A 57671-nucleotide genomic window follows, 5' to 3' on the forward strand; every position below is an offset into this window, starting at 1 on the left:
ATAGCCCGTCTTACCTGCCCCTACGCTAAAATCTTTTAGGCTTGATCCACCTTGTCCGATAGAGTGAGTAAGTATTAATTTGATGTTATTTATCAGCAGGGTTATCTTATCTTTATCTATTTGATGGGCGGGCGTGGCAGGGTGTATGCCTGACATGAACAGGCTCTCCACCGCATAGATATTGCCCACACCAACCACGATGGATTGATCCATGATGACCGACTTGATGGGGCGGGTGATGGGTCTTTTGGGGTTTTTGTGGATTATTTCATACAGACAGTCAGTATTAAAACCATCATCCAAAGGCTCTACCCCAAGTTTATTCAGATACCGCTCGCCATCATCTGCCCACACTACCATGCCAAAACGTCTGGGGTCATGATAGTGCAAACGTACAGAAGTATCATCAAAACCAAAAATGACATGGTCATGCTTACGTGGGGTAAGGGCGTCGTGCTGTTGTAGACTGCCTGACATGCCTAAGTGAATGAGTAGGCGAAAGGGTGAACCATTTTTATTAAAATCAAGCAGCAGATATTTGGCACGGCGAACCACACGTACAAGTTTGGCACCAACCAGTTCATCTAAGTCGCTTGGTATCACTTCACGCAAACGATGAGCAGATGTGTAGATGTCGCCGATACGCTTGCCGATGAGTGGAGTAAGGCTGGCTTTGGTTGTTTCAACTTCGGGTAATTCTGGCATGTTATCGTTTTGGTGATGGCAAATGGTCATTTTATCACATTTTAGTGTGTCATTGTTGGGTGTGTTATGGTGTTGGGTATGTTATGGTGTGCATTTGTCATAACCATACAATTTTGATGAGTGCTTGCTTTTGTGATTTGATTTATTATGACGACCCAATTTGTTGTGATGGCTGATTTGGCAAAAAGAGTATCATTGGTTGGGTTTGTGGTATTTTTGTTGTCATGCACAATCATAATTTTAATGGGTGAAATGCCATCAGTCATTTTAACCCAATTCTTTTTACCAAAATCTTAACGTAACAAACTTGCCCCACCGCTCAAACCATGCGATAATAAACGGTTAAATTGGTGAAAATTTAGCAAGTTTTAATCAGACCAATTTTTAAAATTCTCTTTTAATTCAAGGATTTGTATGGCTCAATATATCTACACCATGAACAAAGTGTCAAAACTTGTTCCGCCAAAGCGTGAAATTTTAAAAGACATTTCATTGTCCTTTTTCCCAGGTGCTAAAATTGGCGTGCTGGGTCTAAATGGTGCTGGCAAATCCACGCTGCTGCGTATCATGGCGGGTGTGGATACAGAATTTAGCGGTGAAGCACGAGCAGCAACAGGCATTAAAATTGGCTACCTGCCCCAAGAGCCACAGCTTGACCCTGCCAAAGATGTGCGTGGCAATGTGGAAGATGGTGTGCGTGAGGCCTTAGATGCCCTAGAACGCCTAAACCAAATCTATGCTGAATATGCCGAGCCTGATGCTGATTTTGACAAATTGGCAGCCGAGCAAGGCAAAATGGAAGACATCATTCAAGCGTGGGATGCCCACAACCTAAATACCCAGCTTGAAAAAGCAGCGGATGCCCTTCGCCTGCCACCGTGGGATGCCGATGTCTCCAAGCTGTCAGGGGGTGAAAAACGCCGTGTTGCTTTGTGTCGTTTGCTACTGTCCAAGCCTGACATGCTACTTTTGGATGAACCGACTAACCATTTGGATGCAGAGTCTGTGGCATGGCTTGAACGCTTCTTAAAAGACTACTCTGGTACGATTGTGGCGATTACCCATGACCGCTATTTTCTTGACAATGTCGCTGAGTGGATTTTGGAGCTAGACCGTGGTTATGGCTATCCCTACCAAGGCAACTACACCGAGTGGCTAGAACAAAAGAACAAACGCTTAGAACAAGAGCAAAAACAAGAAGAGGCCTTTGCCAAGGCACTAAAACAAGAGCTAGAATGGGTGCGTAAAAACCAAAAAGGTCAGCAAGCCAAATCCAAATCTCGTCTAGAACGCTTTGAGGAGATGAATTCTCGTGAGTTTCAACAGCGTAACGAAACGGCGGAGATTTATATCCCACCAGGGCCTCGTTTGGGCAATAAAGTCATTGAGGTCAATAACATCTCAAAATCTTTTGATGGACGCTTGTTGTACGAAAACTTATCATTTACTGTGCCACCCATGGCAATTGTCGGCATTGTGGGCCCAAATGGTGCTGGCAAAACCACACTTTTTAACATGATTACAGGTAAAGACACGCCAGATACAGGCACAGTAGAGGTTGGCGAGAGCGTAAAAGTTGCCTATGTGGGGCAGGTCAGAGATGAGCTGGATGATAAAAAAACCGTGTGGGAGGAGGTCTCGGACGGCTTGGATATGATTACCGTGGGTGAGTATACCACGCCTAGCCGTGCCTATATCGGACGCTTTAACTTTAAAGGGCAAGACCAACAAAAACTCGTTGGTAATTTATCAGGCGGTGAGCGTAACCGCTTGCAACTTGCCAAGACCCTAAAACAAGGGGCAAATGTCATCTTGCTGGATGAACCATCCAACGACCTTGATGTGGAGACCTTGCGTGCCTTAGAAGATGCGGTGCAGGTGTTCCCTGGTACGGTCATGGTGGTGTCGCATGACCGTTGGTTCTTGGACCGTATTTGTACGCATATTTTATCATTTGAGAACGAAGCGCCAGAGTTTTTTGATGGTAATTATAGCGAATATGAAAAATGGCGTAAAGAGCGACTTGGGGCGGATGCCACGCCTAAGCGGATGAAGTATAAGAAGATTGGTGGGTAATTTCGCTTAAATAGCAAAACAGCGAGCAATGAAAGTTGGTCGCTGTTTCGTTAATGACTGTTTTATTGATAATGGCGAATTGCTTAAACTTGTTGGTGAGCATGTTTGTTTTTGTAGGTTGTTTTTAACAACGACAAAGACCGCCAAATCACAATCATCCCAAATCCATTTTACCAAATCTTAATTTTCCGATATAATAACCCAAAACCAACAGCAAGAGATATTATGGCACTGTTACCCATTTTACATTATCCCAACCCACGCCTGCGTACTGTGGCAAGTGAAGTTGATGAGATTGATGATGACATTAAGAACTTAATTGGCGACATGTTTGAGACCATGTATGATGCCAAAGGCATTGGACTTGCGGCAACACAAGTAGATAGACACGTACAAGTGGTAACCATGGATCTTGCCAAAGAGGGTGAACAGCCACAACCCAAGGTGTACATTAATCCCAAAGTTACGCCACTGACCGATGAGCTTGTCTCTTACAAAGAGGGTTGTTTGTCCATCCCTGAGGTGTATGATGAAATCAGTCGCCCCGCACGTGTTCAGATTGATGCCTTAGATGCTGATGGCAAGCCATTTAGCATTCAGGCTGATGGATTGTTGGCGGTGTGCATTCAACATGAGCTTGACCACTTAAATGGCATTTTGTTTGTAGATTATTTATCACGTCTAAAACAAGATCGTGCCAAAGAGAAAGTGCGTAAAGTAGTCGCTAAAAAAGGCTGATGTGCAAGCGTTTATACAGATAGCCTAAGATGGATATCCAGTAAAAAACCAAACAAAAAAGCGTTGTTTGGTTTTTGTGTTATCAGCTCTCTGCTCCATCAGGCACAAAAACGTAGCCTACGCCCCATACCGTCTGGATGTAGCGAGCCTGAGAAGGGTTGTCTTCGATGAGTCGTCTTAGCCGTGAGACCTGCACATCAATTGAACGCTCCATCGCTCCCCATTCACGCCCACGAGCTAGATTCATAAGCTTATCACGAGTCAGTGGCTCTCTGGGGTGCTGAACGAGTGCTTTTAGAACACTAAACTCGCCCGTGGTTAGGGTAACGATATTACCGTCCTTTTTTAGGGTGCGAGTAGACAAATCAAGCGTCCATGAGCCAAATTCTACCACTTCCATCTGCTGAGATGGGGCGCCGGGCAGCTCTCGGTTGTGACGACGAAGTACCGCTTTGATGCGAGCCAGTAGCTCTTTGGGGTTAAAGGGTTTAGGCAGGTAATCATCTGCCCCTGCTTCAAGCCCTGTGATGCGGTCAGTGTCCAAGCCTTTGGCGGTCAGCATGATGATGGGAATGTCAGTATTATCAGCGCGTAGGCGTTTGCAGATGGCGATACCATCTTCATCAGGCAACATCAAATCAAGCACGATAAGCGAGAACATCTCACGTTGCATGAGTTTATCCATCTGCTTGCCATCATGGCAGGCACGCACAGTAAAGCCATCATCTTCTAAAAATCGTTGTAATAAAGCACGCAGCCTGGCATCATCATCAACGACCAATATACGATGAGTGGCATTTAAATGAGAATTGGTGTTGTTTTCGGTCATGTGTTACCCCTGATAATTGTATGAATCTTAGTTTACAACATTACACAAAAAAATGTAACTGTTTTTGTCATGATAAATAATATTTTAAGGTTAAACCATCTTTTGGTCATCTTAAATGGTTAAAGATTTCAAAGTATGTGAAAACTGGGCATGTCCGACTTTGGTGTTTACAATGAAAATGCCTGTTTAAAATCAAAAAAGCAGGGGAGTGGTTCGTTTTCAAGGGAAAACACCAAGGGAAAAACACAGATTAGTGATTTTATCAAGCAAGTCTTTGGTGTAAACAAAGATGATTGAAACATTAAAATTTATCAAAATTTTATCAAATTTTAATGAAATACCATCAAAAAAATATCATCAATGGCAGACACGCCCTAAAATAAATTATCATACCATGATGCGTGCCAAAAGTCGGTAATATTTTGGTAAATGAGACTTTTACTCTGATAAAATTTGTGCTAGCATAACAAAAGTAATTTTCAACCTTTAACCTTTGATTTTTAATATTGAATTTTGATTTTTAATATTAAATGTAGAGCGTTAAAACATTAAGGAAGCATTTCATGACTGACATCACCCACAACACCGATGCAGGGCGTTTTGAGATAACCATTGATGGACATACTGGCTTTTTAAGCTACGAAGTCATCGATGGCGATACACTAGATTATAATCATACCATCGTTCCCAAAGAGTTGAGCGGACGTGGGCTGGGTACGGCATTGGTCAAGCATGCCTTGGACTATGCTCGTAATCATGACAAAAAAATCGTACCAAGCTGTTCATTTGTGGCAAGCTATATCAATAGACAAGACGAGTACCAATCACTGTTGGCATGAGCATGAATCATGCTTTTAGGTTGTGATAATCGTTTACAAAAATGTCGGTAAATTTGGCAAAAATCTTACCGAAATTTTTAAGATTTTGGTAAAATGGTCTGCTATGTCTTAGCAAGCCAAAAGGAACATTATGAGCAGTCTTACCACAGATCAGGTCGCCTTACAATTAGAAAGATTGCAGGGCTGGACATTAGATGGCAACAGTATTATCAAAACATATGAATTTGCCAGTTTTGCCGACGTCATTGCCTTTATCGTTCGTGTGGCGTTTTATTGTGAAGAGTTAGAATATTATCCCACCTGGGAGAATACTGGTACTTTACTCAAAGTACGCATTGGCGGATTTGATCAATACGAAGTACATGGGCGAGACATTCAGCTTGCCAAACGCATGGAAATGGCAAATGGTGTGATTTTTTAAAAATGAGAAAAAGGCAGATTTTTTACAAAGATTTACAAACTTCACCATCAATCTCACAAAGCTGTTTTTTTGGCTACATTTTAACCATAAAACCGCCCATTTTTTAACAGACAAATGCCCAAAAAATCGCTACAATTATCGCTGTATTTAATATTTAATAACCTAATGATTGATGATGGTTGATTTTAGTTGGTCATCAAGTTAGTCATATGTCAAATAAGGAGTCTATAATGAAAGCGACATTAAAAAGCCTAAAAACCACACGTGGCAATCCTGCTGTGAGTATCTTTGTAAAAACCCATCGCACCCATCCAGAAAATGAGCAAGACAGCATTGCCCTAAAAAATCAACTAAAAGTTGCCGAAGACCGCATCACCAATGAGCATGACAAACGCACCAGTGATAAGATTTTGGAACTTATTCATGCCAAAACCGATGAGCTTGACCACAATTATAATCTAGATACGCTTGCCATATTTGCCAACGAAAATGAAGCCCAAGTGTTACGCCTGCCATTTGATGCCAAAGAGCGTGTGATTTTGGGTGAAAAATTTGCCACCAGAGATTTGGTGCGTGACATGTCCGAAGCGGTGCATTATTATGTACTTGTGATAACAAGCGAACACGCTCGCCTAATTGAGGCAATCAACGACCGTGTGGTCAAAGAAATCGGTGGTGAAAGCGAACGCCAATCACAAATGAGTGAGCTGACTTTCCCAATCAACAACACCAGCCTGCCCACAGGTTCAAAAGCCGACCGTACAGGCTCATCAGATGACGACAGCTATCTAAAAGAGTTCATGAACCGTGTGGATAAGAGCATGCAGGAGTTTCGTAACATTGACCCATTGCCTGTGATTTTGGTTGGTGATAGCCGTACTTTGGGCTTTTATGAGCAGGTAGTGGATAATGACAGCTTTATCATCGGTAAGGTTGAGCACCTACCTAACCTAAAAGACGGACGTGCCGAAGAGATTGTGGCAGGCGTGCAAGAGGTGGTAGAGACACAACGTGCTACTCGCTATGAAACCGCCCAAGGTGAACTTGAAAAAGCCCGTAACGAGAAAATGGTACGCACCGATTTGCAACAAATCTACCGCTCAGCTGTTGAGGGTAATGCTGTTAAACTTTTGGTACGTCAAGGACACATCGTCCCTGCTACCATTGATGAGAGTGCTTTAACTTTGCTTGTGGCAGATGATGCCACAGCAGAGGGAGTAACTGATGATGCGGTCAGTGAGATTATTGAGATTGTCAGCCATAACGGCGGTGAGGTGGTATTTGTCCCCAAAGACAGTATGGATGAAAAAGAGCCAATCGCTCTTATTACTCGCTACTAATTGACGTTTAAAAACCAAAGAACAAAAACCTGCCCATCGGTGGGTTTTTGGTTTTTGATAAAATCAATTTCAACAGTGTCTGCCATTAAATCAACATTTAAATCAACATAAAGTTACTCTAATAAATTATCCTACTAATGTTGCAATGCTAATGTTACAATAATTTTTAAAATTGCTGTTGTAATTTGCTACAATAAGTCAATTTTCATCAAACATCATTACCATGCCAGTCAAAAAAATCAACACTCCAAAACCAGCTCCAACCAAAAACACTAAAAATGCCAAAAACACTAAAAGTGCCAAATTCAAACGGCTGATTTTTATTGCTCTAATTATTATGATTGCTTTGTGTGGTGTTATTATTTACATGACCGCCTTTGCCAAAACTAACCGCTCTGCCCAAACTTTGACCGTAGAAAAGGGTGATACTTATCACAGTCTTTTGGTCAAAGACAAATGGCAGACCAGTCCGCTTGCATCTGCCACTGCTACACGGTTGTATCTAAAATTGCATGCCAAAAATAACTTAGAAACAGGAACCTACCAAATCCCCCAAGGGGCAAGTCTTGCTGATGTTGTTAAGATTTTAGGTCAAGGGGGGGAGGTTGCCATGATAAAAGTGCAAATCATTGAAGGTAAAACCATCAAAGACTTGTATCACACCCTAAAAACAACCGATGGGGTCAAACTAGAATTACTCACACCCCTGTTATCAGATGCTGATGGATATTCATGGGTTGATGTGGCACAAGATAATGCCAAAGTTACCAAAACCCTAAATATCAGCACACCCAACGGCAATCCTGAGGGGCAGTTTGCTCCTAATACCTACTTTTTTAATCAAGGCACAACCGACACTGTCATTTTAAAAAAACTGCACAGCGACCAGATGGCGATATTGGGTAAGATATGGGCAGAACGTGATGAGGGTTTGCCTTATAAAACGCCTTATGATGCACTTATCATGGCAAGCATCATAGAAAAAGAAACAGGCATAAAATCTGAAAGAGATGACGTGTCAGCCGTATTTGTTAATCGCCTGCATCAAGGCATGAGATTACAAACCGACCCGACCATCATCTATGGACTGTTTGACCGTTATGATGGCAAGATTTACCGCTCCAACATTGACGAAAAAACCGACTACAACACCTATCAGATTGACGGCTTACCGCCCACGCCCATTGCCCTGCCGTCTGCCGAAGCCATACAGGCGAGTTTGCACCCATCTGATGTGCCATACATCTATTTTGTGGCGACAGGTAAGGGCGGTCATAAATTTAGCCTAACCCTTGCTGAGCATAACAAGGCAGTGGCGGAGTATCGGGCTTTGATGGCGGATAAATAGATGACGTTGCAATCTTTTGTGTGTCATTAACACTTTTAAAAAAATCAAAATATTTGGAAAAATCATGACAATACCCCAATTTATCACCTTTGAAGGTACCGAAGGCGTGGGCAAAACGACCGCCATAGATAACTTTTGCTGTGAGCTTGATAAACAGGGCATCTCTCACATCCGCACCCGTGAGCCAGGGGGTAGCCTGCTTGCCGAAGCGTTGCGTAAGATTTTGCTGGATAACAAAACCCACATCAATGATGACACCGAGCTTTTACTCATGTTCGCCGCACGAGCTGACCATTTGCATCGCACTATTTTGCCAGCACTCTCGGACGGTAAATGGGTTATTTGCGACCGTTTTTTTGACAGCACCGTGGCGTATCAAGGTTTTGGGCGGTTTGGGGGCGATGAGCATGAGCTTGCTAGGATTGAACGGCTTATTCATGACTTTATCCCAAAACAGCCTGATTTGACTTTTTGGCTGGATTTAGACCCTGCCATTGGCTTGGAGCGGGCAGGTAAGCGAAGTCAAGCCGACCGCTTTGAGAGTGCGGGGCAGGAATTTTTTGACAAAACTTATCAAGGTTTTTTGTATCAATACCAAAAAAATCCCGAGCGTATCAAGCGAATCAATGCCAATCAAAGCCCTGATGGTGTAACAGATGAGATTATGCAGATTTTCAAGATTAGCCAAAAGCGGTTGCTCTTGCTTTGATATGCTTTAACGCTTAGCTCTGTTGCTCTTGTGTCATCATGCTTGTTGATGGGTAATGGTAATGGTAATGGTAATGGGTTTTGTCTTTGCTTAAATGGGTTTTGATGGTATAAATAGTTGTCATCAAAGAAGCTTAATAATACCACAATACTCAAAAACCGCCAGCCACCTTAACCTGCTCTTAGGCAATTGGGTTAAAACGACCGACCAAGCTCCAAATAAAAATTTTGTTTATTATGGCTATAAAGTGCTGGTAAGTTGCTGTTATTTTTACTGTAACGATAAGTCAGCTTCGGCGTTAATCCAAGCCAGCGAATGTCTTTGTGCCAAATGGAGGTTTGTAGGGTTAGGGTTTTATCTGTGCGATACACATCATTAGGATTGACCAGACGCAATAATTTACCATGATAACGCTCACGCTCAGCACTCACCCTACCTTGCACGGTCAGACCATTTGGTAATCTTTGCAACACCCCAAAATGTATCTTTGTGGCATGACTGCTTTTTGTTGCATCTTGCAGATGACTAAGCTGATACCCCACGCCCAAAGAATAACGACGATTTGGGCCATCTTGCAACAAAATGGTGTCATTCACATGATAACGCTTGCCATCATAACCTTGATAACGCTCGGCATAATTGCCTTTTTCCATGCGCACAAAAAACGCATTTTGCCATTTATCATTTACCTGATGATGGCTGCCAAACGCCACGCCCTGACTGTCTTTTCTGGGGGATAATCTGCCATGCAACTGCTGATTGGTGGCAAAAATACGCCCAACAAAAGGCACGACATCAACATAACCTTTTTGGTGGTCTTTTCTTAGCCCAGCATGAGCAAAAACCGCCAGTTCATTGTGGCTTTTGTCATCATAAAACTTACCATCAACATCTAGGGCTGTATAAATACTGATGCCATGACTAAGTGGCGTGTATTTATTCACACCAAGCGATAAGGCAAGCCCATGAGCAGGTTTTGGGGCGTCTTTTTTAATGTTGGGCTGTGTGATGGTAGAGGCGGCATTGATATTGTCCAAATGCAGATAGTTGATGCCCAAATCCAAGCCCATTTTATATTTTTTATGCAAATAGCGACTTTGCGACAGCACCCATCTTTGTTCTTTTTTGCTTAATTTTAAAAAGTGGGCATCGTCTTTGAGTTCATCTAGCACCATTTGGGCGTGTTTATCGTGCTTTTTGGTCAGAAGCAAAGAGGCAAGTTGTAATTTCACCGCCGTAAGCGTCGGCTCTTTGCTACTCAAATCGGTCAGCAGATTTAATGCCAATTTGGTGTTGCCATCACTTAGGGCAAGTTTGCTTTGGGCAAATAACAACAAAACATCATCTTGATAATCATCAGGCAGGCGGTCATAAAATGGCAATAACAAGCGTAATGTTGCCACATCATCTTGCACAATCGCTTGATGAAAGACATGATAAAATGCCTCTGGCTGGGCAAGTAAAAAATTGACATCTACGGTCGGTGGGGCAGATTGATTCTCATTGCTCTGATTAACGGTCAAGGCATTGATGGGCAAGGTATTGATGGGCAAGGGGCTTTTATCACTCTTTAAGCCATCACTGGTAAAACCATCGCCTAAGCCATCACCTAAGCCATCTGGGCTATCCAAACTGTCCAAATCTTTACCCAAACTTTCATCTGATAAACCATCAGCAGATGGCAGCTCATGCGTGGGCGTATGAATGGGCATATGATGGCTGTGGGCATACGCCTGTGCTGTTAATGTATCAACACAGAGCAATAACAGCAGCTGCTTTAAAAGTCTGTGCTTGACTTTTAAAGCAGGGTTGGTCTTTGATAAAAAACAGGTCATATTAAAACTTCATTTCAAGACTGGCAAAGTAACTGCGACCTGGTGCAATGTAACGGGTTGATTGGGTACTGCTTGCAGCTTCACTGGGCAGTTGGCGTGCCGCCTCCCATGTGGTGTAGCGGGTGTTTAACACATTATTAATGCCAAGGCGGGCGGTGATGCTCTCAGTTGGGCTATAATAACCTGTCATGTCCATTAAAGTATAGGCTTTGGGTATTGTGCGTGTTAAGGTTTGTGTTTCTCTTTTGCCATTTCGGATTCTAAGGGCACTAAGCTCATTTTCATCTTTTTGTTTGCTGTGCGTTAAAGTTGTGCCAATGCCCCATACTTGACTTGGGTGGTCATAGTTTAGACCGACCACATAGCGTGCTGGGGTGATGGCATCCCAAAAAGCAGGGCGAGCCTGATACCAACCATCGGCATCTTTGGGTGCAATGTAATCAAATTTCCCCAATTTGGTATGACCATAACCTAAGGTCATTTCAAGACCATCTGGCAGCTTTGATGTCATGGCATGCAAATCCAGTTTACCTTTGACGCTCACCCCTTTGATGGTTGCATTGTATAAGTTAGCAAATACCTCATCACTGGTTTTGGGCGTGGGTGGATTGCCAACACATTCATTGGAATCCAAATGAGCCTTACAATACTCTTGCTGGGCTTTGGTTAGGTTTGGTATGGCTTTATCTAACATGTCCTTGTAACGGCTTTTGAACATGCTCACCTCAATATCCCCCCAAGGGTGCTGATAGCGAAAGCCATATTCGTTGGTATTGGAAGTTTCAGGTTTGACATCAACCGCTCGTTTGGGAAAAGACACATCAGGGTCGTTTTTATGCTGGGCGGCGGTGCTGTTATAGTTGTATAACTCATAAAAACTTGGCGTACGAAAGCCTTTGGCAGTTTTATACAACAGGCTAAAATCAGGTGTCAGATGAACCGCCGCCCCAAAATTATAGCTTTTGTTGGTGTAAGTTTTGTTGATGATGTTTGAATCGGTGCTGTGAATGCGTTGTTTGTCCAAGCGTCCACCAAAACTTAAATCCACATAATCATTTGGTGTATAAAGGTTGTTAATGCCCACATATTGGTTACTGCCATGAATGGGAGCGCGTTCACATTCATTGGCATTACCACAGGCATCTTTTTCTTCTAAGCGTCCAAGGCGATTTTTGACAATCCACGCCGCCCCTGATTGCTTAAATTTGGCTTGCTCCTGTGCTGTCAGCGTGCTTTCATCAATGATGGCATCGCCTTGGGTGGTGTCAATGATTGTGCGTCTGCGGTTGTTGGCACGAAATTGGCTTTTAACTTTATCTGCACCAGCCAACACCGTCAAATCGTGCTGGCCCAGCAGGTCAAAATTAAAATCAAGTTTGCCTGTCAAACTGGTACGCCCTTCTTTATAACGGTAATTGTTTTGATATTCATAATGCCCAATTTCACTGATGCCACAATTTAAATCCACCTTAGGATATTGGCTACACGATTTTTTAATGTCATGGTTAATGATTTGGATATTTTGTTGGTGTAGGTTTAATTTTGCTTGTTCAAACCATGGCGTGTCAGGCTTAAACTCAAAACCTAACCCATAGCGAGTTTTGCCATGTTCTTGGTTAAACACACTGCTTCTGGCATAAGCCAGTTTTGGAATGGGGGCATCATTAGCCCCTGGTCTAAATGATGCTTGCGATGCGTCATTGGCATTTAGATACTCTTGATAATCATCGCAAAGGACAATGGAGCCGCCATTGGCAGGCTTACCGTCATTGCCCAATCTTGCCCCATGATAACTACAATGACGCATATCACGAATGTTGTATGTTTGCTTGGTGTCTTCTAATAACAGTTTGCTGACCAGATTTGGGGTGATTTTGATGTTAAGGCGTGCCAAATACGAGTCTGAACGATAGTCCATGGGGTCAGGCAACAACCGATAAGTACCTGTATAATCTTTGGCAGAGACAACCTCATGGGGGTGCATGGACGCCAAATATTGTGCTTTTTCAGCATCATTTAACTCAGAAAAATTGCGATTGCCGATACCATCTGGCAGGGCTTTGGTGTAGACATAAGGGTATTGTACGCAGTTTTTTGGGTCATCACTTGCCAAACAGCTTTCGGTGATGTAGCTTGTGCCTGCAAACAGTTCGTTAGGCTTTCTTAAATCATATTTTTGTTGCCATGCCCCCAAGCGATATAGGCTTTGGTTGATGCCATTTAGGTCGCTGTGTGCTTTGTTTTCTTTGCCTTTACGGCGAGTGTATTGCACCATCGCTTCCACACGCTCGGTTTTACCTGCCGCTGCCAGCGTCTGACTAAAATGGTCATTTTTGCTGTTATAAGTGGTTTTGCTTTGAGCGCCAAGATTTTTACCAGATTTTAAGACATCGCTCACATCTTTGGTATGAAACGCCACCGAACCGCCCAACGCACCAGAGCCTGCTTCTAGGGCATTACCGCCTTTATTGATGGCAACGGCGGCAATGTTTTCAATCTCTATCTCGTTCATCGCCCCAGAGCCTGCCCCAGCTCGTTTGGTGGATTCATCTTTGTAGGATTGAATTTGGGCAATGCCATCTACGGTAATCCCCACTCGGTTTTTATCCACGCCATGAATGGCAAATCCGCTGCTGCCACCACGCCCCTGCTCAACCACACTCACCCCAGTTTCATAACGCACCAAATCACGAATGCCCTGTACTTGTTCTTTTGCCAGCGTGTCAGCGGTTTTGACTGTTTTGCCAAGCCCTGTTACATCGGTGTCAAACCGAGAAACAGGGGCAGATGGGGTGGCGGTTACTGTGATGGCATCTAAATAGACGACAGGTGTTTTTGTGTCTTTGGCATCAGAGTTGGCATCTGTCTGAGTGTTTTCTTGCGCCCAAACGGATAAGGGCAAAACTGCCACACCAAATAACGCCGCTTTGATGGCAAGGTTTAAGCGGTGCGTGGTCATGGTATGGACTGATGGTGTGTGTGTGATAGATTTTGACATAAAAAATCCTAAACTTTATTTTCTATTTTCTGGCGATGTTTTAATCAAGGTATTATCTGGCGTATTTATCCAAGAATTCGCCCAAGGCATTGTTTTAAGGCACTGTTTTAAGACACCATTTCAAAGTGCTGTTTATTTCAAAGTGCTGTTTTAAGGCATTGCCAAGGGCGTCATCAACTGTCGGTCAAGCGACTAAGCGACTAGCGATGATAAGGGGGCGTTATTTGGTCTCTTTGACAGCCCCAAAGACAGCCCCTGCTTTTTCGGCGGTGTCATTGATGCCATCGCCTTTATCATAATGTAACTGTCCTGCCAACTCTTCGCCATTTGTGCCAAAAAATTGCCCCTTGACATCAATGTCTTTGATGTTGTATAAAAATCCGCCATTGTTGTTATTGCCAATCTCATGGCGATAATCGGACACATCGGCTTTGGCGGTAAAGGCTGTGCCATCAATCTTGCCATCTTTGATGTTAAAAACAATGTCGCCATTATTGTCATTGAGATTGCCTTTCAGGCTGTTGGTGTCAAAATCCACATCAAACTTAGCTTTATTTTTACCATCTAAGGAGAAAGTTTTTTCATAAGTAGGCTCATTAATGGGCAAGTGCTTGTTGGCAAATTCAGGGCGAATCTCACCTTTTTGATACACATTATTTGCACCGTCATCATCGGCGTCATCGGTATCATCTTGGGAATCATCAGATGCGACCAAACTGTCATCGTCTTCATCTTCTGGGTTGAAGTCTTCGGTTAACAGATAACCTTGATGACCTTTTTCCTTGATAATTTCTTCTTTATTGCTATAACCTTTGTCCTTTTTTTGGATAAGATAGCCTGCCCAAAGACCATTGTAGGTGAATTGACCTGCCTTAGGCAGCGTGGTGCTGGCATCGGTCCTACCGCCTTGCACAAAATAACTGCGTGTTGGGGTTTGGTTGGCATCGTTATACAGCGTCTCGCCAAAACTGATGTGCTGATAGCTTTTGGCACGAATGGCGGTATACGGCTTATTATCTTTGGCTTCTTGTAACACGATGGTGGTAACTTTGTTGTCTTTATTTAGTGTGGCATTAGGGTATTTTTCTTTAATGGATTGGTTGGCTTTGACAGCATCGGCAGGGGCTAATTTATCAACATGATTGGCTGATAGGTCATAATAGTTGCCATTAAAATAAAATTTATCATGTTGCCCAAAATAAGCTGGCACGGCTTGGGTGCTGCTGCTGACTTTTTTGGTGAACTGCTTCTCTGGTTTGCCCCAACGATATTCATAATAACTATCATCACTGGGAGTAATTGAATATTCATCAATGCTATCATTTAACCCTTGACTATTAATAATTTCACCAATTGTTTCATTATCCACAAAACTGGTGCTGGGTTTTTCAAAGCCTGCACTAAAATACACCGTTTTTGTGGCGACAGGTTCGGCCGTTTTGTCTCGTTTGCCACCAAAGACCACATAAGATGCGTTGTCATTGGATAAAAATTTACCCGCCAGCTCATCGCCCGACTCACCATAAAACCCGCCTTCTAGCGTGTCTGAGTTGGGGTTTGGGTTGTTTGGGTTGGCAGCATTAGAGAACAGCTCTTTGATAAAAGGTGCGGTTTGTGTTTTCTCGTTAACCAAAGATTTGGCTGTACCGACAAAGCGGTTGCCTTTGATTTTGGCATCAATTTGATACACATCGGTTTCATTGACTTTTTTGGTAGTATCAAATTGGCTTTTAATATAGCTGCCTTGGGCATTTTGCTGATTGGGATTATCATAATAAGACAGCTTGCCTGTTAATGAGTTTGTGTCAAAATCCACCTGATAAGTGGCAGGCGTGTGCTTATATTGAAAGCCATTTAGATAAATGTGGGCGGCACTGACGACATCGCCCTCGTTGGCTTTGCCACTGGCATTAAGATAGACCCCCACTCGCTCATCTGATGCTGAAAGGGCGGGGCGTTTTTTGACATCACTTAGGTACAGCCAGTTGCCTGTGTAGTTAAATTTACCAGCACTGGGCAGCTGGCTGCTGGCGTTTTCTCCATGATAAAACAAAATGGGCATGGGTTTGGGAATGCGGTCTTGCTCATTTTGATTATCGGCATTTTTTTGGGTCAGGCTGCTTCCTTGTAGTTCAAGATATCCAAAACGGATATTTTCATAATCATCGGCGGACTTTTTGGCGTTAACATTATCAACTTGCTGATGATTGATGTGAGTGTTATTGTTGGAAGGTGTTGTTAAGTTGCCATAACCATACACTTTAATGGTGTTTAGATTTTTGGGGTCAAAACGATGGCGTTCGCTGTCTAAATGTAAATCAGACAATGCAGGGAATTTGTTAAAATACAAGGGTTTGATGTCATTGGCGGTGATGGGCTGACGCAAGTTTTTACCTTTTCCGATACCATCTGGGCGATGGGCATCAATACCAACATATAATTTGCCTAGCCACTGCTGTATCAAATCATCGCTATAATCTGGGTCATTTTTTGGGCTGGTATCACGAATTTTACCCATCACAAAAAACCCTGCGGCAGCGGCAGTTTTTTGTGCTTGTGTCAGTTGGTTGTTATCGCCATTTGGGTCAGTTGTGCTGGTGTTGTTATCCGTGTTGTTGCCCTGATGGTTGGCATTATTGGTGTTGTCATGACCTGTGTTCGGTGTTGGTAAAACCGTGCCTTGGGGCAGTTGGGTAACATTGGGTGCATTGGCACTGATGTCATCAGAGCGGCAGCCCGTCATCACCACGGCAGCAAAAATACTGGCGATGGCAAGGCTAAGGGTGCGTTTTTGGTAGAAAATATGGGGGGCTTTGACAGTACTCATGGTGATGTCTCGTTTGGTGTGTTATGAAGACCGCTTTATTAAATCAGCCCAAGCATCCACCACGAAGAAAAGTGCAATCAACTCCCATAAACACATAACAAGGCAAAAAGCACAATCAGCCGGTGCTGTTATGCTAAGCTTGCTGTCAATCGGACAATCCGCTCACCGTTTGGTAATTGTTAAGATGGGGGATGAAGTTTAGCAATGGATATCTTGGCACTAATGATAATTAGTATCATATAATAACATAAAAATTTACAATCTAGCAAGTTATTTTCTGATATTTTTCTGTGACAATATTAATGGTGTAATAAGATTTTTTGGTAAGATAAATCTTTATGGTTGATAAGTAGAATGATGGGCAATAATTAGGGTGTGTTGAACCAATGCTCAACACACCCCAAATCAAATCCATCTATTCGCTGACAAAAGCGATTTTGCCCAGTCCTGCTTTTGACGCCTCAGCCAAAACCTGTGCGACGGTATCGTATTTACCCTCTTTATCAGCACGCAAATTAATTTGAGGGTTTTTGCCTGCATTAACCTGCTCGGTGAAACGCTGACTTAGCTCATCTAAGCTCAATGCTTCACGGTCCCAATAAATCCCCCCTGCCTCATCAATGCTAATTTGTAAGACCTCAGGCGGTGCATCATTCACCGATGCCGAAGTTTTTGGTAAATCAAGCGGTACACTTGGATTTAGCACCGTTGCTGTTACCAAAAAAATAATCATCAAAACCAACATGATGTCAATCAGCGGAATAAGGTTCATCTCATTCATGCCGTTATTGTCATGATCACCCAACTCAAAAGCCATCAGACCCTCCTTTATCGTACAATCTTAGACAGAATTTGATGGGCTGTATCAGTTGCCAGATGAATCGCTTGCTTGTTGATGCGTGTGGCAATGTTATAAAAGATCACCGCAGGTATTGCAACCGCCAAACCCAAACCTGTCATAATCAATGCCTCGCCCACAGGTCCTGCCACTTGTGCCAAGCCTGCTTGACCTGTTGCACCGATGCTATGAAGGGCATGAAAAATCCCCCAAACCGTACCAAACAGCCCAATAAAAGGTGCGATGGAAGCTGTTGTGCCAAGAACGGGCAGACCTTTTTCAAGTTCATAACGATGACGAGCGATTTGTTGGAGCAGTTTTTGCTCTGTTGCCATCTTGCGTTGGTCAAATGGCAAATCATCCAAGTTTTGGATATTGATTTGGGAGGTTAGCTCATCAACAATATTTGCTGTGCGACGCCGAGAGTTAATCACACGCATGATGCCCACAACCCAAGATGTCATTGATAAAGCCAATAAGACAAAAAACAGTGTCTTACTCACCGCATCGGTATGCGACCAATAAAATCCAAAATCCATAAATTCACCTCAAATTTTCAAAACCTAATCAAATGACCAAATATTTGGGCAACTCAACTAAGTTATCATAAGAATTATTGCTAAAAATCAGTTAAAACCACAAAATTAGTTGGTACAAGACTCATCTTTTGGTAGTTTTAACGTAATCGGATAAATTGCAGTGCCAACACGTGTGATGTTACCCTCTCTAAACGGATGCAGGCGACCACGACCGATTTGACGGATAATCTGTCGGTCTAATTTGGCATCGCCTGTTGATCCATTTAAATTGACATTAGAGATTTTACCCTCAGCATCAACACGGAAACTTACTTGAAGCGTGGTGTCAATATCACTTCTTGCTGAACAAAAATTATTCACTCTGGGCTTGGTTTTCCAACTGGCATTACTGATATTAATGCCACCTTCCACGGTCTGATTTTGGGCAGGCTGACCGCCCCCATGATTGCCTGCTTTTTTGGCGGCATCAGCCGCCGCTTGGGCAGCCGCTTGTCTTGCAGCAGCCGCTTGGGCTTCTTTTTGTGCTTGTTCTCTGGCTCTGCGTTCGTTGTCAAGTCGCTCCTGCTCACGTCTTGCGTTTTCTAAGCGTTCTTGTTCTAGCCGTTCTTGTTCAAGTCGCTCTTGTTCTCTGCGTTCATTTTCAAGGCGTTCTTGTTCAAGTCGCTCTTGTTCTTGAATTTTGGCCAATTGTTTTTGCTGGGCAACCCAAGCCTCTTGAAGCCTTTGTTGTTCTAAGATGGCTTCTACATCAATCTCGGGCTCAGGTTCAGGCTCGGGCAATGGCTCAGGTTCGGGTTCAGGAATCGGTTCAGGAATCGGTTCAGGCTCAGGTAATGGCTCAGGTTCGGGTGGCGGTTCAGAAATGGGTTCGGACGGTTCAACAACCTCAGGGGTAGCAACCTCTGGCTCTACAACAGGCTCTGGCGTAACAACAGGTTCGCCTGGTGGTTCGGGCGATTCAAGGTCATTAAGTGCGATGGGTTCAGGCACTGGTTCTTTGATGAATTCAATCTCTAAGGGCGGTGTTACAGGTGGTGGTGTTATTGGTTTTATGGTCATATTCGCCAATCCAAAACCTACCAATCCATGCAAGACAGCTGCGATAGAGATAGCCAACACTTTGATTTTTTTGGAATTATCCACTTAAAACACCCATAAACAACTAAATGTAGCACATCTATTTATAGAAAATTAAAAATATTAACGATTATCATTTGTTATATTATAAATAATTTGATTATAAATTGCAACATTTTGGTAAAATTTATTTCACCTAAATCAGCCGTCAAATTATCGCTCAAAAAAGCCATTAAAAGCAATATAAAATAACATAACATAACATTAAAAACTAAAATCCACACGTGATAACTTTGTTGTGAGTATCTTTGTCTGAATGCTTAAAAACTCATTGAATTCACCCAAAAAATGAACAAGACAGCCTTGCTCTACAAAAATTTTAATTTAAACATTTTAAAACGCCCAGTAAAATGTTAAACTAAGACATTTAGACATAAAATGACAAAATCAGGTGCTTTATGGCAACTTATGATGAGATAAAGGCAAAACTACAAGGTTCAATGACGGCACTGGTTACGCCCATGACGGCAGATGGGGCGGTGGATTATGACGCATTGGCTCGTTTGATTGAGTGGCAGATTGAATGTGGAACACATGCTTTGGTGGCGGCGGGAACAACTGGCGAATCGGCAACCTTGTCCATGAGTGAACATGGTGATGTGATTGAGTTTTTTGTCAAGCGTGTGGCCAAGCGTGTTCCTGTCATCGCTGGCACAGGAGCGAACAATACTACCGAAGCGATAGAGCTTACCGCCCATGCCAAGGCGGTGGGGGCAGATTTTGCTTTGCTTGTTGTGCCTTATTATAACAAACCTACCCAAGAGGGCATGTATCAACACTATAAAACCATTGCTTTGGCGGTAGACATGCCCCAGATTCTTTATAATGTCCCCGGTCGTACGGTTGTGGACATGGCAGAGGATACCGTGGCACGCCTTGCTGACATTCCTAATATTGTCGCCATCAAGGATGCTACGGGCGATTTGGTGCGTGGTAAGGCACTCATTGAGCGTGTGGGCGAGCGTCTTGTGGTCTTGTCAGGTGATGACCCAACCGCCCTAGAACTCATGAAGTTTGGGGCAAAAGGCAACATTTCGGTAACGTCTAATGTCGCCCCAAAACAGATGAGCAAAATTTTTAGTTTGGCATTAGAGGGTAGATTTGATGAAGCGGCTGCCATCAACAAAGACATTCACCATTTGCATAAAGAGCTTTTTTGTGAATCCAGCCCCCAACCTGCCAAATACGCCCTACACAAGATGGGTTTGATTGATATTGGCATTCGCCTGCCATTGGTTTGGCTGTCATCAAATGGTCAGTGCATCATTGATGGGGCATTACAAAAAGCCAATTTGATTTCATCATCAATAAAATAAGTGAGAATAACATGACAACGCTAAAACTAACCGCCCTTGCCATGATGGGCGTGGTGCTATTAACAGGCTGTCAGAACATCAAAAACGTACTGGGCAAGCGTGATGATGGCAGTCTTGACTATGTCAGTGCAACCAAATTAGACCCAATCCGTCTGCCTGCCAACCAAGAATCCGCTCCTTTTGTGCCACTGTATGATGTGCCAGATGTGGCAGGTGAGATTGTCCCATCAACGAACGAATCAGGTAAGCAGTATCAACTGCCCAAACCACCTAAACCATGATGATGCTTTGGCACGAGTGTTATTGTTCGTGCCTTTTTATTGTGTAAATTTAATTTGTGCAAATTGCTACAAAATATGGAGACTCTTATGCAAAAACAAACCCTGCTTTATACTGGCAAAGCCAAATCTGTCTATGAAACGGACAATCCTGATTATCTCATTTTGCATTTTCGTAATGACGCATCCGCCTTTAATGGCGAAAAAATCGCTAAGCTTGACCGTAAAGGCAGAGTGAATAATCGTTTTAACAGTTTTATTATGAAAAAACTTAGTGAGGCAGGTATTGAGACTCATTTTGAGCGTGAACTGTCGGACGATGAGGTATTGGTTAAACGCCTAAAAATGATACCTGTTGAATGCGTGGTGCGTAACTATGCCGCTGGCGGTTTGATGAAGCGTTTGGGACTTACCGAGGGTTTGCCACTCATGCCACCTACCTATGAGCTGTTTTATAAAAATGATGAATTAGGTGACCCCATCTTAGCTCCAAGTACTGCCATTGCCTTAGGTTATGCCACATCTGATGAGCTAGAACAGATGAATGAGATTACCCATAAAGTCAATGACGTGCTAAGTCAGATTTTTGATGAAGCGGGGCTGATGCTTGTGGATTTTAAATTAGAATTTGGACTCTTTCATGGTCGTGTGGTGTTGGGTGATGAGTTCTCACCTGATGGTTGTCGTCTGTGGGACAAAGAAACCAAGAAAAAACTGGATAAAGACCGCTTTCGTCAAGGGTTGGGCGATGTGGTTGAGGGCTACGAAGAAGTGGCAAAACGCATTGGTGTGCCACTGGATTGATGTTTGGATTGCTGTGGAGGGGGGCGATTATCGCCCTTGTTTTTTGTGAAAATAAAGACCGTCATACCCCAACACCCCAAAGGCATTCATTGAAATGGCGGTGTTGTGCCACACATCTTACATATAGCTTAGCAGATAGCTTATAAATCAAAAAAATGCTATAATAACCCATATTTTTAAAGAATTAGGCACATGCCAAAGGATTTTTATGAGTGAGCAACTTCCTACCAACGACTATAATGCCAGCAGTGTGCGAGTTTTGCGTGGACTAGAAGCGGTGCGAGTACGACCGGGTATGTACATTGGTGATACTGATGACGGTTCAGGCTTGCACCATATGGTATTTGAAGTGGTTGATAACGCCATTGATGAAGCCTTGGCAGGGCATTGTGATGAAGTGCTGGTTACCATTCATTCCGATGAGTCGGTGTCGGTGTCGGACAATGGGCGGGGCATTCCTGTGGACATTCATCCAGAAGAGGGCGTGTCAGCGGCTGAGGTTATTATGACGGTCTTGCATGCAGGGGGTAAATTTGATGACAACAACTACAAAGTCTCAGGCGGTTTGCATGGCGTTGGCGTGTCGGTGGTCAATGCGTTGTCTAAGAAATTGACGCTCAACATCTGGCGAGACGGTTATGCTCATACCCAAAGCTATACAGATGGCGTGCCTGACTTTCCCCTAAAACGCCTTGAAAAGACTGATAAGAAAGGCACCGAGGTTCGCTTTTATCCAAGCGATGAGATTTTTACAGGGACGATTTTTGACCATGACATTCTTGCCAAACGCTTGCGTGAATTATCCTTTTTAAACTCAGGGGTGCGTATTGTCTTAACCGATGAGCGAGATGGCACTCAGCACGTTTTTGAACACAAAGGCGGTCTTGGTGAATTCGTCAGTTACATCAACGATGGCAAACACACCCTAAATGACGTCTTTCATTTTACCGCCCAAAGTGCAGACGGTATTGGCGTGGAAGTCGCCTTGCAATGGTCGGACAGTTATAATGAAAAAGTTTTGTGCTTTACCAACAACATCCCCCAACGAGACGGAGGTACGCACCTATCGGGTTTTCGTTCAGCACTCACTCGCTGTCTAAACACCTACATGGATAAAGAAAGCATTGGCAAAAAAGAAAAAGTATCGGTAACAGGCGATGATGCTCGTGAGGGGCTTGTGGCTATTGTATCGGTCAAAGTGCCAGACCCCAAATTTAGCTCACAGACCAAAGACAAACTTGTCTCAGGGGAGGTCAAGTCTGCTGTTGAGACAATCATGCACGAAAAGCTCTCTGAGTTTTTGCTTGAAAACCCTGCCCATGCCAAGGCAATTGTAAGTAAAATCCTAGATGCAGCCCGTGCAAGAGAGGCCGCTCGCCGTGCTCGTGAGATGACACGCCGTAAGACCACGCTAGACATCGCAGGACTGCCCGGTAAACTTGCTGATTGCCAAGAAAAAGACCCTGCTTTGTCCGAGTTATACCTTGTGGAGGGGGACAGTGCAGGGGGCAGTGCCAAGCAGGGGCGTAGCCGTAAAACCCAAGCCATTTTGCCATTAAAAGGTAAAATCCTAAATGTAGAGCGGGCAAGGTTTGATAAGATGCTGTCATCTGCTGAGATTGGCACACTCATCACTGCCCTAGGCACAGGCATTGGTAAGGATGAATATAATCCCGACAAACTTCGCTATCACAAAATCATCATCATGACAGATGCTGACGTGGATGGCTCACACATTCGCACGCTACTACTTACGTTCTTTTTTCGTCAAATGCCAGAGCTTATTGAGCGTGGACATGTCTACATCGCCCAACCGCCGTTATATAAAATCAAAAAGGGCAAGCAAGAACTCTACCTAAAAGACAATGATGCCCTAAAATCTTATCTGTTGTCATCCACAATTGATGACAATCAGCTGTTTTTGGATAAAGACACTCCTGCCATTCGAGGTGAGGCGTTGGAGCGTCTATTAAACGATTATGGCCTTGCCCAAAATACCAAAAACCGCCTAAGCCAAAAATACCCAGCAAGCATCATCGATGCTCTAACCTTTGTGCCAAAGCTACAAAATGATGTGCTAAAAGATAAAACGGCATTACATGCATGGGCGGACAAGTTGCTTCATATACTAAATGACAAGGCAGGTGAACTGTCTGCACAAATTGACCTAGAACCTGTGGGCGGTATGGACGATGCCGAAACTGCTCAAATGTTTTTGCCTAAAATCACAATATTTGTGCATAAACTGCCCCAACATTATACACTTGACCCCTTGTTTATCAACTCAGGGGAATATGCCAGATTGTTAAAATTATCAAGCACATGGAATACCCTGCTGACAGATGAGAGTTTTATCAGACGTGGCGATAAGGATTTTGCTGTCAAAGATTTTGACCATTTGTGGGAGCAGTTTATGACAGAAGCTCGCCGTGGACTGTCCATTCAGCGTTATAAGGGTTTGGGTGAGATGAATGCCGATCAGCTTTGGGAGACGACCATGGACCCCCAAAACCGCAATATGCTCAAAATTACCATAGAAGATGCCATTGAAGCCGACCGCCTATTTAACTGCCTTATGGGTGATGAGGTTGAGCCAAGACGGGCATTTATTGAAGAAAATGCACTAAATGCAGACATTGATACTTAAATCAAGGGCAATCTATAAACCCTTACCGTCTAAAAATGTCTTTGATAGGGCAATTAACCAGACACATCATCTCATTAACAACTTACATCGTACTGCCAAGTGTCAGCTAACATTAGGTGTCTGATATTGATTAGGCACAAACACAAGGAGAATCATGTCAGATACACCGTTTGCAACCGATTGGCACGCCCTAACAGACCCCAAGCTTGATGGCTTTATTGCCACAGGCACGATGGTGTTAGATGGCGTGTTTAATACAGACGACTTGACCGCCTTACAACATGAAAGTGGATTTATAGATTATAAAGAGGCTCATCTGACACATGGCGAGCGAGAAAGTGCCATTCGTGGTGATGGCATTTGCTGGATTGATGAGTCTTGCCCTGTGGGACTGGCATATCTTAGAGCCATTGACGAGCTTGGACGGTATTTTAATGCCACACTCTACACAGGCATCCGCTCATCAGAGGCTCATTATGCTTGTTACCCATCTGGATTTGGTTATCAGTGGCATTCGGACAACCCCAAAGGACGAGATGAGCGGGTCATCTCTGCGGTGTTCTATTTAAATGATAACTGGACAGCAAATGATGGCGGAGCGATAACGGTGGTGGATAAACAAAATGAAACCACCCAGCTTTTACCACAACTTAACCGCCTTGTGGTGTTTGATAGCAATCTGTTACACCAAGTGGAAATTACCAATCGTACTCGTTTTTCTATCGCAACGTGGCTAAGACGTGATGAAAGGTTGATTTGAGTGATTAAGAATCATGGATTTGCCATACCAATTGTTATGTTAAGTTAATCAGGAAAAGCCCCATGACCCCTACCTTATCTCTGTCTGTCGCCTTGTTAAAAGAGCCATCCATTACCCCCAATGATTACCAATGCCAAGACATTTTGGCACAGTATTTGGATAAGTTAGGTTTTGATTGCCAGTTTTTGTATTTTGGTGACCCAAGCGACAATGCCACCAATGGCAAAAACGCCCAAATCAAAAATCTCTACGCCAAGAAAAAAGGCTCTGACTCCACCGCTCCCCACCTATGTTTTGCAGGGCATACAGACGTGGTGCCTGTGGGCGATGAGAGCCTATGGACGTATCCGCCTTTTTCGGCAACCGTGGCTGACGGCTATCTGTGGGGGCGTGGGGCAAGCGACATGAAAACCGCCATTGCCTGTTTTTGTGTGGCGTGTGATGAGTTCATAAAGAACTACCCCAACCACAAAGGCGATATCTCACTGCTTATTACCGCAGATGAAGAGGGCGTGGCGATTAATGGCACGCATAAGGTTGTATTAGAGCTTGCCCGTCGTGGTGAGTGTATGGATTATTGTCTTGTGGGTGAACCATCCAGCACAGACACACTTGGCGATGTCATCAAAAATGGCAGGCGTGGTTCACTAAATGCCAAACTTATCGTAACGGGCAAACAAGGACATATCGCCTACCCACATTTGGCAGTCAATCCCATACATGAGCTTATCTCTGCTTTGGCGGAGCTGACAGCGACTAAATGGGATGAGGGTAACGATTATTTTGCTGCCACCGACATGCAAATCTCCAACATAAATGGCGGTACAGGGGCGACCAATGTGATACCAAATGATGTGGAGGTGCTGTTTAATTTTCGCTTTTGCACCCAAAGCAGTGCCGAGAGCTTACAGGCAAAAACCTACGCCATTTTGGATAAGCACTTCAAAGACAGCAAGGCGACCTATACGATAGAATGGAACTTGTCGGGTGAGCCATTTTTGACACCAAAAGGCGACTTTGTGGATGCTGTGGTATTTGCCATCCACGACGTTACAGGCACAGACAGTAGATTGTCCACATCGGGCGGGACATCGGACGGGCGGTTTATCGCTCCGATAATGGACGCTCAGGTGGTTGAACTGGGTGTATTAAATGACACCATCCATCAGATAGATGAAAAAGTAGCGGTTACTGATTTGGAGAAACTGACCCAAATTTATGGTAAGATTTTGGAAAAATTAATCGCATGACAGAACCTGCATGACAAAAATAAAGGGTGAACGTTTCGCCCTTTATTTTTTAATTCATCCGACATTTTTTAATTCATCTGACAGATTTGACAAAATTGACATCACTCAAATGACCAATGACGAGCTTGCCAGTTGCCAAGAGCGTCTTTGGTTGAGTAGCCTTTGACATATGGTTTTACCGCACGTGCGTTTACTTGATAATATACCCACACATTTGGCACATCTTTATCCAAAATCGCTTCAAGTTCATGATATATTTTGGCACGCTCTGCTGGTGTGCTGGCGGTATAGGCAGTTTTTAGCAAGTTGTCATATTCCTTGCTAGAATATGCCCCATAGTTGCCCGAACCTTTGGTTTTCATGACGTTTAAGAAGGCAGCAGGGTCATTATAGTCGCCACACCATGCCGCACGAGCCATCTGGTGTTCGTGGTTACGGCGAGTGGCAAGGTAGGATTTCCACTCTTGGTTGTGTAGTTCAATTTTGATGGTATCGCCAAGGGCTTCGTGCCATAAGGACTGAGCTGCTACTGCCACTTTTTTATGATTTTCGCTGGTGTTGTAGAGTAGCTCAAATCTCAAAGGATTTTGCTCATTGTAGCCTGCATCCGCCAGCAGTTGTTTGGCTTTGGCAATGCGAGCGGTTTTGTCAAGTGTTTGCCAATCTGGGGTGTAGTTGGGGTTGTTGGCGGTAACTTTGGGGGTCATCTGATAGGCAGGGGTCTCGCCACGAGATGCCACTTTTTCGGCAATTAACTCTCTGTCTAAGGTCAGTGTCATCGCACGGCGAACACGCACGTCATCAAAGGGCGGTTTATTGACGTTCATTTCATAATAATACGAGCAAAACGATGGCGATGTTTTTACCTCATTTTTGTCAGCTTTGGCAAGAATCTCGCTTGGAATGTCGGTATAAGTCACATCAATCTCGCCTGCTTGATAACGGGTGTAGTCCGTCTGCCCAGAATCCACCGCAAGTAGGACAAGATTTGAAATGGCAACTTTGTCGGCATCATAATAATGAGGGTTTTTGGCAAGGACGATTTTCTCACCCATGATGCGTTCTTTGATGATATAAGGACCATTGACCACGATATTTTCAATTTTTGACCAATCATCACCCAATTTTTCTACCACATTTTTGGGAACAGGTCGCATGGCGGTGTAGGTGAGCATGTCAGGCAAAAACGCCACAGGCTCTGATAAGCTAATCTCAACTGTCTTGTCATCAATGGCTTTAACTCCAAGCTCGGCAGGGGGTTTTTTACCATTGATGATGTCATGTGCATTGATGATTTTAGCATCAACCACATAGTTGGCAAAATTGGCGGCTGTCTTAGGGTCTACCATGCGCTGAAAGCTAAATACAAAATCATGAGCGGTGATGGGTTCGCCGTTTGACCATTTGGCATCACGCAGTTTGAATGTCCATACCTTATTATCCGCACTCTCCCAACTTTTGGCAATGCCAGGTTCAATATTGCCATCAGCGTCTGTACTGACCAGCCCCACAAACTGCTGACGAGCCAGTCCTGATTCAGGTACGCCCCCTGTTTTGTGAGGGTCAAGTGAGCCTACCTCGGCTCCGTTATTGATGGTGAGTGTGTCACGATTGGAAGCTAATACGGTGCTATTGGCTTTATGGCTCTCTTTGTTGGTACTGTCTGTGGTTTGGTTTTGGGGCTGAGTACATGCCCCAAAAAATAGCGGTAAGCACACAGGCAGGGCAAGAGCCAAGGACTTTTTGGAAAATTTAAAGGATTGATAGGTCATGTCATCTCCATCATGATGTATGTGATATCTATTAACGTGTTAATTAATGTATTAATGTGTTAATGTGTTCTATTATCAAGGATTTTTATACAAAGCTTAAATTCCATTATGACATATCATCCCATTGTTTTGGAATATAAAATGGTTTGGTTTAAAAGGTTGTGCATTGACACAATTTCACAAACATGACATGTGTTTATGAATAATCTATCATAAACAGCATGCCAAAGCAAATCAGATATGTTCAAATCTGGCATTTTAAAACCATCAAATCTTTGTTATAATGTTGCTGACTTGACGGAGTGCAACCCAAAGTTGCCGAGATTGTGGTTGAACCACAAAATCCGTTGAACCTGATGCGGTTCGTACCGCCGTAGGAAATCAAGTTTTCAAAATCTTATCTGTGATTGATTTTTGTCAAGCGTTCTTTGTCATCATAAGCATTTTGATGGCTTGATTTGTTTATTAGCCATTTAACAAGGACATGATGATGAGCCACATTGCAAATCAACCCCCAACACCGACCGAACTTATCAACCAACACGAACAAGATGCCAAGGATTTAACTCGTATCTTACCTGCCTCCCAAAAGGTCTATATACAAGGTTCACAAGATGATATTCGTGTGCCGTTTCGTGAAATTACGCTTACCGATACGCCCATAGGTCTTGCCCAAGGTGGCAAAAAAGATGGTTTTATCAAAAATGAGCCAATTTTGGTCTATGACACCTCAGGTGTTTATACCGACCCTACTGTGCAAATTGACCTAAATCAAGGTCTGCCCAAATTACGCAAAAGATGGATTGATGAGCGTGATGATACTGAAATTTTGGATGCTTTGACATCGGATTTTGGTAAGGCACGCCTAAATGACATTCGTACGGCGGACATTCGTTTTGCCCATATTGCCAAGCCCAGACGAGCCAAATTGGGCAAAAACGTTACCCAGATGTACTATGCCAGACAAGGAATCATCACCCCCGAGATGGAATACATCGCCATTCGTGAAAATGGCAAACAGCGTGATGGCGTGGATTTACGCCAACATCAGGGGCAAAATTTTGGGGCGAACGTGCGTGAAATTACCCCCGAATTTGTGCGTCAAGAAGTGGCAGAGGGGCGGGCGATTATTCCGTGTAACATCAATCACCCAGAGAGTGAGCCGATGATTATTGGGCGTAATTTTTTAGTCAAAATCAACGCCAATATCGGTAACTCTGCCTTAGGCTCATCCATTGATGAGGAGGTTGCTAAGATGACGTGGGCGACACGCTGGGGGGCGGATACCATCATGGATTTGTCCACAGGCAAAAATATCCACGAGACACGAGAATGGATTATCCGTAACTCACCTGTACCAATTGGCACTGTGCCAATTTATCAGGCGTTAGAAAAAGTTGATGGCATAGCAGAGAATTTGACGTGGGAGATTTTTAAAGACACACTCATCGAGCAAGCCGAGCAAGGTGTGGATTATTTTACCATTCATGCAGGGGTGCTGCTTCGTTATGTGCCACTGACTGCCAATCGTTTGACAGGTATCGTCAGCCGTGGCGGTTCTATCATGGCACAGTGGTGTCTGGCACACCATCAGGAGAATTTTATTTATGAGCATTTTGATGAGATTTGTGAAATTGCCAAAGCCTATGACATCACATTTAGTTTGGGTGATGGATTAAGACCCGGTTGTATCCAAGATGCCAATGACGAGGCTCAATTTAGCGAATTAAAAACACTCGGTGAGCTTACCCAAAGAGCATGGGCGCATGATGTTCAGGTCATGATTGAAGGGCCTGGGCATGTACCCATGCATATGATTAAACAAAACATGGATTTGCAATTGGATGTGTGTAAAGAAGCACCATTTTATACACTAGGGCCTCTAACAACTGACATCGCCCCAGGCTATGACCACATTACCAGTGCGATAGGAGCGGCGATGATTGGTTGGTATGGTACGGCAATGCTCTGCTATGTTACGCCAAAGGAGCATTTGGGTTTGCCCAACAAAAAAGACGTCAAAGATGGCATCATTACCTACAAAATCGCCGCCCATGCCGCAGACCTTGCCAAAGGGCATCCATTGGCTCAGGTGCGTGATAATGCCCTGTCTAAGGCACGTTTTGAGTTTCGTTGGGAAGATCAGTTTAATCTCGCCCTAGACCCTGACACCGCAAGGGCAATGCACGATGAGACCATGCCAAAAGAAGCCCATAAATCGGCACATTTTTGTTCTATGTGTGGCCCAAAGTTCTGCTCTATGAAAATCACACAAAACGTACGAGAGTACGCTCGTGGCATGGATGAGATGAAGGACAAATACAAACAAGAAGGCAGTCAGCTTTATAAAGTGGTGTAGCAACAAAAAATCAAAGACAAATAAGGGGATGGGATAATCATCGTCCTCTTACTCATATCATGCTTGTCGTGTGGTGTCCGTCATCACTCATCCGCTCTTTTGACATCCATCCCTACCACATTTAAAAATCCCTTTGGTAATGCTCTGCCACGTCCTGACCGTTTACCCTTATAATTTGCCCAGTCGTTAGGTTTTAGCGTAAGCGTGCGTTTATTGGTGTGTATGATAAGATTGTCCGTATCGGTCAAGGCAGATACCGCTACCAGTGTTTCGTTGTCTTTTAGGTTCATGAGTTTATTGCCTTTGCCCTTGGCTAATATGGGCAATTCATCACGGTCAAAGACAAGCAGATTACCGCCACTACTTACCACTGCAATGTGTGTGGCACTGCCCACGGCAACAAAAGCCAATAGGTGTGCCAGACCCAGATTGACCACCGCTTTACCTGCTTTTTGGCTTGTGTCTAGTCCTTTGGTGTCGGTGATAAAACCATAGCCTTGATTACTGGCTAGGATGATGGGATATTGCCCAAATAGAGCTTGTTCAATTTTTACGCCATTTGCCAAATTAAGCATACTGCTGATCGGCTCACCCTGTCCACGAGCCGATGGTAGGCTTGCTGTATCTAGCCCATAGCTGCGTCCCATATTGTCAAGGACGATGAGTCGCTCGCCCGTCTTGCCAAGGGCGTGCGTGGCGTATTCATCGCCTGTACGATAGTTTAGGGCGACAGGGTCAATCTCATGTCCTTTTGCCATACGAATCCAGCCTGCTTTTGAGATGATGACAGTTACATTTTCACTGGGTGTTAGTTCAGATGCCTTGATGGGGGCAGATTCTTCACGTACCACAATGGGTGATTTTCTTTTGTCACCGTGTATTTTCATCTCAGAGGTCAGCTCATCGATGAGTAGGTTTGTTAGGCTGTCTGGATTGTTGATTTGTTCATTGATGATGGCTTGTTCTTTTGTCAGTTCATCTCGTTCGGCATTGAGTTCAACCTCTTCTAATTTGGCCAATTGGCGAAGTTTGATATCAAGGATGGCATCCGCTTGGATGTCAGACAGTCCATAACTGCCCATCAATACCGCTTTGGGGTCATCTTCATTACGAATGATGTGGATAATCTCATCAATGTGCAAATACGCAACAAGCAAACCTGCTAAGATGTGCAAGCGTTTATCAATCTTGTCAAGGCGGTTTTGTAGTCGTCTTAGCACCACCGTACGCCGCCATACAAGCCATTCAGATAGGATTTGTTTTAGGTTTTTGACCTCAGGCTTGCCATTTAGTCCGATCATGTTCATATTGACCCGATAGGACGTCTGTAAATCGGTTGTGGCAAAAAGATGTGTCATGATTTTATCAATATCAATCTTACCACGCTTAAATTCAATGACAATACGGCAAGCATTTTCATGGTCGGATTCATCGGTGATGTCATTGATCCATGGCAATTTTTTGTCCGTCATGAGTTTGGCAATCTGTTCAATGATTTTTGAGCCAGAGACTTGATGGGGCAGAGCATCTATAATCACGGTGTTTTTATCTTGCTTGTCAATATGATAAGTTGCTCGCATTTTGTAATTGCCACGCCCTGTTTGGTACATTTTGATGAGTTCGTCTTTTGGCGTAATAATCTCAGCAGAGGTTGGCAAATCAGGGGCAGGTATTGTTTTGCACAGCTCGGCTGTGGTGATGTCGGGGTTTTTAAGCAGTTTAATGCACGCTTTGACGGTCTCGGTCAGATTATGAGGGGCGATGTCGGTTGCCATGCCTACGGCAATGCCTGTTGTGCCATTTAGCAAGATGTTTGGCAGACGAGCAGGCAGTGTGGCAGGTTCATTCATTGTGCCATCAAAGTTGGGAACAAAATCCACCGTGCCCTGTCCGAGCTCAGACAATAAGGTGCTGGCGTAACTACTCATCTTAGCTTCGGTATATCGCATGGCAGCAAAGGATTTGGGGTCGTCAGGGCTTCCCCAGTTGCCTTGTCCTGTAATGAGCGGATAACGATGGCTAAACGGCTGTGCCATAAGCACCATGGCCTCATAACAGGCGGTATCACCATGCGGATGGTATTTACCTAGGACATCGCCCACGGTACGGGCGGATTTTTTGGGTTTGGCATGATGACGAAGACCTAATTCATTCATGGCATAGATGATACGACGTTGCACAGGTTTTAGGCCGTCAGCAATGTGTGGCAGGGCTCTGTCCATGATGACGTACATGGCATAGTTTAGGTAGGCAGATTCGGTAAATTCAGCAATGGAGCGAGTGTCAAAATTGGTTGTCATAGTTTTTGTCAATAAAAATTTGGGCTATTGTAGCAAAATTGGTAATAAATGGCTATTTGTTAGAGATTTTAAAATGAAGATTACAAGTAATGAAATACAAGTAATGAAAATTGTAAGTTAAATCAAAGTGAGATGCCATCTAAAAATACCCCTATCCAATGCCCAAAATTTATGCTAATCTATACCTAAATCTGTATTTTGAACCATCATCTTAGGAGTTGTTATGGATATTAACAAACACAAAACTGACCTGCTTGCCCTAAAAGCAGAGTATGAAAACCGCATTGATAAGATTACCAATCATCTAGAACACCCCCAAGATGAGCTGGGACATCATTGGGATGACCAAGCTGTCGCCGCCCAACAAAACGACATGCGTAAAAATTTACTGGTAGAGGCCCAAGAAAACCTTGCCAAAGTCAATATCGCCTTGTCTTATATTGAAAATGACCAATATGGAGAATGCTCTGAATGTGGTGAAGAGATACAAGAGGAGCGACTAGATGCGATACCATACGCCACAGAATGTATCAAGCACGCTAAGTGATGCTTTGTGTGTCCGTCAGCCAGTACGAGTTTTTATTATTTAGCTGTTGCCAAACGTGCAAAATTTGGGTATTATGATTTGGCATGTTATTGCTTTTTTATTTTTACTTTGCCATCACTTTAATTTACCAAGAATGTCATTATGAAAAAATCCTGTCTTTTTGTTCTGCCAATGGCGGTTGGTCTGTTCGGTTGTAATCAATAAGCCTCTGCCCCCAAGCCAAACCCTGCCGATAGTGCCACAACCAGTCATACCGCTCCGACCTCCAACCCTGACAACGACTTACCTGCTGATGCCCCTGTGGTACAGGTGGCGATGACAGGCACTGATGAGCCTTTTACCTTTAAAGATGAAAGGGGTTCGCTCATGGGGTTGGAGTATGACATCATACAAGCAGTCGGTCAATCCCAAGGGTTTAAGGTTGAACCTATTATCATCTCACCGAACAACTTACTGTCAGGACTGGACACCAAAAACTATGATTTGGTGATTGCAACGATGGGTCATACCGATGAGCGTGCCTCCAAATATAGTGTTTCTAAATCTTATTTTTCAACACCGTCAGCGATTATGCATATAAAACCTGATTTGAACATTAATAGTTACAAAGATTTGGCAGGCATGAATGTGGCGGTTGGCAGTGGTTCTTACCATGAAAAAGACCTAAACGAGATAGGGACAATCAAGTCTCTTGATGCACTTAACAGTACTTATCTGATGTTCCAAGGTATGGTACAGGGCAAGTACGATGCCATCGTCCAAGACCAAACCATGCTTCAATATACCGCAAACAAATACCCAGATATTAAGGTTGTGTTATCGCCGTATTATCCCAATCTGGCCGATAATAGAGATGATGTTGTTATGATTATGCACAAAGACAACACCGAGCTGCTTGAAAAAGTCAATCAAGGCATTGATGAAATCAAAGCCAATGGCAAACTTGATGAGATTTCTCAAAAATGGCTTGGCACATCCACACAAGATAATGTAAAAGATGGTGTAAAATAATGACTAAATAATATCATCTGACAAATACGTCATCTGATAAACACGCTAAGCCATCAAAAAACGGTTCATCTGATTGAACCGTTTTTTGTGTCAAATGTCTCATGATTAAACCCTAACTCATGCTTCGCCTTGCCTTGACCACGTTTGGCTGTTGTTCTATTTTGGCAAGCAGGCGAGATAAATGTTCAATGCCTGCCACCTCCACAAAGAATCTCATCTGTGCATCCATGCCATCATCAAATACCGTCTCGGCACGTTGAATGTTGACTTTCTCACGGTCAATGACATTAAACAAATCTCGCAGCAGTCCGCTGGTAGCGTGAGCATCTACGACGATACAAACAGGTTGATACCGTCCAAACTCAGCTTGCCAATTGGCACAAACGACCCGTTCGGGCTCTTTTTGACTAAGTCGTACCAGCTCCATGCAGTCGCTACTGTGGATACTTACCCCATTCATGAGCGTGATAAAGCCTGTGATGGGTTCGCCATGCACAGGATTGCAACATTTGGCAAGGTGTATTTTTACATTGTCCAATCCATGCACATCAATCTTGTACTTGTTGGGGCGAGTTTGGGGCTTAGACTCAATGTGTGTCTCGCTGACAGTTGGCATGCCCAGATTGAAATCTTTGATGATTTTGCCTGAGATTTGGCTAACTCCAATCTCGCCCATGGTAATGCCAAGGCATAACTCATCCTCACTTTTGTAGCCCAATTCCCGACACAGCCCACCAAAGTCAATCTCTGATACCGTTATGCTCAGTCGCTCCAACTCACGCATTAGTAGAGCTTTGCCAGTTTCAATATTTTTATCACGGTCTTGTTTATTAAACCACTGACGTAGTTTGGCTTTGGCACGACTGGTGTGAATGTAGCCTAGTGATGAAACAAGCCAATCACGGTTAGGTTCTCGGCTTGATTTGGTGATAATCTCTACCTGATCGCCTGTTTTGGGTTGATGAGTCAGTGGCACATAACGTCCATTTACCCTTGCTCCTTGGGCACGATTACCAACCTCGGTATGCACATGGTAGGCAAAGTCAAGCACAGTCGCCCCTTTGGGCATTTCGGTGATGTCACCATCTCGGCTAAATACATAGATTTGTTGGACATTATCAAGTTTATCTAATTCTATCTCATCGCTCTCGCTTTTATCTGTGCCTAAAAGCTGTCTTAGTGAGCTGATTTTGGCGGTGAGATAGTCATCTGTTTTATTGCCCTTTAAACCCTCCTTATAATTGACGTGCGATGCCTTACCAAGTTCAGCTTCAAAGTGCATATCAAAGGTACGAATCTGAACTTCTAGTGTGCGATGTTGGGCGATGACGACTGTGTGTAGCGATTTGTAGCCGTTGGGTTTTGGATTGGTGATATAATCATCAAACTGCTCAGGAACATGTCGCCACAGCCCATGTACCACACCTAGGGTGTGATAGCATTCGGCGTTGGTGTTTACCAGTACCCGTAAGGCTCTGATGTCATAGAGCTGGTCAAAAGATAAGTTTTTCTTGACCATCTTGCGATAGATAGAATAGATGTGTTTGACACGCCCTGAGACCTCACATGTGATGCCAACTTTGACCAATTCATCGGTAAGTTTTTGTTTGACTTGTTCTATATATTGTTCTCGTTCGCTACGTTTTTGGGCAAGTAAGCTGGCAATGCTTTTATATTCATCAGGGGCAAGATAGCGAAAGGCCAAATCTTCTAGCTCCCATTTTAGCTGAGCGATGGATAAGCGATGAGCCAGTGGGGCGTAAATGGTCATAATCTCACGAGCTACTCGCTTTTGGCGGTCAGCTGTGGCAAAGGACAGCTCACGCATGGCAAAAGTGCGTTCAGCCAGTTTGATGAGTACCGCACGCACGTCGTTGGTGGTGCTAATGAGCATGCTATAAATCGTGGATAACTGTTCACGGTTGTTGTTTTCAAAATAATCTTCAAGCCGTTTGTTGCCCTCTATTGTCTCCGACAGACGTCCCATGGCAAGCGTATCTTCGATGAGATGGGCGATGTCTGCCCCAAACTCATGGGTGATGGTATCCATGCCAATGAGTTCACGCCGTACCGAGCGATAGAGCATGGCAGCAACCAAAGCATTCTCATTTTGGAACAGATATGCCAAAATGTCCGCCATACCAATGCCTGTTACATAGGCTCCTGAGCGAGAGTTATGGGGTTTGGATGATTGTATTTGTACGAACTGGCAGGCCTTTTTGAGTAGAGGCAACTCATCTTTGCCGATACGTTGAGCGACATTGGATAGCCATTTATCAATGTCAATATCACTCTCGCTAATTTTGTCAGGGGTGTCGGTCACATGGCTATGGTCATGGGTGGTGATGAGTTTTTGGCTGTGAAGTTGTGCCTTAAAATCAGGGTGTAATTGATCTGCCACAAGGCTTGCTGCCAAACTTGCACTATCACCTGAGTCTTTGCCTGTCAGCAGGGGCAAGCTGTCTCTAATCTGTACCACGTCATATCCTTTAATTTAAACTTTCAATCACTAAAACCACTTTAATCACTTAAACATAAAATATCCAAGGCATGCCCACCATACCGATAACAAAGGCAGGCATGTTCTATTATTGCATTTTTGGGACATTTTTAAAAGCCAAAAACTTCTCAAATTTGCCAAAAATTACCGCCCAATTTAGCAAAAACTGTGGTATAATTTCTCTCTTTGGTAAATAATTTGCCAAATTATCGCTGAGCCTGCTTATTTTATTAACATTTTTAAAGTATTTTTAAGTAAGCACGCCACATCGTAGGCTGGGACGGTCATTATCGTTCAATGTGTTTAAGAGCGGGTTAAGTTCGTTTTATACTTCTGGGCGTTTGGATGTTTGTCATTGAGTTTTTTAATGACAAATATATCAAAAAAATGCAAATTGCCATTATTTATTTTTATCTAAAATGGCACGTCTAAAATGACTTCTGTGTACTTCTTATTATCATGATTGCTGATTTTGTCAATGCTTGCTTTTGTTCATAAAAAGCAAACCAAAGATAAACTGTCGGTAAAATAGATTGTCTTCGATGCTTTTGTAAAATATGATTGAAACTGGCAGGGAATGTCCTTTGCCATTTGGATGGTTATTTTTAAAACTCCCAATCATGTTTACTAGGTCAGCGATTATTATAAACATCAGACATTTTAGACATTAAGGTTATTTATGACAACCCAACCCCCCCAAGATTCTATCCAAGATTTCGCTCCTAAAATTTACGCAGTTGCTGAACAAAAAGAGCAAAACACCCAAGATGGTTTAACTTTTGAGCAGTTACAACTTGCCAAACCCATCTTAAAAGCCCTTGCCAAATCAGGCTACACCACACCCACACCCATTCAGGCAGGTGCTATCCCTCATGCCATTGACGGTCGTGATTTACTGCTGTCTGCCCAAACAGGCTCAGGTAAGACCGCTGCTTTTGTTTTGCCGATTTTGCATAAACTGGCACAGCCCAAACCTGCTGACAAATCAAGCGAATTTAGCCAAAAATCACATGACCGTCATCAAAAGATTGCCATCAAAGCCTTAATACTCACCCCCACACGAGAGCTTGCCATGCAGGTGCAAGATAATGTGCGTAAATATGGCAGTCAGATGCAGGGGGTATTTAGTGTGCCACTGGTTGGTGGTGCTCCTTATGGTGGGCAGATTCGTGCCTTGCGTAAAGGTGTGCAGATTGTCATCGCCACACCCGGTCGCCTAATTGACCACATGAATGATGGACGTGTGGATTTGTCCGAGCTTGACACGCTGATATTAGATGAAGCTGACCGTATGCTTGATATGGGTTTTGCCGATGACATCAAGACCATTTTACAGGCTGCCCCAAGCCAACGCCAAACGATAATGTCATCAGCGACATGGGATGGGGCGGTTGGTAAGATTGCTGAGAGTTTTACCGTCAATGCTGAGCGTGTCTCCATCAAGGTTGAGTCAGCTCATATTGATGAGAGTGTGTATTTTTGTGATGATTTTCACCATAAAAATAATATTTTGATTGAATTGCTAAGCAATGCTGATATCAACCAAGCGGTGATTTTTACCGCAACCAAACGCAGTACCGAACAGCTTGCCTCATCACTGACCGAGGCGGGGTTGTCGGCTCGCTATTTGCATGGTGATTTGCCCCAAGGTAAGCGTAATCGCATCATCAGTGATGTCAAATCAGGTAAGTGCAACTTTTTGATTGCTACTGATGTCGCTGCTCGTGGCATTGATATCTCTGCCATCAGCCATGTTGTGAACTATGATTTGCCACGTCAAGTAGAGGATTATGTGCACCGCATTGGTCGCTGTGGGCGAGCGGGGCGTACAGGGGTTGCCATGAACCTATGTAGCATGGATGACAGACGTCAGCTTGGGCATATCAATCGCTATTTGGGTCGTGAAATGAAAGAAGAGGTGGTTGTGGGGCTAGAACCCAAACGTTCTGCTCCAAACACCAAAAACAAAGATGGCAGACGTGATGGGCGTGGCAGACGTGGCGAACGTTATGGACGCTCTTTAAACCGTGATAAACAAAGCCATGACAAACATAACCATGGTAGAAGTTATGACAGACAAACCGCCAAATCAAATCATGAACGCCAATACCATGGACAGCGGTATGAGCGTGGTGAGCGTGGGCGTGATGAACGTTTTGCCAAGCCTTATCAAGAGCGTTTTGCCAATACAGCAGACAGACGCACTCACCAAGACACAAATTATTACCAAGATAAACCCAAATCTTTTGGTGACACTCGTCAAAGCAATCGTGAAAACCATAGCCGTGAATTTGGATATCGTGATGGTCAGCATTACAAAGGTGAGCGTACATGGCGTGATGACAAATACAAAGATGACAAACACAAAGATGGTAGACAGATGGCAAGATTTGATAGTAAAGATGGTGCCAAAAAGCCTTACAAAAAACGAGCAACCGAAGAAGTATTTTTTGCCAAACGCCAAGACAAAAAAGCCAAACGCAAATTTGGCGAGCTGTGATTTTTGCTGAATTAACCATAAAAACCCATTGATAAAATGGGTTTTTTGTTTTTTTTGGTGTTATACTAAAATAAAACACAAAATAACAAGGATAAATCATGAATGCTCGCCTCTACCCCATGCGTCCTAAGCAAATAAAAAATCAGCTATCTGTTACCATTAATGGTATTGTCAATATCACGATGGCGTGTTTGGCTCTTGTGCTGACTTGGTTCAAAGATAAGCTGTTGTGGTGGGAGCATGCTGGTATTCTTATTGTGGTGGGTGCGAGCGTTTATTTGTTGGCACGGGCGTATTTTAAGCCCAAATTTGCCGACACTTCTTTAATCATAGACGCAGAGGGCATTTGTACCAATAAGGATTTTTTAAATAAATTGCCTAATTATGCCCCTATTGCTTGGCACGAAATTGACAAAATAGAAATCACTGAAAATCTACCACAAGCCATGATGGGTAAGCCACTTGCCAAACTCAATCCCCATTTGAGTAAATATAATAAAACCCTCATCATTTATGGTATTCAAAAAGACAAATTTGGCGACATCAAAAAGCGACTGATTATCGAAGATGGTGTGTGGCAAATTGATGATGTTGATGAATTGGTGAGGCTATTTCATTCATTGGGTTTTCCTGTTTGTCATATTGATAATCAAGATTATATAAAAGCGTATGTCCCAATGGGCGTAGATTTGGGTAAGCGGGCAGGGCATTTGGCGTATTCGTCTTTTTTCTTATTTGTCATCATGTTGGGATTGGTGCATTTTGATAAATTCATTACCCTAGAATTTGGATATATAGATAAAGTGTTTTTTGGGGTGGCAATCGTGGTATTTTTGGTGGGGGCTTATTATCTTTATGGTGAAAATAAAGCATTAAAAGGCATGATTTCGCTCATATTATTTGTGCCGATGATGACTTTGTTTTTGTTTTTTGCCACGCTGCTTTTATCGCCACTCGTGGCAAAAACTCAAACGGTGGATTTTGAATTTCGGGGTGGAAAATGGCAAACAACTTATCGCCAAATGCCCTTAGAGGTCAGTTGTCATAAAAATAAGGATAATATTCATGCAGACGGCAAAGTTAATATCATGGATACGCTGGGTATGATAAGAATGGATTTGACCCAACTGGAAAAATTATGCAAAAAATGAGGCGGATATTGATGGGGGCATAAGATAAAACCCATTCATAGAATGGGTTTTTTGTTTTGGTTTTATTTAACTTCAATTTGACGGCGAAATTTTTGCCCTGCCTTAAAGGTAACGACACGGCGTGCTTTAATCGCAACAACCTCTCCTGTTTTGGGATTGCGACCGGGGCGAGATTTTTTGTCTTTTAATTCAAAGTTGCCAAAGCCTGAGAGCTTGACCTCTTTGCCATCTGCCAAACTTTGGCTGATTTCACCAAAAAAGGTATCTACCAATTTGCGAGCATCTTGACGGGTCATGCGTAGGCGAATGGTCAAACGGTCTATCATGTCTGCTTTGGTTAAGGTTGCCATATACTGTCCTTTTAAAATGAAATTGCTAAAATCAGCATTGTTAGGGCAGATGATGATTGGTCATTATTGCCCCTTGTGCTGATGATTTTGTCAATGTCTATGAGATAATAGTGTCTGATTTTAATGCCAAAAATCAACACATCAGCCATCACGTAATTGTGCCTGATATCTGTCAGTCAGTGCCACAATCACTCTGTCCATGAGAGCCTTAATCTCGCCATCGGATAAGGTGCAAGTGGCATCTTGCAAGGTCATGGCAAACGCCAGTGATTTTTTACCCTCAGGCAGTGTGCTGCCTTGATACACATCAAATAAGCTAACGTCTGTCAAATGCTTGCCTGCCACATCATACACAACATCTGCCACCTCTTGCCATGTGAGTTCCTTATCCACAAAAAATGCCAAATCACGCCGAACGCTTGGGAATTTGCTTGGTAGGGTAACATCAGGGATATAACGGTGCAAATTGATGAGTGCATTAAGGTCAAGCTGAGCTACCCATACCATGGGCAAATCTAAGGCGGTGCTGATGCTTGGGTGAAGTTGCCCAAAATAACCAATCTGCTTACCAGCGACTGACACATAGGCACTTTGCCCCAAATGCAAAAATGCCAAATCCGCTCGTTCATAATGGGGTGTTGCATGGTGTGGCAGTAGGCTCTCCACGTCTGCTTTTAGGTCAAAAAAGTCCACCGCACGCACGCCATGAATGCTGTCGGTTGCTTGTCCTGTGGCGATGATGGCAAGGCTTGGAATTTGTTCTAAGCTTATCATGTCTTTACCAACGAAACAAAGCCCTGTTTCAAATAGTCGCACGTTTGTTTGTTGGCGGTTTAGGTTATGGACAACGATGGGCAAAAGGCTAGATAACAGTGTGCGTCTCATGACAGCAAGTTCTGATGAGATTGGGTTGGCAAGGGGTAAAATCTCGCCCAATTTGTCATCGTGGAGCAATTTTTCTAATTTGTCATCACAAAAACTAAAACTGACCGCTTCAAAATAGCCCTGTTTGGCAAGGGTTAATTTTAACACATGAGTCAAATCTGCCGTGTCATCATGACTCATGTCCACCATAAACTGGGGCAGGCGTGGGGCAATGTTGTCATAGCCATGCACGCGGGCAATCTCCTCGATGATGTCCTCACAGATGGTAATGTCAAAGCGATGGCTGGGCGGTTGGCAGATAAATTTTGTACCATCAAATGTGGTGCTAATCTCCAAGCGGTTTAACAGCTTGGTAATCTCATCGGCAGGCAATGCCACGCCAAGCAGTTTTTCTACTTTGTCAAATGGCACATGCACAGATTCACGTTTTGGCAAATCTGAGATGCTCTGGACGGTTGTGGTTTGTCCAACTTGACCGCCTGCAATGGTTGCTATTAAGGTTGTGGCACGGTCAAGGGCGATTTTTGGCAGGTTAAAATCTACCCCACGCTCAAACCTAACACTGGCATCGGTATGCAAACCAAAGCGTCTGGCACGCCCTGCGATATTTCGCTGATTAAAATGAGCCGACTCTAATACGATATTGGTTGTCTCATCAGACACCGCCGAGCGAGCTCCGCCCATAATTCCTGCCAGTGCCAGCACGCCCATGTCATCAGCGATGACCAGTTCATCACCTGTTAGGGTAATGGTCTGTTCGTTTAGAAGTGTTAGCGTCTCACCTTCATGGGCAAGGCGTACCGTGATGGCACCCACGATTTTATCAGCATCAAAAGCATGCAAGGGTTGACCGAGTTCTAATAGGATAAAATTGGTAACATCAACCAAAAAATTATGGGTACGCAGACCGCTTGCCATGAGATTGTCTTTTAGCCATTTGGGGGTTTTAACACTGCGGTCAATGTCGCCGATGTACTGAGCCAGATAGCGTGGACAAGCGGTGGGGTTTTCTACTTTGACGGCTACCGCTTTATCCAGTGTGGGGGGGGTCGTAATAATCTCAGGGCGGTTTAGAGGCAAGCCATTAACCACGCCAATCTCACGAGCCAAGCCAAGCACGCTTAGGCAGTCGCCACGGTTGGGCGTGATTGCCACATCAAAAATCTGCCCATCAAGCCCCAGATACTCTCGCACATTCATACCAATCGGGGCATCATCATCAAGCTCCAAAAGCCCATCTAATTCATCAATGAGTCCCAGCTCAGATGCACCGCAGAGCATGCCTTGACTCTCCACACCACGCAGTTTGCCTTTTTTGATTTTAAAGGGCTTGCCATCAATGGGTGGCAACTCTGCCCCAACGGTAGCAACTGCCACTTTTAGTCCCACTCGCACATTGCTTGCCCCACAGACGATTTGTAGGAGGGTGTCGGTGCCGATATTGACCGTGGTGATGCGTAATTTGTCCGCATCAGGATGCTTGTTGCAGGTGATGACCTGCCCTATGACCACGCCATAGAACATCGGAGCGATAGGCTCCATGCCATCTAATTCTAAGCCAAGCATGGTAAGTTGTTCGCCCAGCTCATCTGATGAATTGGTGGGATTAACCCATTGTCTAAGCCAGTTTTCGCTAATTTTCATAAGTGTCTCAAATTATTTTAAAATAGTTTTAAATTAGGGTATTGGGGAATGATTGTGTCTTTTGTGATTAAGGTAAAATTTTCGCTCATGGTTTGGGCGATTATCAGTTTATCAAAAGGGTCTTTATGATATAAAGGTAAGTTTTGCACCAGTAGGCAATGCCTTGATAATACTGGTAATTGCACATACCAATTTTCAATCAAATGCTGATAAAGCAATTTGACATCAATATCAAAATCCGCCTTACCCAACGCCTTTTTGATGGCAACTTCCCATAAATTGACCGTGCTAAAATACACTTTGATGCTTTTATTTAAAAGCAGAGCCTTTAATCTTTCATTTAGCTTTTGGGGTTCTTGGGCAAGCCAAATGACGATATGAGTATCTAATAAATACATCAATCCACACCAAACAGTTTTGCCACTTCATCATCGCCCCAATGTTCATCATCGCCCCAATGAATGTCATCAGGCAGCACCGTTACAATCAGGCGAGCATTTTGTAACTGTGGGGGTGTGTCTGGTCATTTTAATTGACCGTGTTCAATGAGTACTTGATAACTTTGTAACATGACCACACTCCTTTTTGATTAAGCAAACTGCCCCAAAAACCTTAGGTCATTTTGAAAAAATACTCGCAAATCATCAATGCCATAATACAACATGGCAAAGCGTTCAATGCCAAGCCCAAAGGCAAACCCTGTGTACTCATCAGGATTAATGCCACAGTTACGCAAAACCTGAGGGTGTACCATGCCACACCCTAACACCTCCAACCATTTGCCAGTATCGGACAAAATATCCACCTCAGCGGAAGGCTCGGTGAAAGGGAAAAAACTTGGGCGAAAACGTATGGTCATATTGGTGCCAAAAAACGCATTTAAAAACTCATGAATCACCCCTTTTAACTCGGCAAAATTGGATGATTTAGAGATCATCAACCCCTCCATTTGGTGAAACATGGGTGAGTGCGTCTGGTCGCTATCACAGCGATAGACACGCCCAGGGCAGATGATGCGTAAGGGCGGTTCACTTTTTTCCATGGTGCGGATTTGCACACCACTGGTGTGCGTGCGTAGCAGGTAGTGAGCATCAAAGTAAAAAGTATCGTGCATGGCACGAGCAGGGTGATGCTCTGGGATATTTAGCGCCTCAAAGTTATAATAATCGCTCTCCACCTCAGGGCCTGTTGCCACGCTAAATCCTGCTTGCACAAAGAATTTTTTCATGCGTTCTGTGGTCAGTGTGATGGGGTGTAGACCACCTGTGGGCTTGTGGCGGGCGGGCAGTGTGATGTCAATCTGTTCGGCAAGCAATTTGGCGTTTAGTGCCTGTGCTGCCAATATTTTTCCACGTTCATCAAAAGCGGTGGTAATGCGTGTGCGAAGCTTGTGTAGATACGCCCCATAGGTCTTTTTGCCCTCTGCATCTAGCCCTCCCATTTGTTTGGATAAGGCAGTAATGGGAGATTTTTTGCCTTGCAATGCCCCTTTTAGCTCTTGTAGTTGGTTGCTGTTATGGGCAGTGCCAATGGCATCGATGACCTGATTGGTATAATCATCAAAATCATCGCCGCTAATGTCTGCTATGGGTTTATCTAGGTGCGATAGGGCAAGTACCACGTCTAGGGGGGAATGAGTGTCGGTCATGTTCATCATCATTATGAATTTAAAAGAGCCATTGTAAAAAATAATCACAAAAATGTAAACAAAAACCACGCTAATTTGATAAAAACTGACAAATTTTTGCCAAAATTTGAGTACTTTTTTGGTCATAAAAGAAAGGATGATGGTCAGTTTAGTCTGAATATGGCAGTGATTATTATTGATTTAGATTATTATTGACTTAGCCAGATGAGATTAATCATGACAAAAAAATCTATAAAATCAATTTTTTCTGCTTGACATTTTTAAAAATCAACATTATTCTACACAAACAAAGATTTTGTATCATTTGTTTACATAAGTATAATGTTTTGTTATGTTTATGTATTACAAGTCATGTAGCTATCCAAGTCGCCTGATGAGCCGTCAGCCATTGATGAATCTTTGGTGCCCTAGGAACTGGATGTTATTTTTTGGTGTTAAGGAGAACAAATTTTCTATGCACAAGTCAGCCCCCTTTATTATTTGCTCATTTGTCAGACAGTTTCATCGGGTTGCCCCTGTGTCTGTTTTGACGTTGTTTGCCGTGCCAGCTTATGCAGTTACGTTGGAGATACCATCGGTCAAAGATGGTCTTAACCTTAGCATCTATGGCAGCATCAACCCAAATTTTAGTACCGAATCCAATAAGTTTAGCTACTCTTATGGTGACCCAGAGATTTTTGGCAATAAGGGCAGCATTGCTGATGTGCTTGTCAATCAAGACCGCAAAGACAGTGATGAACAGCTAAGATTAAATGGTCTTGATTCAGGTTCGATTAACTTTTATCTTAGACAAAGACTGACCCCAAAAATTACCGCCAACAGTTCCATCTTAATAGAAGCTTCTAAAAGTTACAGCAGTAACTGGGGTGCTTATTGGGGGGTTGGCTTTGATTTTGGTTCTTTTGGTGAACAAGGCAGACTTACTGTTGGCAGTTATCACAATGGACTTGATGTCAGCCAGACAGATTTATACATGCTAAACACCTTAAATGATGGCGGTACCAACATTAATGCCAAATATACAGGCATTCCCAATCTAACTTTATCCGCCTATCACATGCTTACTCAATCAGCAGATATTAATAATCATGATGATTATGACAAAGGATGGCATCACAGCGATGGGGTGTCTGCCAAATATGACTTTGACTTCGCCCCACGCAAGACACTGACATTGACAGGGGGTTATGGTCGCAGTCAGGGGGATAATGATACATTAAATGCTTATAATACCAAAAAGGCAGATGCTTATCTGCTGGGTGTTGGCTTTGGTCATAATGATTGGACGGTTGGGATAGACTATGGCGAGCGTGAAGAGACATATAACGGTGCCATCACCCGTGGTGTGGATAAAAAAGTCTATGGTGCCAAAGTGGACTATGAATTCACCCCACGCCTAAAAGGCACGCTAAGCTATGGACACAGCCATTCTAAAAATAATACACCCATACCTTTTGCAAGAATGGTGAATTTTGGTAGGTTAGAACCTTATTCTGGGGTAGAGGCATTATTTTTTGACAAAGTCAAGCAGAACCGATACGGAGCGACCTTGGAATACAAACTGTATCAAAACATCACCCTAAACGGTTCGCTGACCAATTTAAAGACCGTAAACCATGTCAGCGAGGGTGAATTTAGCCGCCGTGAACAGCTCACCGCCAACATTGGGGCGTCATTCTCATTTTAATCAGTTAAAGGACTTTTATGAAAACAGCTCAATCTTTTAAATTAACCAAAATCGCCCTAATGACAGGCGTCATGCTAACGGCAACCAGCACTCAGGCAGTTTATAATCTTTATAAAAAAGACGGTCTGTCTTTGGACATCGGTGGGCAGATTGACATGCAAGCGACCAAGCAGGATAAACAATTTGTGCTACAAAGTCCGATGTCAGATGCTTATTTTGATAAGACAAATAATTGGCTTTGGTCTGATATCACACCAAAAGGCACAAAGCTTGCTGTTACGGATAAAAAACCACGCCTAGGACAAAACCACGGCGTATCCTATGTGGATTTTCGTGGTTCACAAGAGTTGCCAAATGACTGGCGAGTGACGGGCAATGTCGGCTTTGGGTATAGTAATGGGCGTGATTTTTATCTGTCTAATTCTAGCCTGTCTTTTGACAAACGTCATCTGGGGGCGATTAGCTTAGGTCGCCAATATCTGCACACCAACTACGTCAATCGCACTGGCACAGACACGCCATTGGATATTTTTAGCAGCAGTGCGGTGCGTTTGGACTATTATGGTGTTAAAGGCTTGCAAACCAGTGCTTATTATAGTTTTGCAGGTTATCACGATGTAACCAAAGAAAATAACACCGAAGTGGATTTAGGTTATGGTGTGTCAGCAAGTTATCGCTTGCCCATCGCCCACAGTCAAAGCCTAAGAGTGGCGGCAGGTTATACACACAGTGCTTATAATCCTGTAAGTAATATTGTTCTAGAAGAGCGAATTGCCAACAAAAACACCCTAAACCGCTATCCACAAAAGGTTGATGGTGTGGCGGCATCGCTGGAATATCAAGCAGGTAAATTCTTGGTAGCGGCGGATATTGGTCGTAAAAAAGAAGACATGTCAGACAGTCGTAACACACCTTTGGATGAACGCAATACCGATTATTTGGGAGCTAAGATTGCCTATGATATTAACCCTGTTTTGCAGGTGAGTGCAGGTTATGGCACTAAAAAAGCTAAGACGAATTTGAAAAAGGGTGCATTAGCACTCACCAATGATGCAGACGCTTTACGTGAAATCTACCAAGGCGGTAACCCAAACGATTTGGCAAAGTATTCTTATGTAGGGGCAGGCGAGCGATATCTGTATGATAAAGCCGACACCAAAGAAGCGTATGTGCAGATGGACTATCGCATCCGTCCTAATGTCCGTGTTTATGGTCGTTATGACAGCGAAGAGACAATTTATAAAGTTGATGGTAAGGATGCTGGCAAATTGACCGATGATAATGTGCGTGTGGGCATGGTATTTACGTTCTGATACCACGCCAAAAACCCTAGGGCGGGCGATTGCTTGCCCTTGATGGGTGCATGTGTAGGCTGATTTGCATGGCAAAAATTAAGGAGTTGCCCATGATAAAATTAAAACTCACCACGCTGTCATTGGCGGTGCTGTCATGTGTGTGTATGACACAGACACATGCCAATAACGATACTAACAGCAATAAACCAAACTACCCAAAAACTCGGGTGCATCAAGACAGTTATGACCCCTTTTTGTATGGTGAATTTGGCATCTCTGCCAATAGTGCAGGCATAAAAAATGCCCAATACACAAATAATCAGCACGCCCCAGATGATGGCATTGACCATTATCCTACCGCCACTTATGTGGATGAATACCGCTGGTTAGAAGAGTATGATAATATTGATGCGTATGTTGCCAAAGAGACAGATACTGACCGTGAACGCAACTTCATTGGTACTCGTTTTGAGGATGACAGACCATCGGTAGCCAGAACCACCAAATATCTACAAACCGTGCAACCTAAGGCATCCAGTGAGGTAAATGATTGGGTTGATGAGCAAAATGAGTTAACCGAAGCATACATTCAAAACTCTGCCATCTATGAGCAACTAAAAATAAACCACGATGCTCTAAAAGATGTTGAACATACCATGAGTCGTTTTTATCGGGATAAGGTTGGTGAGATTCGCCATTATCGCCATGTTGATGGTTTTAGTCGCATTGAGCGTATTGACCCAGATGGCACTCGTACCGAGCTGGTCAATCAGGCAAACATCTCCCCAGATGGCAAGATGACCCCAGATGGCAGTGCTGCCATTCGTAGTGTCAAGGTCAGTAAAGACGGCTCTTATGTGTCATTTTTTGTGCGTCAAGGCTCCGCTGATATTGATCCCACCTTTTTGCATGTGGTAGACACTCACACAGGCAAACTTGCCACACCCATCATCGAAGGTATTAGGCGAGATGCCTTGGCATCTACATGGCTAGATGATGATACGTTATTTTATGTGGGCAGTGTGCCACAGCTTGCGGTCTATCGTCGTGATATTGGTAAAGAGCGTTTTCATGACCCCATTGAAATCACCTCAAACCATATTGACGGTAGTACAATCAAAAGCATCCATGTTGATGGCGATGATGATCGTTATTTGGTGATGGATGGCGTGTATTGGGGGACAACAACTGCTTATATCAAGGACCGTAAGACGGGCGATGCTTATCGTTTGCATGACAATAAATTCTTTGATAAAGCAGTTAGATACAAACCAATGTTTAACAATAACATCTTAGCAAAGCTCATTCATTTTGACCCAAAAACTCGTAATGTGTGGTTTATTAGTGGAGAAAACAACCGCAAAGGTGAGCTGATTAAGAGTAACCTTGACAATCTAAAAAAGCGTGAAGTGGCGGTTGGTATACCACAGGATTTGGACTTAATGCGTGATGCGTATTATCACGAAGAGGGTAGCGGTTATTTCTTAGTCGTTTATCTAAAAGATGGGGTAAGTCGCCTTAAACTGGTGGATGCAGCAACAGGCGTCTTTTTAAAAGACTTAACACCATCGCAGGGGGCGGGGTTTATCTCTGAGCTTTCTGGTAATTTGGCAGACAAAGAGCAAACCGACGCCAAGCACGAGATGGATGAAAATGATGCCGAAGCTCATGAGAACTATGTCAAGTTTCGCTTCCAAAATCCAACATTTCCTCCCACAGATTATAAATATAGCATCGCCAAAGATGAATTTTTGGACATTCGTCGTTTTGATTTGGTGCCATTTGATGAGACGCAATATGAAAGCAAAGTGGTGTTTTATACCTCTTATGATGGCACGCAGATACCGATGAATATTAGCCATAAAAAAGGCATTGTCTTAGATGGCAAGAATCCGACACTCCTATACGGCTATGGTGGCTATGGTGTCATCTATGACCAGAGTTTTGGTTTTCCTGCCAACAGTGCATGGCTGGAAAATGGTGGTGTTTGGGCACATGCCTTTATCCGTGGTGGCGGTGAGTACGGACAAGCGTGGCAAGATGCCGCCAAGCACACCAAACGCTTGACAAGTTATGATGACTTTGCCGCTGCCGCCGATTACCTAAACCAAGCAGGCTATGCCAATGCTGACCATTTGGGCATTATTGGTGGCTCTAATGGTGGTCTTTTGGTTGGGGCGGCGATGGTGCGTCATCCAGACAAATACCGTGTGGCATTTCCGCAAGTGGCTGTCTTAGACCAGCTGCGTCAGGCGGACATGGGCATTACTCAGTATTGGATGGAAGAGTACGGTGTGCCATCACAGGGGCGTCGTGTTTATGATGTGCTGATGAGTTATTCACCTTATCACAACCTAAATGCAGGCACTTGCTATCCATCTACATTGGTGCAGACATCCAAGCGAGATGACCGTGTGGTGCCATCTCACTCTTATAAGTTTGTTGCACGTTTTCAAAAGATAGAAAGTTGTGGTCGTCCTGCCCTGCTTTATGCCGCCGCCAATCACGGACATGGTCCGAATACTTATCATGAGCGAAAAAAGGGCGAGCTAATGACGATTGCTTTTGCATTTCAAGAGATGGGTATCACAGACATACCAAATCTACAAGCACGCCCAAAAGCTGATGAGATGAAAACAGACAAATGGCGAGCCGAAGATGAAGCGAAACGTCAAAAGCGTCTCAAAGAACGTTCTGTTCAATAGCATCTGGTTTGATGGCTTAAATACCACAAAAACTCAGTCTAGGCTGGGTTTTTGTTTGTTGGTGCGTGATGGGTGTTTGACTGGTAATAACGCATCATACAAAACATTGGGTATTAAATCATTTGTTAAATGTTTCTATTTTCATTGTTTTGTCAAGATTTTTTTGATTAAAATGCCCAACCATGTTTTATGCTTCATTCTTTGTCTTATAAAAATATCCAATCTTGTCAATCTATCCTATCCCCACGCCCAGCCAACCAACCAAAACCTACATTGACACACATCAGAGCAAATAACACATACAATGATATCTCCCAAGTGCCTGTTTTTTCGTATAATTTACCCAATACCAAAGGCCCAAAAAATGCCACACCATAGCCTACCGCCTGTACCATACCAGATAAATCCCGAGCTGTGTCAAGTCGTGTTGTGCGAATGGAGAACAACATCAGTGACAATGTAAAAATACACGCCCCACCAAAACCCATAAGTAGCGACCAAATCATCAGATAATCAGTAAACCAAATAAACCCGCCCGACCCTACCACGTTGGCAAGGCTTGCTACCAGTGCGATGATTTTGATGGGAAAATTTGTTTTGATTAACAAGGTTAATAAAAATACTGCCACAGGGGCGGACAGCTGAAAAGCAAGGGCGAGCCGACTTGCATCTGTCAAACTTAGCCCGTAATCCATGCCAATAGATGGCAAAAAACTTGCCACCGTATAAAACAAGAGCGATTGTATGCCCATATACATGCCCAAATACCAAGCATCCTTACTTTTCCATACCTTAAAATGGCTGGACGTGCTTGTAATTAAACTGGCATCGGTATGATTTAACTTATTGATAAACAATAACATAAAAAATGTCATCACCGCAAATATGCCCCACCACGATAATGCCACCTGCCATGCCACCACATCCATGAGCGGTACAACTGCATAGGCACACAGCCCTGCATATACTGACATGGATAGGCTAAACACGCCTGTGGCAAGGGCGATATGGTTAGGAGCATATTTTTTGATGAAAGGGGCGCTAAGAGCGTTGAGCAGTCCAATGGCAAGCGATAAAATGACCGTACCGATAAACAGACCCCCCACACCAAACCATACCCGAGACAGCACGCTTATCGCTAATACCGCACTGCTCATCATCATCATGGACTCCAACCCAAAACGTTTGGCAAACACGGGGGCAACCAGTGCCCCAAATGCAAACATTGGCATGGGCAACGCCCCCAACAGTCCAATGGCAGATACTGACAGCCCAAGTGCATCTGTGAGCGTGGGGGCGACCGAGCCTAGCATAACAATGGGTGAACGCATATTTATCGCCAACAGCATCAGCGTGATGATGAGTAGAGTAAGAGGTAAGGTAGATTTTGGGGTGTTTGGCATGGTGATTTGGTTTGGCAAAGATGGGATTGTAACAGGCTTTGGCAAGGCTTGAAAAGGGCTAAATATTTGAAAAAGGGCTAAATATATGGCAAATAAAAGACAAAGGGCGAGATATCGCCCTTATAATGCTTGAATGTCAAATGCACATTAAATTTGCCAATATCAAATCTCTTTGGCAATTTTGTCCAATGTCGTTTTGTTACTGAGCATGGTTTTTTTGTCATCTTCGGTTAGACTTTCGCACTTGTTTGGATCATTGCCACAAAACTGACAAAACTCATCACCCATCAGCGTTGCCACGCCCCCACATGAACCTTTTAGGGGTTTTTTCTTAACCAAATAACCAATTCCCATCAACAAAAAAAACAGCAAAAATACCCCAAAAGTTACAATGAACATGGGGATAAATTGGGCGAGTAAATCATTCATGGCATTCTTCTAATCACAATAAAGATTAAGAATGTATTATAAAGAATTTTATCAAAAAAATCAGTCCGTTTTTGTAACAAGGACTGCGATGATGGGCATGACATTTTGTCTTGTACTTCATGTTAAATTCTGATATGATAAGCATTATTATTTTCATTATGTTCTTGCAAAGTGTTCTTATAAGGTTCAAATCTTAGCTCATCATCCTTGATTGGCAGAAATTGCTTTATTGGATTTGTGCTTTTGATGAGTTTAATGAGCCATCATTACAAGAGCATCACATTTTAGGGATTATCATGACACCAAAACCTTTGATGGTGGCTTTGACAATGGCACTTAGCTTGACTGCCTGCCAAAAGCCTGCCGAACCTACCACCCAAGCCACCACCCAAGAGAGTGCCCATACAACCACCATCAAAGATGAGCAATCTGGTGAACTTGTCAAAGATGAGCAAGCCATTACCCAAACTGCCCACACCGATTTATCCGCTGAGACAGATGAATATAAACAATGGGTAGAGGGACAAATTGACAATCTACTTACCGATACTAAAAAATTTGCTCTGTTGTTAAAAGAGGGTAAGCTAGATGAGGCAAAAGCGATGTATCCTTTGGTGCGTATGTACTTTGAACGCAGTGAGCCCATTGCTGAGATTTTTGATGATTTAGACCCTCGTATTGACAACCGTGAGGCTGACCTTGAACAAGGCGAAACATGGACGGGTTTTCATGCCATTGAAAAAATCCTATGGACACAAAACACCACCAAAGGCACCGAGGAGCTTGCCGATCAGCTTGTTTTTGATGTCAAGCAGTTGCAAGCCAAAATCCCTACCGCCGAGGTTACCCCAGAGCTTATGATTGAAGGGGCGGTAGATTTGCTAAACGAGATTTCTACCACCAAAATCACAGGCGAGGAGGAGATTTTTTCAAAAACTGACTTATATGATTTTAAGGCAAATATTGAAGGGGCACAAAAGATTTTTGAAATATTAAAACCCAAACTTAGTGCCAAAGACCCCAAGCTTGTCCAAACATTAGAGGAGCGGTTTTCTTCGGTGCATGCTTTGTTAGATAAATACAAAGTGGGCGATAAGCATTATCAGCCTTATACTGACTTAACTGATGAAAATACTAAGGAGCTTGCCGAAGCGGTTAATAAGCTCGGTGAACCGCTGGGACAAATGGGCATTGTCATGCAATGATAAGCTGACCGAAAAAAAGCACCGAGATGATGGGTGCTTTTTGCATTTTATCAATATCAAAGACAACAGGGGGAGTATATGACCAACCGACGAACCTTTTTGGGGAACATGGGAGCGACTGCCCTTATTGGGGTAGGGGCATTGACCGCTTGCAACAACACCCAAAACCAAACTGCCAAATCTGACAACAAGGGCAGCACTGACAATCACATACCCTCTCATCCATTTGCCAATATTAGCCATGATTTTTATGGCAGGCATCAAGCAGGTATTACCACACCTGTTCAGCATCATGTTTATTTTTTGGTGGCGGATTTATACAGCACAGACCTCGGTGAGATTCGCCAAATGTTTAAGGATTGGACGCAATATTCTGCCCAGCTGACCCAGGGCAATAACATCAAGCCCTATGACAAAAACCCTCATCTGCCCCCTACTGATACAGGCGAGGCGGACAGTTTGGGGGCGTATGGGCTGACTTTGACCTTTGGGATAAGCCCAACATTTTTGGACAAATTGGGTTTGGCAGACAAAGCACCACCAGAATTTAGCCACTTGCCCAAATTTGCTCGTGACCAAATCCGTTCTGAATTGTCAGGGGGTGATATTTGTATACAGGCATGCAGTCATGACCCTCAGGTTGCCTTTCACGCTGTGCGTCAGCTTGTTCGTAAAGCCCGTTCACTCATCACGATGAAGTGGTCGCAGTCAGGTTATAACAGCTTTGATAATGGTACAGATACCCCACGCAATCTCTTTGGCTTTAAGGATGGTACTGCCAACAAAACAACGTTGCAGAACACCGACAAATGGCTATGGGCTGATGGGGCGGGTAAAACGGCGTGGTTTAATGATGGTACGTATTTGGTGGTACGCCTTATCCAAATGTATCTAGAAACGTGGGACAGAACAAGTTTGGTAGGTCAAGAGGATACGTTTGGCAGGCACCGAGATACTGGGGCGAGCATTGGTAAGTTGGAGGAATTTGAAGAATTTGATATTAATGAAAAGGATGACGAGGGTCATCTGGTCATCGCCCATCCTACACACATGGGACTTGCCAAACGTACAGGATTGCAACTGCTTAGACGCTCGTTCTCGTACAGCAGTGGTATTGATGCCAAGACAGGGCAGTTTAATGCAGGACTTTTGTTCATCTCTTTTCAAAAATCGCCCATACAGTTTAGTGTTATCCAAAACGCCTTTGGCAATACCGATAAAATGACCGAATACACCACGCACATCGGTAGTGGATTATTTGCCTGTTTTGGCGGGGTAAAAGAGGGTGAATATTTGGGGCAAAAGTTATTTGAGGATTGATATTTTGCCATAATCAATGCCCAGTTATTAGGGCATTAAATCACCTTACTAAACCGCTTGCCATGCTTTTGGGTGAGATATTCATCAAAGACCATGGCGACGTTACGTCCCAGTATCCGCCCTTTGGGTAAGATTTGTACACCTGTCTCATCAATGGACACAAGCCCATCTTTTGCCATTTGATATAAATTCTCAATCTCTGCTTGAAAATAGGTGCGACTGTCAATACCAAACCGCTCATCCACCTCTGCAAAATCCAAACGGTCATGGCATAATAAGTTCATGATGACGTAACCTCGAAGCTTATCCTTGTCATCTGCCTTAATGTGCTTGATGGCAGGGAGCATGCCTGCATTAATACGTGCTTGATATTCTTTTAAGTCAGTAGGGTTTTGTAGAATGTGCTCACCGATTTGGCTGATGCTGCTGACCCCAAAAGAGAGTAAATCGCATTCTCCCAAGATGGTATAGCCTTGAAAATTGCGATGGAGCTTGCCGATGCGTTGGGCGATTGCCATGTCGTCATCAGGACGAGCAAAATGGTCAATGCCTATGTACTGATAGCCTGCATCTGTGAGTGCCTTGATGGTGTTGCCAAACATGGTGAGTTTGGTGGCAGGGGCAGGCAGTTCGTTATCTTTAATGCGACGTTGGGCACTAAACCGCTCAGGCAGATGAGCATAGTTAAACACCGATAAGCGGTCAGGGGCTAGGGCGATGATTTTAGCAACAGTGTCCGCCATGCTTGCCACACTCTGATGAGGCAGACCATAAATCAGGTCAATATTAATAGACCCAAACCCCAGTCGTCTGGCTTCACTCATGACCGCCTGTACCAGACTGTGAGGTTGTACACGATTCACGGCTATCTGTACACGCTCGTTCAAATCCTGCACCCCAAACGATAAGCGATTGACCCCAAGCGTGTGTAATGTTGCCAAGGTCGTCTGTCTAAGCTCTCGTGGGTCAATCTCTACCGAATAATCACCATCATGAGCAAAATCAAATTCATCTTGCAAAAACTGCCATAACACGGTCAGCTCATCATCATCTAAAAAGGTGGGTGTACCGCCCCCTAAGTGAACTTGCTTGACGATGGCATTGCCATTTAGCAAGGATTTTTTATGGCGAATTTCTCTAAATAGATAATCCAAATAATCACCTGAGTCGCTGTTTTTTTTGGTGATGATTTTGTTGCAACCACAGTAATAGCACAGATGGCGACAAAAGGGGATATGAATGTAGAGCGATAAGGGTATGGCAGGGTCTTTTTGCTGTAAAATGCTCATCTCCACACCGTCTAGAATGGGGGCGAACTCTAAGGCGGTTGGATAAGATGTATAACGAGGGCCTTGGCGGTTATATTTTTGAATTAAGGCTTCATCAAAGCTGACCTGGCTAAAATGGTGCATGGCAGTTGTCAATAAATGGATGTTGGGTTGGTATTATAACCGCTTGGACAGCACCAGACAATAATACTTTTGGGGGTTGGTGTTGTCAAAGGGTCTCAAAATCATGTTTAACAGAATCTGTGCTAAGCATTAAGTGAGATGTCATTGGTTAGAATCATTGGTTAGATGTCATTGATGGCAATCTTAACATCCATTTAAACAACCAAAAACCCCAAAATATGAGATTTTGGGGTTTTAGCTAAGCTGCTTGCTTAGGCTAGGGCAGATTTTGCTTTTTCGCAGATTGCACTAAATGCTGCTGCATCATGCATGGCGATGTCTGCTAAGATACGGCGGTCAATCTCAACATTTGCCTTTTTAAGACCATTGATAAGACGGCTGTATGACAGACCATTTAGACGAGCACCTGCATTGATACGAGCAATCCACAGACGGCGGAAAGAGCGTTTTTTGTTACGGCGGTCACGATAAGCATATTGACCTGCTTTTAGTACCGCTTGCACAGCAACACGATACACACGAGAGCGTGCACCATAGTAACCTTTTGCACGAGCCAAGACTTTTTTATGACGGCGATTAGCCTGTACACCACGTTTTACACGAGCCATGATATTCTCCTAGATATTAAATGTATGGGCACATACGGCGGATTGATGGAACGTCAGCGACGTGAACCATGACGCAACCACGCAATTGGCGGATACGCTTAGGAGACTTTTTGGTCAAAATGTGGCGTTTGAACGCTTGTTTGCGTTTAAAGCCGTTGGCGGTTTTTTTAAAACGCTTTGCCGCACCACGTTTGGTTTTTAGTTTTACTTTCATAAGTAGCCTCTTTGTTAAAGGTTGGCATACCAACCGATGAACCTTTTTGCCATTTAACTGATTTGAATTAACCAATTTACCTTATAAATATAAGATAAAAATTAGGAACAAACAGCGTAAGGTGGGATGGGCATTATAAAGAACTTTTGGATAGATTGCAACAGTTAATAACAATCAAACATGGCAATCAAATGTAAAAATATCTGTGATAAGTGATAAGTGATGAGTGAAGTCAATGTTCTGTGTGCTGTCTGATGATTTCTGTGATAAAATAGCCCAAAAGGAGACGATAATGAGCCATCTTGACACCCACTATCTTGATACCCTAAATTTTAATGCTGATGGGCTGATTCCCGCCATCGCCCAAGACCGTGATACAGGACGAATACTGATGATGGCATGGCAAAACCGTCAAGCCTTAGCGATGACCGTACAGACAGGACAGGCGGTGTATTTTAGTCGCTCTCGTGGCAAGATTTGGCACAAGGGCGA

General features: G+C 43.6%; 48 protein-coding genes and 1 riboswitch (2 of these 49 cut by a window edge). Of the genes, 27 read left to right on the forward strand and 21 right to left on the reverse strand.

Features of this window, described 5'->3' with window-relative positions; translation table 11 throughout:
* On the reverse strand, positions 1-705 hold the 5' portion of the coding sequence (gene mutM / locus A7456_RS06595; protein ID WP_067009010.1) for a bifunctional DNA-formamidopyrimidine glycosylase/DNA-(apurinic or apyrimidinic site) lyase. The gene continues 138 nt to the left of window position 1, outside the view; 705 of the gene's 843 nt are visible here — the first part of the coding sequence; the start codon lies at positions 703-705; its stop codon lies beyond the left edge, outside the window.
* Positions 706-1119: 414 nt separating this feature from the next.
* On the opposite strand from mutM, the gene ettA reads away from it, so the two are divergent.
* Positions 1120-2781 (forward strand): energy-dependent translational throttle protein EttA, encoded by a 1662-nt coding sequence (gene ettA / locus A7456_RS06605; protein ID WP_064635525.1) that lies wholly within the window; start codon positions 1120-1122, stop codon positions 2779-2781.
* 225 nt (positions 2782-3006) lie between these two features.
* Positions 3007-3519, forward strand: coding sequence for a peptide deformylase (gene def / locus A7456_RS06610; RefSeq protein ID WP_067008880.1), 513 nt, complete (start codon positions 3007-3009; stop codon positions 3517-3519).
* An 82-nt stretch (positions 3520-3601) separates the two neighbouring features.
* Here the strand turns inward: def and ompR are convergent, their stop codons facing one another.
* On the reverse strand, positions 3602-4348 hold the full coding sequence (gene ompR, locus A7456_RS06615; RefSeq protein WP_066884755.1) for an osmolarity response regulator transcription factor OmpR: 747 nt from the start codon (positions 4346-4348) through the stop codon (positions 3602-3604).
* A gap of 150 nt (positions 4349-4498) precedes the next feature.
* Between ompR and A7456_RS11425 the strand changes: the two genes are divergently transcribed.
* The 6 genes from A7456_RS11425 (at position 4499) to tmk (ending at position 9005) form a co-directional block, all read left to right on the forward strand.
* Entirely contained in the window at positions 4499-4645 is a 147-nt protein-coding gene (locus tag A7456_RS11425; protein ID WP_156629032.1) for a hypothetical protein, read from the forward strand.
* A gap of 266 nt (positions 4646-4911) precedes the next feature.
* A complete protein-coding gene (locus A7456_RS06620; protein ID WP_067008883.1) occupies positions 4912-5187 on the forward strand; it encodes a GNAT family N-acetyltransferase in 276 nt (91 codons plus the stop codon).
* 130 nt (positions 5188-5317) lie between these two features.
* Positions 5318-5608, forward strand: a complete 291-nt coding sequence (locus tag A7456_RS06625) for a 4a-hydroxytetrahydrobiopterin dehydratase (RefSeq protein WP_066884748.1) — start codon at positions 5318-5320, stop codon at positions 5606-5608.
* Positions 5609-5838: 230 nt separating this feature from the next.
* Complete coding sequence (locus A7456_RS06630) at positions 5839-6948, forward strand: AOC03_06830 family ribosome hibernation factor (RefSeq protein ID WP_066893087.1); 1110 nt, start codon at positions 5839-5841, stop codon at positions 6946-6948.
* A 223-nt stretch (positions 6949-7171) separates the two neighbouring features.
* Complete coding sequence (gene mltG / locus A7456_RS06635; protein ID WP_067008886.1) at positions 7172-8296, forward strand: endolytic transglycosylase MltG; 1125 nt, start codon at positions 7172-7174, stop codon at positions 8294-8296.
* 64 nt (positions 8297-8360) lie between these two features.
* Positions 8361-9005, forward strand: a complete 645-nt coding sequence (tmk, locus tag A7456_RS06640; protein WP_067008889.1) for a dTMP kinase — start codon at positions 8361-8363, stop codon at positions 9003-9005.
* A gap of 194 nt (positions 9006-9199) precedes the next feature.
* Here tmk and A7456_RS06645 read toward each other — a convergent pair whose 3' ends face one another.
* From A7456_RS06645 to A7456_RS06655, 3 genes are all read right to left on the reverse strand, one after another.
* The gene (locus A7456_RS06645) at positions 9200-10840 is read right to left on the reverse strand and encodes a surface lipoprotein assembly modifier (protein ID WP_067008892.1); all 1641 of its coding nucleotides are present in this window, start codon (positions 10838-10840) and stop codon (positions 9200-9202) included.
* Between the two features lies 1 nt (position 10841).
* Positions 10842-13838 carry a lactoferrin/transferrin family TonB-dependent receptor gene (locus A7456_RS06650; RefSeq protein WP_067008895.1) on the reverse strand — a complete coding sequence of 999 codons (2997 nt, stop codon included), beginning with the start codon at positions 13836-13838 and terminating at the stop codon, positions 10842-10844.
* Between the two features lie 220 nt (positions 13839-14058).
* A complete protein-coding gene (locus A7456_RS06655) occupies positions 14059-16665 on the reverse strand; it encodes a transferrin-binding protein-like solute binding protein (protein WP_067008898.1) in 2607 nt (868 codons plus the stop codon).
* Here A7456_RS06655 and A7456_RS11430 point away from each other — a divergent pair.
* Positions 16664-16867 (forward strand): hypothetical protein, encoded by a 204-nt coding sequence (locus A7456_RS11430; protein WP_067008901.1) that lies wholly within the window; start codon positions 16664-16666, stop codon positions 16865-16867. The genes A7456_RS06655 and A7456_RS11430 overlap by 2 nt on opposite strands.
* A gap of 213 nt (positions 16868-17080) precedes the next feature.
* On the opposite strand, the gene A7456_RS06665 is transcribed toward A7456_RS11430, so the two are convergent.
* From A7456_RS06665 to A7456_RS06675, 3 genes are all read right to left on the reverse strand, one after another.
* Positions 17081-17482, reverse strand: coding sequence for an ExbD/TolR family protein (locus A7456_RS06665; RefSeq protein ID WP_062499354.1), 402 nt, complete (start codon positions 17480-17482; stop codon positions 17081-17083).
* An 11-nt stretch (positions 17483-17493) separates the two neighbouring features.
* Positions 17494-18042, reverse strand: a complete 549-nt coding sequence (locus A7456_RS06670) for a MotA/TolQ/ExbB proton channel family protein (protein ID WP_062499355.1) — start codon at positions 18040-18042, stop codon at positions 17494-17496.
* Between the two features lie 105 nt (positions 18043-18147).
* Positions 18148-19185, reverse strand: coding sequence for an energy transducer TonB (locus A7456_RS06675; RefSeq protein ID WP_067008904.1), 1038 nt, complete (start codon positions 19183-19185; stop codon positions 18148-18150).
* Positions 19186-19577: 392 nt separating this feature from the next.
* Between A7456_RS06675 and dapA the strand changes: the two genes are divergently transcribed.
* The 6 genes from dapA to dapE all read left to right on the forward strand — a co-directional run bounded on the left by dapA (position 19578) and on the right by dapE (position 26234).
* The gene (gene dapA / locus A7456_RS06680) at positions 19578-20495 is read left to right on the forward strand and encodes a 4-hydroxy-tetrahydrodipicolinate synthase (protein WP_067008907.1); all 918 of its coding nucleotides are present in this window, start codon (positions 19578-19580) and stop codon (positions 20493-20495) included.
* An 11-nt stretch (positions 20496-20506) separates the two neighbouring features.
* Positions 20507-20776 carry a hypothetical protein gene (locus tag A7456_RS06685; protein ID WP_066884722.1) on the forward strand — a complete coding sequence of 90 codons (270 nt, stop codon included), beginning with the start codon at positions 20507-20509 and terminating at the stop codon, positions 20774-20776.
* An 87-nt stretch (positions 20777-20863) separates the two neighbouring features.
* On the forward strand, positions 20864-21577 hold the full coding sequence (purC, locus tag A7456_RS06690) for a phosphoribosylaminoimidazolesuccinocarboxamide synthase (protein ID WP_067008910.1): 714 nt from the start codon (positions 20864-20866) through the stop codon (positions 21575-21577).
* Between the two features lie 208 nt (positions 21578-21785).
* Positions 21786-24224: a DNA topoisomerase (ATP-hydrolyzing) subunit B gene (gene gyrB, locus A7456_RS06695; RefSeq protein ID WP_067008915.1), complete on the forward strand. Its 2439-nt coding sequence runs from the start codon at positions 21786-21788 to the stop codon at positions 24222-24224.
* A gap of 154 nt (positions 24225-24378) precedes the next feature.
* Positions 24379-24984 (forward strand): 2OG-Fe(II) oxygenase, encoded by a 606-nt coding sequence (locus tag A7456_RS06700; protein WP_067008918.1) that lies wholly within the window; start codon positions 24379-24381, stop codon positions 24982-24984.
* Positions 24985-25046: 62 nt separating this feature from the next.
* Entirely contained in the window at positions 25047-26234 is a 1188-nt protein-coding gene (gene dapE / locus A7456_RS06705; RefSeq protein ID WP_067008921.1) for a succinyl-diaminopimelate desuccinylase, read from the forward strand.
* A gap of 101 nt (positions 26235-26335) precedes the next feature.
* Here dapE and A7456_RS06710 read toward each other — a convergent pair whose 3' ends face one another.
* Positions 26336-28006, reverse strand: coding sequence for a peptide ABC transporter substrate-binding protein (locus A7456_RS06710; protein ID WP_066893109.1), 1671 nt, complete (start codon positions 28004-28006; stop codon positions 26336-26338).
* A gap of 288 nt (positions 28007-28294) precedes the next feature.
* Positions 28295-28404, forward strand: a riboswitch (TPP riboswitch).
* A gap of 92 nt (positions 28405-28496) precedes the next feature.
* Between A7456_RS06710 and thiC the strand changes: the two genes are divergently transcribed.
* Positions 28497-30365, forward strand: a complete 1869-nt coding sequence (thiC, locus tag A7456_RS06715; RefSeq protein ID WP_067008925.1) for a phosphomethylpyrimidine synthase ThiC — start codon at positions 28497-28499, stop codon at positions 30363-30365.
* Positions 30366-30448: 83 nt separating this feature from the next.
* Here thiC and parC read toward each other — a convergent pair whose 3' ends face one another.
* Positions 30449-32665: a DNA topoisomerase IV subunit A gene (gene parC / locus A7456_RS06720; RefSeq protein WP_067008927.1), complete on the reverse strand. Its 2217-nt coding sequence runs from the start codon at positions 32663-32665 to the stop codon at positions 30449-30451.
* Between the two features lie 223 nt (positions 32666-32888).
* On the opposite strand from parC, the gene A7456_RS06725 reads away from it, so the two are divergent.
* Positions 32889-33212 carry a TraR/DksA family transcriptional regulator gene (locus tag A7456_RS06725; RefSeq protein WP_067008930.1) on the forward strand — a complete coding sequence of 108 codons (324 nt, stop codon included), beginning with the start codon at positions 32889-32891 and terminating at the stop codon, positions 33210-33212.
* 114 nt (positions 33213-33326) lie between these two features.
* Here the strand turns inward: A7456_RS06725 and A7456_RS11435 are convergent, their stop codons facing one another.
* Positions 33327-33464, reverse strand: a complete 138-nt coding sequence (locus A7456_RS11435) for a hypothetical protein (protein WP_158512502.1) — start codon at positions 33462-33464, stop codon at positions 33327-33329.
* Positions 33465-33578: 114 nt separating this feature from the next.
* On the opposite strand from A7456_RS11435, the gene A7456_RS06730 reads away from it, so the two are divergent.
* Positions 33579-34223: a substrate-binding periplasmic protein gene (locus tag A7456_RS06730; RefSeq protein ID WP_406946778.1), complete on the forward strand. Its 645-nt coding sequence runs from the start codon at positions 33579-33581 to the stop codon at positions 34221-34223.
* Positions 34224-34335: 112 nt separating this feature from the next.
* Here A7456_RS06730 and A7456_RS06735 read toward each other — a convergent pair whose 3' ends face one another.
* Entirely contained in the window at positions 34336-36702 is a 2367-nt protein-coding gene (locus A7456_RS06735; RefSeq protein WP_067008936.1) for a RelA/SpoT family protein, read from the reverse strand.
* 700 nt (positions 36703-37402) lie between these two features.
* Here A7456_RS06735 and A7456_RS06740 point away from each other — a divergent pair.
* On the forward strand, positions 37403-39223 hold the full coding sequence (locus A7456_RS06740) for a DEAD/DEAH box helicase (RefSeq protein WP_067008939.1): 1821 nt from the start codon (positions 37403-37405) through the stop codon (positions 39221-39223).
* 98 nt (positions 39224-39321) lie between these two features.
* Positions 39322-40374 (forward strand): hypothetical protein, encoded by a 1053-nt coding sequence (locus tag A7456_RS06745; RefSeq protein WP_067008941.1) that lies wholly within the window; start codon positions 39322-39324, stop codon positions 40372-40374.
* A gap of 62 nt (positions 40375-40436) precedes the next feature.
* Here the strand turns inward: A7456_RS06745 and A7456_RS06750 are convergent, their stop codons facing one another.
* From A7456_RS06750 to A7456_RS06760, 3 genes are all read right to left on the reverse strand, one after another.
* Positions 40437-40742, reverse strand: coding sequence for an integration host factor subunit alpha (locus tag A7456_RS06750; RefSeq protein ID WP_265091097.1), 306 nt, complete (start codon positions 40740-40742; stop codon positions 40437-40439).
* 123 nt (positions 40743-40865) lie between these two features.
* Complete coding sequence (gene pheT, locus A7456_RS06755; protein WP_067008944.1) at positions 40866-43253, reverse strand: phenylalanine--tRNA ligase subunit beta; 2388 nt, start codon at positions 43251-43253, stop codon at positions 40866-40868.
* Between the two features lie 17 nt (positions 43254-43270).
* A complete protein-coding gene (locus tag A7456_RS06760) occupies positions 43271-43651 on the reverse strand; it encodes a type II toxin-antitoxin system VapC family toxin (protein ID WP_067008947.1) in 381 nt (126 codons plus the stop codon).
* Positions 43652-43670: 19 nt separating this feature from the next.
* Between A7456_RS06760 and A7456_RS11915 the strand changes: the two genes are divergently transcribed.
* On the forward strand, positions 43671-43802 hold the full coding sequence (locus A7456_RS11915) for a hypothetical protein (protein ID WP_265091082.1): 132 nt from the start codon (positions 43671-43673) through the stop codon (positions 43800-43802).
* Positions 43803-43842: 40 nt separating this feature from the next.
* Here A7456_RS11915 and pheS read toward each other — a convergent pair whose 3' ends face one another.
* Positions 43843-44901 (reverse strand): phenylalanine--tRNA ligase subunit alpha, encoded by a 1059-nt coding sequence (gene pheS / locus A7456_RS06765; RefSeq protein WP_067008950.1) that lies wholly within the window; start codon positions 44899-44901, stop codon positions 43843-43845.
* Positions 44902-45355: 454 nt separating this feature from the next.
* On the opposite strand from pheS, the gene A7456_RS06775 reads away from it, so the two are divergent.
* The 3 genes from A7456_RS06775 (at position 45356) to A7456_RS06785 (ending at position 50588) form a co-directional block, all read left to right on the forward strand.
* The gene (locus A7456_RS06775; protein WP_158512503.1) at positions 45356-46588 is read left to right on the forward strand and encodes a porin; all 1233 of its coding nucleotides are present in this window, start codon (positions 45356-45358) and stop codon (positions 46586-46588) included.
* Positions 46589-46605: 17 nt separating this feature from the next.
* A complete protein-coding gene (locus A7456_RS06780) occupies positions 46606-47901 on the forward strand; it encodes a porin (RefSeq protein WP_067008959.1) in 1296 nt (431 codons plus the stop codon).
* Positions 47902-47993: 92 nt separating this feature from the next.
* Entirely contained in the window at positions 47994-50588 is a 2595-nt protein-coding gene (locus tag A7456_RS06785; protein ID WP_158512504.1) for a prolyl oligopeptidase family serine peptidase, read from the forward strand.
* A gap of 227 nt (positions 50589-50815) precedes the next feature.
* Here A7456_RS06785 and A7456_RS06790 read toward each other — a convergent pair whose 3' ends face one another.
* Both A7456_RS06790 and nqrM read right to left on the reverse strand, forming a co-directional pair.
* Positions 50816-51991 (reverse strand): MFS transporter, encoded by a 1176-nt coding sequence (locus A7456_RS06790; protein WP_227713270.1) that lies wholly within the window; start codon positions 51989-51991, stop codon positions 50816-50818.
* A gap of 162 nt (positions 51992-52153) precedes the next feature.
* Entirely contained in the window at positions 52154-52420 is a 267-nt protein-coding gene (gene nqrM / locus A7456_RS06795) for a (Na+)-NQR maturation NqrM (protein ID WP_066884666.1), read from the reverse strand.
* A 296-nt stretch (positions 52421-52716) separates the two neighbouring features.
* On the opposite strand from nqrM, the gene efeO reads away from it, so the two are divergent.
* Positions 52717-53625 (forward strand): iron uptake system protein EfeO, encoded by a 909-nt coding sequence (gene efeO, locus A7456_RS06800; RefSeq protein ID WP_067009019.1) that lies wholly within the window; start codon positions 52717-52719, stop codon positions 53623-53625.
* 78 nt (positions 53626-53703) lie between these two features.
* Complete coding sequence (gene efeB, locus A7456_RS06805) at positions 53704-54945, forward strand: iron uptake transporter deferrochelatase/peroxidase subunit (RefSeq protein WP_067008962.1); 1242 nt, start codon at positions 53704-53706, stop codon at positions 54943-54945.
* A gap of 35 nt (positions 54946-54980) precedes the next feature.
* On the opposite strand, the gene hemN is transcribed toward efeB, so the two are convergent.
* The 3 genes from hemN to rpmI all read right to left on the reverse strand — a co-directional run bounded on the left by hemN (position 54981) and on the right by rpmI (position 57179).
* Positions 54981-56357 carry an oxygen-independent coproporphyrinogen III oxidase gene (gene hemN, locus A7456_RS06810; RefSeq protein WP_067008965.1) on the reverse strand — a complete coding sequence of 459 codons (1377 nt, stop codon included), beginning with the start codon at positions 56355-56357 and terminating at the stop codon, positions 54981-54983.
* Between the two features lie 251 nt (positions 56358-56608).
* Entirely contained in the window at positions 56609-56965 is a 357-nt protein-coding gene (gene rplT, locus A7456_RS06815) for a 50S ribosomal protein L20 (RefSeq protein ID WP_066887068.1), read from the reverse strand.
* Positions 56966-56981: 16 nt separating this feature from the next.
* On the reverse strand, positions 56982-57179 hold the full coding sequence (gene rpmI, locus A7456_RS06820; protein ID WP_029102391.1) for a 50S ribosomal protein L35: 198 nt from the start codon (positions 57177-57179) through the stop codon (positions 56982-56984).
* Positions 57180-57471: 292 nt separating this feature from the next.
* Here rpmI and hisIE point away from each other — a divergent pair, with 292 nt between their 5' ends.
* Positions 57472-57671 carry the 5' end (the start) of a bifunctional phosphoribosyl-AMP cyclohydrolase/phosphoribosyl-ATP diphosphatase HisIE gene (gene hisIE, locus A7456_RS06825; RefSeq protein WP_067008969.1) on the forward strand. The gene runs 604 nt beyond the window's last position, so only the first 200 of its 804 coding nucleotides appear in the window; the start codon lies at positions 57472-57474; the stop codon falls past the right edge of the window.

This window comes from Moraxella nonliquefaciens (assembly GCF_001679005.1).
GTDB lineage: Bacteria > Pseudomonadota > Gammaproteobacteria > Pseudomonadales > Moraxellaceae > Moraxella > Moraxella nonliquefaciens.

Coding starts and splice junctions, on each gene's coding strand:
- ettA (WP_064635525.1), top strand. CDS start 1,120: ATGGCTCAATATATCTACACCATGAACAAAGTGTCAAAACTTGTTCCG.
- def (WP_067008880.1), top strand. CDS start 3,007: ATGGCACTGTTACCCATTTTACATTATCCCAACCCACGCCTGCGTACT.
- ompR (WP_066884755.1), bottom strand. CDS start 4,348: ATGACCGAAAACAACACCAATTCTCATTTAAATGCCACTCATCGTATA.
- A7456_RS11425 (WP_156629032.1), top strand. CDS start 4,499: ATGTCCGACTTTGGTGTTTACAATGAAAATGCCTGTTTAAAATCAAAA.
- A7456_RS06620 (WP_067008883.1), top strand. CDS start 4,912: ATGACTGACATCACCCACAACACCGATGCAGGGCGTTTTGAGATAACC.
- A7456_RS06625 (WP_066884748.1), top strand. CDS start 5,318: ATGAGCAGTCTTACCACAGATCAGGTCGCCTTACAATTAGAAAGATTG.
- A7456_RS06630 (WP_066893087.1), top strand. CDS start 5,839: ATGAAAGCGACATTAAAAAGCCTAAAAACCACACGTGGCAATCCTGCT.
- mltG (WP_067008886.1), top strand. CDS start 7,172: ATGCCAGTCAAAAAAATCAACACTCCAAAACCAGCTCCAACCAAAAAC.
- tmk (WP_067008889.1), top strand. CDS start 8,361: ATGACAATACCCCAATTTATCACCTTTGAAGGTACCGAAGGCGTGGGC.
- A7456_RS06645 (WP_067008892.1), bottom strand. CDS start 10,840: ATGACCTGTTTTTTATCAAAGACCAACCCTGCTTTAAAAGTCAAGCAC.
- A7456_RS06650 (WP_067008895.1), bottom strand. CDS start 13,838: ATGTCAAAATCTATCACACACACACCATCAGTCCATACCATGACCACG.
- A7456_RS11430 (WP_067008901.1), top strand. CDS start 16,664: ATGGTGATGTCTCGTTTGGTGTGTTATGAAGACCGCTTTATTAAATCA.
- A7456_RS06655 (WP_067008898.1), bottom strand. CDS start 16,665: ATGAGTACTGTCAAAGCCCCCCATATTTTCTACCAAAAACGCACCCTT.
- A7456_RS06665 (WP_062499354.1), bottom strand. CDS start 17,482: ATGGCTTTTGAGTTGGGTGATCATGACAATAACGGCATGAATGAGATG.
- A7456_RS06670 (WP_062499355.1), bottom strand. CDS start 18,042: ATGGATTTTGGATTTTATTGGTCGCATACCGATGCGGTGAGTAAGACA.
- dapA (WP_067008907.1), top strand. CDS start 19,578: ATGGCAACTTATGATGAGATAAAGGCAAAACTACAAGGTTCAATGACG.
- A7456_RS06685 (WP_066884722.1), top strand. CDS start 20,507: ATGACAACGCTAAAACTAACCGCCCTTGCCATGATGGGCGTGGTGCTA.
- purC (WP_067008910.1), top strand. CDS start 20,864: ATGCAAAAACAAACCCTGCTTTATACTGGCAAAGCCAAATCTGTCTAT.
- gyrB (WP_067008915.1), top strand. CDS start 21,786: ATGAGTGAGCAACTTCCTACCAACGACTATAATGCCAGCAGTGTGCGA.
- A7456_RS06700 (WP_067008918.1), top strand. CDS start 24,379: ATGTCAGATACACCGTTTGCAACCGATTGGCACGCCCTAACAGACCCC.
- dapE (WP_067008921.1), top strand. CDS start 25,047: ATGACCCCTACCTTATCTCTGTCTGTCGCCTTGTTAAAAGAGCCATCC.
- A7456_RS06710 (WP_066893109.1), bottom strand. CDS start 28,006: ATGACCTATCAATCCTTTAAATTTTCCAAAAAGTCCTTGGCTCTTGCC.
- thiC (WP_067008925.1), top strand. CDS start 28,497: ATGAGCCACATTGCAAATCAACCCCCAACACCGACCGAACTTATCAAC.
- parC (WP_067008927.1), bottom strand. CDS start 32,665: ATGACAACCAATTTTGACACTCGCTCCATTGCTGAATTTACCGAATCT.
- A7456_RS06725 (WP_067008930.1), top strand. CDS start 32,889: ATGGATATTAACAAACACAAAACTGACCTGCTTGCCCTAAAAGCAGAG.
- A7456_RS11435 (WP_158512502.1), bottom strand. CDS start 33,464: ATGACTGGTTGTGGCACTATCGGCAGGGTTTGGCTTGGGGGCAGAGGC.
- A7456_RS06730 (WP_406946778.1), top strand. CDS start 33,579: ATGGGGTTGGAGTATGACATCATACAAGCAGTCGGTCAATCCCAAGGG.
- A7456_RS06740 (WP_067008939.1), top strand. CDS start 37,403: ATGACAACCCAACCCCCCCAAGATTCTATCCAAGATTTCGCTCCTAAA.
- A7456_RS06745 (WP_067008941.1), top strand. CDS start 39,322: ATGAATGCTCGCCTCTACCCCATGCGTCCTAAGCAAATAAAAAATCAG.
- pheT (WP_067008944.1), bottom strand. CDS start 43,253: ATGAAAATTAGCGAAAACTGGCTTAGACAATGGGTTAATCCCACCAAT.
- A7456_RS06760 (WP_067008947.1), bottom strand. CDS start 43,651: ATGTATTTATTAGATACTCATATCGTCATTTGGCTTGCCCAAGAACCC.
- pheS (WP_067008950.1), bottom strand. CDS start 44,901: ATGACCGACACTCATTCCCCCCTAGACGTGGTACTTGCCCTATCGCAC.
- A7456_RS06775 (WP_158512503.1), top strand. CDS start 45,356: ATGCACAAGTCAGCCCCCTTTATTATTTGCTCATTTGTCAGACAGTTT.
- A7456_RS06780 (WP_067008959.1), top strand. CDS start 46,606: ATGAAAACAGCTCAATCTTTTAAATTAACCAAAATCGCCCTAATGACA.
- A7456_RS06785 (WP_158512504.1), top strand. CDS start 47,994: ATGATAAAATTAAAACTCACCACGCTGTCATTGGCGGTGCTGTCATGT.
- A7456_RS06790 (WP_227713270.1), bottom strand. CDS start 51,991: ATGCCAAACACCCCAAAATCTACCTTACCTCTTACTCTACTCATCATC.
- nqrM (WP_066884666.1), bottom strand. CDS start 52,420: ATGAATGATTTACTCGCCCAATTTATCCCCATGTTCATTGTAACTTTT.
- efeO (WP_067009019.1), top strand. CDS start 52,717: ATGACACCAAAACCTTTGATGGTGGCTTTGACAATGGCACTTAGCTTG.
- efeB (WP_067008962.1), top strand. CDS start 53,704: ATGACCAACCGACGAACCTTTTTGGGGAACATGGGAGCGACTGCCCTT.
- hemN (WP_067008965.1), bottom strand. CDS start 56,357: ATGCACCATTTTAGCCAGGTCAGCTTTGATGAAGCCTTAATTCAAAAA.
- rplT (WP_066887068.1), bottom strand. CDS start 56,965: ATGGCTCGTGTAAAACGTGGTGTACAGGCTAATCGCCGTCATAAAAAA.
- rpmI (WP_029102391.1), bottom strand. CDS start 57,179: ATGAAAGTAAAACTAAAAACCAAACGTGGTGCGGCAAAGCGTTTTAAA.